Genomic DNA, 57,671 nt, shown 5'->3' with positions numbered 1-57,671 from the left:
AAAAAATAAATAAAATTCATAAAAATCAAAAAAAGGAAACAATTTCTTATAATAAAAACTGGCCTTCTCCAGCATCAAAAAAAATATTGAAAGAAAAAAATATTCCTATAGAATCCATTAAAGGAACGGGGAAACATGGAAGAATAACAAAAAAAGATTGTATTGAGACTATTACTGATGATATCATACATTACGATTCTTTGATAGAAAAAAAATCTACTCCAATGTATCGTTCAACAAGAGTGACTAATCTTTCTTCTCTTAGAAGAAAGCTATCTGAAAGATTGGTTTCTATAAAAAATAAAACGGCTATGCTAACTACTTTTAATGAAGTAAATATGCAGGAAGTTTTTTTAATAAGAAAAAAATACAAAAGTATTTTTAAGGAAAAACATGGAGTTAATTTAGGCTTTATGTCTTTTTTTACTATTTCTTGTATTAGAGGAATACATATATACCCAGATATTAATGCCATAATCCATGGAAAACAAAAAATTAATTTTGAATATTGTGATATTAGTATTGCTATATCAGGACCAAAAGGGTTGATGGTTCCTGTCATTAGAAATGCAGAACATTTATCTTTTCGTGGTATAGAACAAGAAATTAGTAGATTATCTACACGTGTTCAAAATGGAAAAATCTCTATAGATGAAATGGAAGGAGGAACTTTTACTATTACTAATGGTGGAATATTTGGATCTATGCTCTCTACTCCAATAATAAATCCACCACAAAGTGCTATTTTAGGAATGCATAAGATAGTCGAAAGGCCTGTAGTTATTAATAAATCTATCGAAATTCGTCCAATAATGTATTTATCGTTATCCTATGATCATAGAATAATTGATGGAAAGGAAGCTGTTGGATTTTTAGTATCTGTCAAAGAATCAATAGAAAATCCAATAAAATTTTTAATGGAAAAAAATGAAAAAAATATTCCTAAAATATTGGAGTTATGATTCTAATAAAAAAAATATTTTTTCTATGAAAAAAAAGTTTAGGATAAAATAATTTACTTATTAAACTATTAGATATAATATTATTCAAAATATTATCAATAAAGGATATTGGTTAAATATAAATCAATAATTATGATTTGTATATATTTATTTTCAATAATTTTTTCTAATATAAGGATTTTGTCTATCTCCCATATTCATTTTTTTCATTTGTATTTTTATTATTTGAATTTGATCATGCAATAATCCTCTTATATCCATTTTTTTTGCTTCTGACAACAGTAGTTCAGCTTTTTTTTTATTTCCTCTTGATAAAGAAGATATTGCTAAGTTTAATTTAGCTATTGCTATATTTTGCTTAAATTTTAACCCAAAATCTATAGATTTTTGCATATAATTTTCCGATTGATGAATATTGGATTCTGAATATAAAATTCCACGAAGAAAATAGTAATAGGCTATTTGATTTTTTGTCAGTTGTAATTGTGGATATTTTATACAGTCTAATGACTTCTTTAATCCTTTCATATTTTTTTTTTTGATTTTAAAAAAGGCTAATAATAAAAATTCATTCCTGAAATAAAAAAAAATAGGAAATAAACAAAAAATAATTAGTATGATTCCCAATAAATAATTTTTATTCCAAAAAAAATAAATAGATCCTATAAAAATCAATAAGGAAAAAAGTATTTTTGTGGATTTTTTCATCAAATTTTTATTAAAAAGATTTGTTTTTTTTTATCCAATTAATGATATCCTGATAATTATAACTGTTTAAAGAATGTCCAGAATCGTATTCTTTGTATTGTAAAGAAAGTATTTTTTGATTTTTAATAAAGTTAATTCCTTTTTTTACTAAATTGATAGGACAAATGGTATCATATTTTCCATGAGAAATAAAAAATTCTAAATCTGTATAAGAAGAATAATTCATTTTTTTTGGCAAAAGTTTTTTTTCTAAATATCCACTTAAAGCAATAACTTTTTTTACTTTTTCAGGGTTTTTGAAAGCAATAGCATAACTAAGAATAGCTCCTTGGCTAAATCCACATAACCATACTTGGTTTTTATTTAATTGATATTCTTTAATAGCTTCATCTATAAAAAAAGATATTTTTTCAATAGTTTTTTTAGCTTGGTCAATATTAATAAATCGATCTTTATTAGAAAAATCGATATCATACCACGAATATTTATCTGAACCAAAAGAATAACACCCTTGAATACTAATTATAAAAAAATTTTCTGGAATATCTTTTTGAAAAGAAAAAAGATCATTTTCATTACTTCCATATCCATGAATCATTAAAAAAAGAGGAGATGGATATTTATTCAATATTCTTGGTTTTTTGATAATATGTTTAATAGAAAGTTTATTTAAAAGCATTTTTTTTAATTTATTACTATTCCATTTTCTATTTTCAATTTTTCATCTGCCATATCTGCTAATTTTAGATTATGTGTTACAATTAAAAAAGTTTGTTTAAATTCTTCTTTTAGAGAAAAAAAAAATTGTGTAATTTATTAGCATTTTTTATATCCAAATTTCCTGAAGGTTCATCCGCAAAAATTATTTTTGGATCATTAATTAATGCTCTTGCAATACATATCCTTTGTTTTTGACCTCCAGATAATTCTTCAGGTTTTGAGTTTTCAAATTGAGAAATATTCAATTGATTTAATAATTTTTTTGCTTTTTTTTTACATTTTTTTTTATCCCTTATTTTTATCAAAATTGGCAAAAAAACATTTTCTAATGCTGTAAATTCAGGAAAAAGTTGTGGAGTTTGAAATATAAATCCAATTTTTTCGTTTCTAATAATGGATAGTCTTTTTTCCGTAATAGATAATACGTTTTCTCCATCTATTTTTAAAACCGTTTTTTTCTTTTTTTTTAAAGTAGGATTCTCTAAAGTTCCCAGTATATGTAATAAAGTACTTTTTCCAGATCCTGATTCACCTAATATACATACTATATTTCCTTTTTTAACTCTAAGATTGACTCCTTTCAAAATTTCTTTTTTTCCAAAGAATTTATAAATATTTTTAGATTGAACCATAAAGTTTTATGTAAATTTAATAATATTATTATAAAAAACTTTTCAAAAAAACACTAATTTTAGTTTAAATTTACTTTAAAAAAATATTCTAAATGAATTTACATGAATTTCAGGGAAAAGAAATATTAAATTCTTTTTCAGTTCATGTCCCATATGGGATTATTGCTACTTCTCCAGAAGAAGCTGTAAAAGCTGCAAAAATTGTTTTTAAAAAAACTAATAAAAAATCTATAGTCATTAAGGCACAAGTACATGCAGGAGGACGTGGAAAAGGTGGAGGAATAAAAATTGTCCGATCTTTAGAAGAAGTATATCAAAAATCTAAAGAAATTTTAGGAAATTATCTAATCACTCCACAAACTTCAAAAAAAGGTAAATTAGTTCATAAAGTTTTAATTTCTGAAGATGTCTATTTTTATTCTACTCTTCCTCAAGAATATTATTTATCAATAATGCTAAATCGTGATTTAGAAAAAAATGTCATTATTTATTCTAAAGAAGGAGGAATGGATATTGAATATATATCAAAAAAAAATCCAGATAAAATATATATAGAAGAAATAGATCCATCATGGGGTTTACATCTATTTCAAACTAGAAAAATTGGATTTAATTTAGGAATACAAAATTTAAGTTCTTTTTTAATTTCTCTTTATAATGCTTATTTATCTTGTGATGCTACATTGTTAGAAATAAATCCTTTAATTTATACTGTTGATAATAAAATTATAGCAGTAGACACAAAAATAATTATAGATGATAATGCCTTATTTCGTCAAAAAAAATATGCTAACCTATGTAATAGAGAAGAAAAAAATTCTATGGAAGTAGAAGCGTTTGAATATAAATTGAATTTTTTAAAGTTAGAAGGTAATGTAGGGTGTATGGTCAATGGAGCTGGATTAGCTATGGCTACGATGGATATGATTAAATCTTGTGGAGGTTATCCAGCTAATTTTTTAGATATAGGAGGAGATGCTGATAAAAAACGTGTAGAAAAAGCCTTTCTTCTTATATTGAAAGATCCATCAGTAAAAGTTATATTAATAAATATTTTCGGAGGAATTGTTCGTTGTGATACTGTTGCAGAGGGAATTATTAATTCCTATCATCATATTGATCATGATATTAAAATACCCGTTGTAATTCGTTTACAAGGAACAAATGAAATAATAGCAAAAAAAAAACTTGAGAATAGTAAATTACCAATTTATTCTACTTATACTTTAAAAGAAGCCTCTGATAAAATTAAAGAAATTTTATCGGATTAGTAAATTAGAATAATGGATAATAAGGTTTTTTCTTATAAAACTGTATTAACTATAAAATATAGACCCATAAAATGGAATGATATCATTGGTCAAAATGAAGTTATCATCATTTTAAAAAATGCAATAAAAAATAGTTGTTTATCTCAAGTTTTATTATTTTTTGGACCAAAAGGAGTTGGAAAAAATATATGTGCGAAAATTTTATCCAATGAATTAAATTCTTTTTCAGAAGTAGGATCATTGTACTTGAATGTTTTTGAAATTAGTGGATTTTTTAATCATCCAATAGAATTTATTTTTGAAATGATAAGAAAAATTTTTGTATATCCAAAAAAAGGAAAGTATAAAATACTTATCATAAATGACATTCATTTATTTTCTCAAGAATCTTTGAACTTACTTTTAAAAAGTATTGAAAAACTTCCTTCACATGTATTATTTATTTTCTGTTGTTCAGAAAATAATGAAATACTAGATTCCATTATTTTACATAGTCAAGTCTATAATTTTAAAAAAATTTCTTTAAAAGAAATTTATTTTTTTTTAAAAAAAATTTCGGAAAAAGAATGTATTCAAATAGAAAAGGAAGCTTTATTTCTCATATCTCAATATGGAAATGGTTCAATTAGTAAAGCTCTTTATACTTTCGATCGACTTACTTTTTATGAAGAAAAAAAAATTTCTAAACAATTAGTAATGGAAAAACTAGGTATTTTGGATATAGATTACTATTTTAAAATGATTGATTATCTATTAAACGAAAAAATATCTAAAATATTAATATTATTGAATCAAATTTTCCAAAATGGAGTATCATCCACCACATTTATAAGTGGATTAACAAATCATTTTAGAAATTTATTATTATCTAAAAATACTGATACCATATTTATTTTAAAATATAAAAAGAAAACTATTATACAATCTTATATAAAACAATCAAAGAGTTTATCTTATTCTTTTTTAATGAAGGCTTTAATGATTTGTCATAATATGGAAAAGGAATCAATATTGAGTAAAAATTATAGATTAACAATAGAAATATATTTAATACAATTAGTTAATGGTTTTTATTTTTATAAATGGAATTTCAATCGGGATACTTCTGAATTAAAAAATAAAAAAATTCAATTTTTAAAAGAAAATTGGAAATTTTTTATACAAAAAATTTCCGAAAAAATAAATCCAATTTATTTAAATTCATTAAAAAATGAAATACAATTCCAAATTTTCAAAAGTAGAATAATTTTAATAATCCCTTCAAAATTAGAAAATAGGGAGTTTTTCTTAATCCAAGAAGATTTTATCAAATATTTACGTAAAAAATTAAATAACCCTCATTTAAAATTTAAAACTTTAACAAAAAAATTAGACCATTTTCCAAAAGAACAATATAATTTTCTATCTAAAAGAAATAAGTTTGTAGATCAATTGATAGAAAAATTAAATTTGAAATTTTCATCTTCTATACCAAAAATACCAATAGAATAATGAAAAAAAACAAAAAAAAAATATAATTGAATATTTTCAATTATCTATTTCATTTGTACAAATGAAATAGATAATTTATCTTCCTCGAAACATTTTTATTTATGAATCATTATAGATTTTTTTTTTCTTCTACTTATTCAGATGAAAATATTGAAAATGACAGTTCCACTTCTTCTTATGGAGGATTTGGAGGAATTAGAACAGGATCTAATTATTACAACAACAATAGAGGAACTTCTTCTACTATAAAAAGAAATACTCCAGTATTGGATAATTTTGGAATTGATCTAAATTATATTGCTATTAATGGTAAATTAGATCCAGTAGTAGGAAGAGACAAGGAAATTGAACGAGTATCTCAAATATTGAGCAGGAGAAAAAAGAATAATCCTCTCCTTATAGGAGAACCAGGTGTAGGAAAATCTTCTATTGCAGAGGGTTTAGCTTTGCGAATTGTACAAAAAAAAGTTTCTAGAGTATTATATAATAAAAGAGTAGTTGTTTTAGACTTAGCAATTCTAGTTGCTGGAACTAAATATAGAGGTCAATTTGAAGAAAGAATAAAAACTATTATAAATGAGTCAGAAAAAGATGCAAATTTAATTCTTTTTATAGATGAAATTCATACGATGATTGGAGCAGGAGGAACAACTGGTTCATTAGATGCTTCTAATATATTTAAACCTGCTTTAGCTAGAGGATCTATTCAATGTATTGGAGCAACTACATTAAATGAATATAGACAATATATAGAAAAAGATGGAGCATTAGAACGTAGATTTCAAAAAATTATAGTACCACCTTCTTCAGAAGAAGAAACTATTGAAATTTTAAAAAAAATCAAAGAAAAATATGAAAATCATCATAATGTCATTTATACAGAAGAATCTATAAAAGCTTGTGTAAATTTAACTGTACGATATATTGTAGATCGTTATTTACCAGATAAAGCTATTGATGCACTTGATGAAGCTGGATCTCGTGTACATATTAAAAATATTAAAGTCCCCCAAGAAATAGTTTTTTTGGAAAAAGAATTGGAAAATATTCGGGAAAAAAAATTGAAAGTAGTTAAAAGTCAAAAATATGAAGAAGCTGCGCATTTACGTGATACGGAAAAACGTATAGAAAAAAAATTGATCAAAGCACAAAAATCATGGGAAAATTTATCCAAAGAAAACAAAGAAATAGTTTCTGAAGAAAACGTAGAAGAAGTAGTTTCTATGATGAGTGGAGTTCCAGTAAATAGAATAGCTCAAGCGGAAATGAAAAAATTGAATAAAATGATAAGCATTCTAAAAGAAAAAATAATAGGACAAGATGAAGCTATAGAAAAAATAGTGAAAGCAGTTAAAAGAAATCGAACAGGATTAAAAGATCCTAATTCCCCTATAGGATCTTTTATTTTTTTTGGAAAAACAGGAGTTGGAAAAACTTATTTAGCAAAAGTATTTGCAAAAGAACTTTTTGATTCAGAAGAATCATTAGTACGTATCGATATGAGTGAATATATGGAAAAATTTTCTATTTCTAGATTAATTGGAGCTCCTCCTGGTTATGTCGGATACGAAGAAGGGGGGCAGTTAACAGAAATTATACGTCGTAAACCTTATTCTGTTATTTTATTAGATGAAATAGAAAAAGCCCATCATGAAGTATTTAATGTTTTATTACAAATACTTGATTATGGATGTGTAACTGATAGTCTTGGAAGAAAAGTAAATTTTAAAAATTCTGTAATTATTTTTACCTCAAATACGGATACTCAAAAATTAATAGAATTTGGTCAAAAAATAGGTTTTTATACTCAATCAAAAAAATCAAATGATTATAAAAATATTTTAGAAAAAACTTTGAAACGTATTTTTTCTCCAGAATTTATAAATAGAATAGATGATATTATCATTTTTAATACTCTTAACCAAGAAGATATATCTAAAATAACTCATATAGAATTAAAAAAAATAAGTATTCATATGTCTTATTTAGGATATAAATTAATTCTATTTCCAGAAGTCAAAGATTTTATTAAGGAAAAAGGATTTAACCAAGAATATGGAGCCCGTTCATTAAAAAGAATAATAGAAAAATTTATAAAAAATCCTATATCGGAATGTATTATTAGTGAAACTTTAAGAAAAGGAGATCAAATAACATTGAAAATGAACGATAAAAAAGATGATATTCACATCTCTATTCAAAATCAATAAAATCACTTAATTCAGTGTTAAAAACGAAAAAAAAAATAAAAATTATCATAGATACCTTAGATTTTATTTATCCTAATCCAATCAGTTCATTATATTATATTAATGAATATACTTTACTTTTAGCTATACTTCTAACTTCCAATAGTAAGGAAGAAAAAGTTAACGAATTGACAAAACATTTTTTTCAAAAAATTCAAAATCCTCAAGACATCATTAAACTTACTATAAATGAGATTAAAAATTCAATAAAAAATATCGGACTTTATAATAAAAAAGCTAGTCATATTTATAATTTATCGAATATTTTAATAAATAAATATCATGGAGTTATTCCAAATAATATTTTAGAATTAGAATCTTTACCTGGAATTGGTCATAAGAGTGCTTCTGTTTTCTTATTTCATAGATCGAAAATACCTGTTTTTCCTGTAGATACCCATATTCATAGAATGATGTTCAGATGGAAATTAAGTAATGGAAAAAATGTCCAACAAACGGAAAAAGATGCTAAACGTATATTCTCAAAAAAAAAATGGAAAAAATTACATCTTCAAATCATTTTTTATGGAAAAAAATATTCTCCATCCAGAAAATGGAATCCTCAAAAAGATATTATTTATCAAAAATTGGTAAACAATTATCTTTTATAAAAATAATATAAAATTAAAAAGGTAAATCATCAAAATCATCCGAAGATAAAGATGGAGATATAGTAGATGTTTTTTTTGAAGATCCTAAAGAATGTTGTATTTCCTCAATTTTCCATCCTTGTATAGAATTAAAATATTTTATAATTCCTTCTTGGTTAGTCCATTCTCTTCCACGAATATTAATAAAAACTTTTATTTTATCTTTTGGTCTTATAGAATTCAATAATTCCACTTTATCTTGAATAAATTCCAGTAATATGTTTTGAGGATATGGCTCTTCTGTAGTGATCACTATTTCCCTTTTTTGAAATCCACTATCAAATTTTTGAATATCAAACAATTTTTTTACTATTCCTATTATTTCCATGGATTTTTATAATTTTATCATTTATTTTTTTTACTATTTTTATTCTCATTTTTCTTTTTTAAAGATTCTCCAATTTGATTAGATATATTGAATGAAGTTATCATGTTATTCAACATCTCATTAGCTGCTCCCGGAGAATTAGGTAATAAAATTAAATTAGTATTTGAACTTTCTCCCATAGATTGAAGGGTATCATAATGTTGCGTTACTACAATTAAAGCAGACGCTTCTTGTGAATTGATTCCAACATTATTTAACACTTCTACAGATTCTAAAATTCCTCTGGCTATTTCTCTACGTTGATCCGCGGTCCCTTTTCCCTGTAATTTTTTACTTTCAGCTTCCGCTTTAGCTTTAGCTACAATTTGTATTCTTTCAGATTCTGCTTTATATTCCGCAGCAACTTTTTCTCTCTCAGCAGTATTAATACGATTCATTGCTTGTTTTACCTGATCATCAGGATCTAAATCTGTAACTAATGCTTTAATAATGGAATATCCATAATCTAACATAGATTCTTCTAGTTCTCTTTTTACAGCAATAGCAATATAATCTTTTCGTTCAAAAACATCATCTAAACGCATTTTTGGAACCTCTGCTCTTACTACATCAAAGATATAGGATGTAATTTGTGTATTAGAATTATCCAATTTATAAAAAGCTTCATATACTTTATTTTCGATGACTTTAAATTGTACAGAAATTTTTACTTTCACAAAAACATTATCTTTAGTTTTTGTATCTACCAAAATATCTAATTGTTGAATTTTCAACGTAAGTTTTCCAACTACATTATCTATAATAGGAATTTTAAAATGAAGTCCAGCCTGACGAATATTATGAAATTTTCCAAGTCTTTCAATAACAGATGCTGTTTCCTGATGAACTATGAAAATAAAACTAGAAAAAAAGGATAAGATTAAAAGAATTAATAATCCATAAAATAGTAAACTAAAAAGGCTCATATTTATCTTTTATATAATATTAAAATTTATAACATTCCAAGTTCTAAACGAGCTTCTTCACTCATAAATCCTCTATCCCAAGGAGGATCAAACGTCAAAACTACATTGACATTTTTAATTTCTTTAATAGATTGAATTTTTTCTTTTACTTCTATAGGCAAACTATCGGCTACTGGACAATTAGACGTTGTGAGAGTCATCAAAATTTTCACTTCTTTTTTTCTAGAAATTTGAATATCATAAATAAGACCAAGTTCATAAATATCTACTGGTATTTCTGGGTCATATATCCTTTTTAATACAGAAATAATACGATCTTCTAAAGATGAATCTTCATTCATTATTTCATTCATTTTAATATTTGTCCAAATTTATCAAAAAAACGAATAGGATAACCAAATTTTTTAAGATTAGGTAAAATATCATTAACTTTTCCAATAATTAAAATTCTTCCATTTTTTACAGAAAAAAATTTCTTACATGAAGAATATATATTATATATAGTTACAGACTGTATATTTTTCAAATAATTTTTGTAAAAATTATTTGGAAGATGATTTTTTAATTGACTAATAAAAAGATCACTAATTCTATTAGGATCTTCTAAATCCATGATAAATTGACCACATATTTCTTCTTTTTTAATTTTTAATTCTTCTAAGGATACTTTATTTTTTGTTATTTCTATAATTTCTTTTAAAATATCTTCTATAGCCTTATCAGTAACTCCATTTCTTACCTGAGTATAAATGGAAAAATAACCTATATTTTTATCCGATTTTAAAATAGAATTAGCCCCATATGTATAAGCTTTTTTTTCTCTAAGATTTAAAAATAAACGACTTTGAGGTCCTCCTCCTAGAATTCCATTTGCTAAAATGGAAGAAAAATATATAGGATCATTTTTTTTTAAAAAAATAGGACCTCCAAAACAAATTGTAGATTGGGTAAGAGTAGGAATATCAACTAAATCTATTTCTAGATCCGGAGATTTTATCAGTTCATTTATATTTTTTTTTTCATGAAAAAAAGATCTTTTTTTCCATTTATGTAAATAACGTTCACATAATTTTTTTGCTTCTTTTGGATAAATATCTCCTATAAAAGAAAGATAGGAAATATTCGGAATATAATATTTATGATACAATTTTTTTAAATCGTTAAGAGTGATATTTTTTATAGTATCGTAAGTTTCATATTCCCCATAAGGATGATTTTTTCCAAAATATAAAACATTTCGTACACGTTGTAAAATAGCATTTGGATCTTTTTCTGATAGATTGATATCTATAATTTTTTGTTTAACTATTTTCTCTAATTCTTTAGAGTTATCAAACTGGGTATTCAACAAAATATCACTCATAATAGAAATTGATTTATCCAAATTTTTTTTTAAAGTAGAAATAGATATACCCGAGAAAGAAGTATATAAAGTTGTTCCAATATAATCAATCACTTCATCTAATTTTTCTTTAGAATAATTTTTGGTTCCAGAACGAAGCATTTTTCCAAAAATTTTTTTGATACCAGCTTTATCTTTTTCTAAGAATGGTTGATAATCTAATTCTAATCCTATTCTAACTAAAGGAAGTTTATGGTTTTCCACAACTAAAACTTTTAATCCATTTTTCATTTTAAAAAAAAATGGTTTTTTAATATTAATGAATATCTTCTTTTTTAAAGATTTAGGTGGTAAATTTCGATCAAATTTTTGAGAAAACATATTGGTTTGAAAAAAAAGGTTAATTATTATGATAAAAATAATTTTTTGAAAAAAATTAACTAATTGGAACATTATACAAACGGACTCTACAATTTTTATTTAAATATTTATTAGCAACAATCTTAATATCTTCTACAGATATTTTACGATATTTTTCTATATCTGTATTAATTAAATCTGTATTTTGATAATATAAAAAATAGTGGGATAAATTTGATGCTATTCCACTCATAGAATAATTATCAAAAAGAAATTTTTTTTCAAAAAAATTTTTTTGTTTATTTAATTCATATTGTGTAATCCCTTTTTCTTTCAAATTTTCTATTTCCTCATCTATAACTTTAGTTAATTGATCTAAAGTAATTTTTGGATTAATTAATCCGTATATAATAAAAATACCATAATCTTCCATAGAATCTAAAAAAGATCCAGCATAAGAAGCTAATTGTTTTTTATTTATTACATTTTTCATTATACGTGAACTTTCTCCAGAAGAAAGAACATGATCTATAATTTTTAATACGTAAGTATCTTCATCAGTCATTTTTGGAAATCTATATGATAAAAAAACTCCGGGAACTTTAGTATTTTTATCTACATATGTAAAAAAAATTTCTTTTTTTATGGGATCTTCTTCTATTTTTTTCATGTTAAAATCTATTTTTCCTTTAGGAATAGAAGAAAAATATCTATCAACAAGATTCCTTGCTTCATTCATTTCAAAATCACCAGTAACCACTAACGTGGCATTATTTGGGACATAATAAGTTTCATAAAATTTTTTGTAATCTTTTTCTGTTGCCGTATTTAAATCTTTTTCAAAACCAATAATAGGATATTTATATGGGTGTTTTTTAAATAATAAAGAAGGTATAATTTCGGAAATAGCTTGAGCATATGGTTGATTTTCAATTTGCATTTTTTTTTCTTCCTTTACTACTTCTCTTTGAATATTAATACTTTCTTCATCTATCTTTGCATGAAGCATTCTTTCAGATTCCAACCATAAAGCTAATGGTAAACGATCAGAGGGGAGAACCTCGTAATAACAAGTTTCATCATGATTGGTATAAGCATTATTTTTTCCACCATTAGAAGCTATATATTTAAAAAAATCTCCTTTTTTAATATTTTTAGAACCCTCAAACATAAGATGTTCAAAAAAATGAGCAAATCCAGATTTTCCAGGAAATTCATTTTTAGTACCTACATGATATAAAACAGAAATAGAAACCAATGGATTTGTATTATCTTGGTGTAAGATTATATGTAGTCCATTTATCAGTGTTTCTTCAAAAAATCTAATTTTCGTAGTAGCTTCGTTATCTGCTTTCAAATGATTAGAATTGAACATTATTATTGTTATGATTAGTAATATTAAGAAATAAAATCTATTCATGTTATGTTTATGAATAAATAAAAAAAATAAATTCTTTTTTTCAATTTTCCAAAAAGGAATTTACGAATTTTTTTCTTTTATTCTATTTTTGTTGATTAAAAATGTTATGAATTGATTCATCAATTATGAAAAATTTTTTATTTTCTATTTTTTTTTCATTTTCTACTTTTATATTTCTAATTGAAGCAAAAAATATAGAAGGGAATTTCGAAAATGGAAAAGAAATTTTTAAACAAAATTGCACATCCTGTCATTCCTTAGATTTAGAAAAAAAAATGATAGGACCAGCTTTATATGGTGTAACGGAAAAAAGGAATAGAGAATGGCTACATAAATGGATAGTTGACAATAAATTATTAAGGAATAGTGGAGATATAGATGCGATTTCTATTTATAAAGAATATGGAAACGTAGAAATGAACTCATTTAATCAATTATCCGAACAACAAATAGACGATATATTATATTTTATTAAAAATTCAAAACAACAACAACAAGAAAATAAACCACAAAAAGAAAATAAACAAGAATTTGATAATATAGAATTAGAAAAAAATCAATTTATCATAAAAATCATTGTTTTTGGTCTTTTTATTTTCTCTATAATTTCACTTTGGATACTATATAAAATTTATATTTTAACTCATTTACTAAGTAAAGATTTTCTTTTTACAGAAAAAAATAAAAAAAATTTTTGGATATTAACCTATTTATTTTTATATAGATTTTTAGGAGATAAAAAGAAAAATTGGTATTTTTTTTCTTCGTTTATAGGATTTTTTTTCATATTAGGAATATATGGAATATGGACTTTTTTAATGCAAATAGATGTTAATAAAGGATATAAACCAGAACAACCCATTTACTTTTCTCATAAAATTCATTCTGGAATAAATGGAATTGATTGTCAATATTGTCATACATCCGCAAAATATAGCAAAGTATCTGGTATCCCTTCGGCTAATATTTGTATGAATTGTCATATTACTATTAACGAATATAAAGGAGATTATATAGAAAAAGGAAAAAGTAGAGATGAATACAATAAAGAAATACAAAAAATATATCATTCAGTAGGTTGGGATCCAGAAATAAGAAAATATTCTAAAAAAACTCATCCAATTCAGTGGATACGTATACACAATATGCCTGATTTTGTATATTTCGATCATTCTCAACATATAATTACCGGGGAAAAAATGATCAAAAAATCAAAAAAAGTAGATTTATCATGTAATGCCTGTCATGGAAAAGTTCAAAATATGGATCAAGTAGAAATGGCCAATAATTTTACGATGGAATGGTGTATATCGTGTCATAAAGATACAGAAATAGATACTGAAAATCAATATTATAAAGAATATTTTCCAGATTTGATAAAAAAAAGAAAAGAAAAAAAAATAACAGTAGATATGATTGGTGGGCTAGAATGTGCTAAATGTCATTATTGAAAAAACTTACTACTGATATTATTATAATTCATTTTCTATTAAAAAAATATTCATGATAAAATCAAATAATAAAAAAAAAAGTGGGGTTTCTTCTCATTTTGAAAAAAATACTTTAGTTAAAGTATTTGTAAAAAAAGATAAAACATCCAGACGAGATTTTCTTAAATGGATAGGATTTAGTACTGCTTCAGTAACTTTAGCAGCATGTAAAGGCCCAGTTATAAAATCGATACCATACATTGTAAAACCAGATATTATAACTCCTGGAATTCCAACTTATTATGCCTCTACTATGATAGATTCTTTTGATATTGGAAGTGTATTGGTAAAAACAAGAGAAGGACGTCCCATAAAAATAGAACCTAATTTAACTTCAAAATATTTCAATACAACATCAGTTAGAATACAATCTTCCTTATTATCCCTTTATGATGAAGAAAGGTTAAAAAATCCTTTTATTAATGGTAATAAATGTTCTTGGAAGGTAATCGATAATTATGTTATAAACCATTTTCAAAAAATATCTAAAATGAAAAAGGATATTGTTATTCTTTCCTCTTCTTATCCAAGTTATTCTACAAAAAAATTAATTAAGGATTTTACAAAAACATATCCTACTACTAAATGGATTACTTATGATGCTATTTCCTATTCTGTAGCTTTAGATGCTGCAGAAAAAATATTTGGAATTCGTGCTTTTCCACTTTTTGATTTATCAAAAACGGAATTAATAGTATCTTTCGATGCTGATTTTTTAGGAGATTGGAGTCCAGAAAATATGGCAAAATATTATGTAAATAATAAAAATCCAAAAAAATCAATGTTGAAACATATTCAGATAGAAAGTAATATGACTTTATCTGGAGCAAATGCAGATATTCGGATTTCAAGAAAACCTTCCGAAATTAATAAAATATTATTTAAAATTTACCAAAAAATATTTTTTGAAAAAAAAATCAATGAAAATGAAGATAAGGAAATTAATAAAATAGCAGATTTGATTGTAGAAAAAGGATCAAAAAGTGTAATTTTTGCAGATGGTAATATAGAATCTTATATTCTATCTTTTTTAATAAATCAAAAAATTCGAAGTAATGCTTTACAAAAAAATAAATTTATTTTATCAAAAGAAAGTAATGATAAAAAATTACAAAAATTCATAATAGATTTAGAACAAGAAAAAATTGGAGCTATTTTAATTCATAATACTAATCCAATTTATAGTCTTCCATTTTCTAGTAAAATAAAAAAATTTTTTAAGAAAATTCCAATTACTATTTCTTTTTCTATGAAAAAAGATGAAACTAATGAAACTATGAATGTATTAGCTCCTATTCCTCATTGGCTTGAAAGTTGGGGTGATACTCATCCTGTAACTGGTTTTTATACTCTCATTCAGCCTACTATTCAATCCCTATTTAATACAAGACAATTTCAAGAATCTTTGATCATTTGGGGGGGGATTCCAGAAAAAAATTATTACGAATATTTAAAAAAAATTTGGGAAAAAAAAATCATTCCACAGTCTAATGTTTCTTCTTTTAATGAAGCTTTATTTCATGGAGTAGTTGAAAAAAAAGAAAATATAAAAACTAATAAACTTACATATGATTATCAAAAAAAAATCCATGAATATGGAATAAAGGTAATCAATAGTGAAAAAAAAGTGGAAAAAAATTTAGAACTTAGATTATACACAAAAATAAGTATAGGTGATGGATATCAACATGATAATCCTTGGATACAAGAGTTTCCAGATCCTATTACAAGAACCACTTGGGAAAACTATCTAACTATATCCTCATATGATGCAAAAAAAATAGGAATAAAAAATTGGTATACAGGAAGTGGATCTATGAATGGAAATTGTGTGAATTTAATCAAAAACCATAAAATTTTAATTAAAAATATTCCTGTATACATACAACCGGGACAAGGTATAGGTTCTATAGGATTATCTTTTGGATACGGACAAAAAATAGGAAAATTATCTAAAATATGCCAAGGAAAAAATGCCTATGAAGTCTATGAAAATTTTAGTTTAATACAAAAAAATATACAGATAAAAAAAGTAAATAAAATACATAAATTTTCTTGTTTTCAAGTACAAAATACAACAGTAGGAAGAAATTTAATTAAAGAAACAGATTTAGAAACTTTTTTAAAAAAATCTAAAAAAATTTGGAATGAAGAAGAGAAAATCCTTACTCCCAAAGGAATGTTACCTCTAGAAAAAATTTCTCTTTGGAAAGAAAAAAATAATAAAGAAGAAAAAAATGGACATCATTTTAATTTATCTATAGATTTAAACGCTTGTATTGGTTGTGGAGCTTGTGTTATTGCATGTCACACGGAAAATAACGTTCCTGTTGTTGGAAAAGAAGAAATAAGAAAATCTAGAGATATGCATTGGTTAAGAGTTGACAGATATTATTCAGAAAAAATAAATTCATCAAAAAATGATGAGGATTTTTTTAAAAATCCAAAAGTTTCTTTTCAACCTATAATGTGTCAACATTGTGAATATGCTCCTTGTGAAACAGTTTGTCCAGTTGGAGCTACCTCTCATGGAATGCAAGGTCAAAATATGATGATTTATAATCGTTGTGTTGGAACACGTTATTGTGCAAATAATTGTCCTTATAAAGTAAGACGATTTAATTGGTTTAACTATGTTAATAACCCAAAATTTAATTATAATATGAATAATAGTTTAGGGAAAATGGTTCTCAATCCAGATGTAGTTGTTCGAACAAGAGGGGTTATGGAAAAATGTTCTTTATGTATACAAAGAACACAATCTGTTATAGGAATAGCCAAAAAAGAAAATAGAAAAATAAAAGATGAAGAATTTGAAACTGCTTGTAGTATTTCTTGTCCAACAAATGCTATTGTTTTTGGAGATATTAATGAAAAAAATAGTCAAATTTCAAAAAAAATACGAGATACAAGAAATTATAAACTACTTGATTTTCTTGGAATTCGACCAAATGTATCTTATCAATTAAAAGTGAAAAATTTGAAATAGATAGAAAAAAAATTATGCTAACTAATCATGAATCCACTTCTATACGAGAACCATTAATTATTGGTAATAAAACATTTCAAAATATTACTGAAGATATATTGTACCCTATAGAAAGAAAAGTTGGAACATTATGGTGGATTTCTTTTTTTATTTCAATTTTAGCTTTTTTTTGGGGATTAGGATGTATTTTTTACACTTTAAATACAGGAATAGGAGTATGGGGGTTAAATAGAACCATTAATTGGGCTTGGGATATAACTAATTTTGTTTGGTGGGTTGGTATTGGTCATGCAGGAACTTTAATTTCCGCAGTTTTATTATTATTTCGTCAAAAATGGCGTTTATCTATTAATAGATCAGCTGAAGCTATGACAATATTTGCGGTAATCCAAGCGGGATTATTCCCTATTATTCATATGGGAAGACCCTGGAATGCTCATTGGGTATTACCTATTCCTAATCAATTTGGAAGTTTATGGCCTAATTTTAATTCTCCACTTTTATGGGATGTATTTGCTATTAGTACTTATTTTTCTGTTTCTACTGTTTTTTGGTTTATGGGATTAATTCCAGATTTTGCCATGATCCGAGATAGAGTAAAAGATCCTATAAAAAAAAAAATATACGGTATTCTTAGTTTCGGATGGGGAGGAAGATCAAAAGATTGGAAAAGATTTGAAGAAATTTCTTTAGTTTTAGCAGGTCTGTGTACTCCATTAGTTTTTTCTGTACATACCATTGTGTCTTTTGATTTTTCTACTTCTGTAATTAAGGGATGGCATAGTACTATTTTTCCTCCTTATTTTGTTGCCGGTGCTATATTTTCTGGTTTTGCTATGGTTCAAACTTTATTAGGTGTAGCGAGAAAAGTACTCTCTCTAGAAAGTTATATTACAAGAAATCATATTGAGTATATGAATATGATTATTTTATTAACAGGAGGAATAGTTATATTAGCATATATATCCGAATTTATTTTAGCATGGTATTCTAATAATCCCTTTGAAAAATTTATTTATTTTTCTGTAAAAGCAGCAACTGGACCATTCTGGTGGGCTTTTTGGATTTTAATCATTTGTAACGTTTTAATTCCACAATTTTTATGGATAAAATCAATACGTAGAAGTTTTTTTTGGTCTTATATAATAGCTATTATCATCAATATTGGAATGTGGTTTGAAAGATTTGATATCATTGTTTTAAATCTTAGTCATGATTATCTACCTTCATCATGGACTGGTTTTATTCCTTCATTTGTTGATGTAGGTATTTTTATAGGAACTATCGGGTTCTTTTTTGTTCTTTATTTACTATATATACGTGTATTCCCAGTTATATCACAGTCGGAATTAAAAACAATATTGAAATCTTCTAAAATCAGTAAAAATATTACAAAAAAATAAAAATGAATAAATCCGAATTTAATATTCATGCATTATACGATAATGATCATTTAATGATCAATAGTATAAAAATTCTTATCAAAAAAAAGATAAAGATATATGAAGTATATACTCCATTTCCAGTTCATAATTTAGATAAATTACTTGAATTAAAAAAAACTAATTTATCCTTTTTATCCTTTTTATATGGATTTTTTGGATTTTTTTTGGCAAGTATACTTACTTGGTATACCATGATTTATGATTGGCCCCAGAATATTGGAGGAAAACCTTCTTTTTCTTGGGTTAGAAATCTACCTTCTTTTATTCCTGTAATATTTGAATTTTCAATTTTTTTTTCTGCACATTTTATGTGTATTACTTATCTTATCCAATGTAAATTATTTCCAGGATCTTATCCAAAGAATCCAGATCCAAGAACTACTGATAATATGTTTTTAATAGAAATTAATACCAAAAATAATGTTGAAAAATTATTGAATTTATTAAAAGAAAATGGAGCTATGGAAGTAAACGTAAAAAGAATAGTTTAAAAAAAAATTGATTATAAAAAAATGATGAATCATAAATATTTTTATATTATTTTACTTTTGTTATTTATTAATGCAGGATTGAATTCCTGTTGGTTTGATAAATCAAAACCCAATAGAGTATATATGCCAGATATGTATTATTCGGATGCTTATGAACCTTATTCAGAACCATATCCTAATTACAAAAAAAATGTTAAAAAAATAAAAATTCCTCTTTTTTTAAAAGAAAAAACTTCCTCTCTTTTACCAGTAAAAGGAACTATTCCCAATAATTTTTATGAATTTCTTTCTTACAAAAAAAAAAACTATCAAGAATGTGACCCCTCAATTTTGGAAAAAAAAGAAAAAAACAAGGATAAATCAAAAAATAACGTAAAAAATGGAGAAAAATTATATAAAATAAATTGTTCTATATGTCATGGTGATAATGGTGATGGAAAAGGAATTTTAGTAAAAAATGAAAAAATATTCGGTATTCCTAATTATAAAGATAGAGATCTTACTATTGGAAGTGTTTATAAGGTTATTACTTATGGTAAAAATAATATGAATTCTTATGCTTCTCAATTAAATGAAAGGGATAGATGGAAATTATCCGAATATGTAATGTATCTAAAAAAAATAAATAGATAAAATACAATGTATCAATTTTCTAAAAAATTAAAAAAAATGATTTTTTTTCTAATGACATTAGGATTTTTTCTTATTTTTTTTGATAAAATTCCTTTTTTAAATAGAATAGATTTTAATCAAAAAAAATATTTTTTTTTAAAAAAAATTTCACATAAAAAAGATGAAAAAAAAGAAAATCAACCTTGGGTAGGATTATATATAGCAATTTTTTATTTTACTACTATTTCTCTAGGATCTTTATTATTTTTAGGAATACAATATGTATCAAAATCAGGATGGTCGATCATAATTCATCCTATTATAGAGGAATTAGCTTCGTTTATTCCATATGGATGTTTTTTGATTTTAATATTTTTTTTATTAAATTCTATTGGTATTATTCATATTTTTCACTGGATGGATATTAATCTATTTGATCCTACTTCATTAAAGTATGATAAAATTATTTCAAGTAAAAAAGCTTTTCTAAATATCCCCTTTTTTTTAATCAGAAGTTTCATTTATATAATAGGTTGGAATTTTTTTTATTTTAAATTAAAAAAAACGTCTTATATTTTGAATATGACAAGTTCTTTGAACGATTACAAAAAATTAAATTTTTTTTCCATTATTTTTATAATATTTTTTTCTATAACATCTATTTTTATGGGATGGGATTGGATTATGTCTTTGAATCCTCACTGGTTTAGTACTTTGTTTAGTTGGTATATTTTAAGCTCTTATATGGTAACAGCGATTGGATCTATTACTATTCTTTCTATTTATCTAAAAAAAATAGGATGTTTACCATTATTTAATGAAAATCATTTACATGATTTAAGTAAATATCTTTTTTCTAGTAGTTTATTGTGGACCTATTTTTGGTTTTCACAATTTTTACTTTATTGGTACGGAAATATTCCAGAAGAAGTTATTCACTTTTTGAAGAGAGAAGAACTATATGGGAATATTCATTTTTGGATGGTTATTCTAAATTTTTTGGTTCCTTTTTTTGGTTTAATGAGTAGTAAAAGCAAAATTAATACAAAAATAGTACTTATAGTTTCTTTTTTATTACTCGTTGGACATTATATAGATATATACAATTTAATAGCTCCAGAAATAGTTGTAAATAAACATTTATATCCAAAATTTGGATTACATGAAATAGGATCTTTATTACTAATAGGTAATATTTTTATTTACATATTATTTTTCAATATAAATAGAAAAAATCTCAATTTCATTGGAAATCCTTTTTTTCAAGAAAGTAAAAAATATAAATATCCTTATCTGTAAAAAAAATGATTTTTAACTAAAAAAAATATTCATATTATTATAAAAACTTTTTTTAAAGAAGGATTATTTGGGATCCATATTTTTTGATATATAAAAAAATTGAAACAAAGTTAGCGTTAGCTGTTTTTTTACCTATAGAAAAAAATTCCGTTTTAGAATTATATTGTATTTTATTTTTAAAAATGATTCCATGATAACTAGATAAATTTTTGATTTATTTAGGAAGAAAGAATTTTTTATAAACTTCAGATAAAAATAGTAAAAATAAGTTGATCATTTAAAATAGGTTTTTTATCTAAAATGGAATATTTTATGGATAAAAAATTACAAAATTTTAGAAAAAAAAGAATCATCTCCGTATTTTTTCATAAGTATTTTAATCATTATTTGTTAATTGATCTTTTAAAAAATTCATTATAGATTTATTAGATCCAAAAAGAGTCAATATATCTCCTTTTTGTAAAATAGTATCCCCAGTAACCAATCCTATAACTTTTTTTTTAGATTTTTCATTGAATGAAATAGAATTTTTAATTTCTCGTATTACAGTAATTAAGGAAACAGAATATTTTTGTGTTAGTTGAAGACTTTTAACTGATTTTTCACTAAAGGAATATGGAGAAAAAACTTCTGCAATAGAATGTTTATTATCTACTCGAAAATAATCTAAAGCATAATTAAAAGAAATTTGTTTTGTCAATCGAAAAGCTGCGTCTTGTTCCGGGTGAATGACATCATTGATTCCCATAGCTTCTAATATAGTATCATGTATCTTTGATAAAGATCTACTGACTATTCTAAGATTTTTATATTTTTTTAATATAGCCGTGGTTACTATTGATGCACCTTCATTTTCTCCAATAGCAACAATTCCTAAATTAGCTTGTTGTATAGGCAATACTTTATAAGCTAATTCGTTATTAGCGTCCATACAAACTACATTGGCTATACGATCTTTTAATAAGTCAACTTTTTCCATTTTGTGATCTACTCCAAAAACTTCATGTCCGTTATCTGTTAAATTAAGTGCTAAAGATCTTCCAAAATTTCCTAACCCAATAATTATAATTTTCATACTTTTTTAATTGATGAGAATATATTCTTGAGGATATTGATAATAATAAGAAGAATTTATTCTATTTCTTTTTAATAATCCTATCATAATATTAAAAACGCCTATTCTTCCTAATAACATCAAAGTAATTAAAACTAATTTACTTCCATTGGATAAATTAGGAGTAATTCCTAAAGATAATCCTACTGTTGAAAAAGCAGAAAAAGCTTCAAAAAAAATAGATAAAATATCTTTTTTTGGATCTAAAAGAAGAATAATCAAAATACTTATATATATGATAATGAGAGATAATATTATAATGGCAAAAGCAAGTCTAACAGATTTTGAAGAAATTTCTTTTCTTTGAATTTCTAATCTATCTTTTCCTATAGATAAAGAGATAATATTCATTAATGCTAATGCAAAAGTGCTTGTCTTAATACCTCCACCGGTAGAAGCAGGAGATGCACCAATCCACATCAAAAAAATAGTAAATAATATAGTGAATGGAGTCCATTTTTCCATATTTAATACTTGAAATCCAGCTGTTCTAGATGTAGCAGAAGAAAAAAATGAAACAATACACTTTCCAAGAATAGAAGAATGTTCTGAAAGTGAATAATGATATTCGCTTATATAATAAAAAATAGTTCCAAAAAAAAGTAAAGAAAAGGTTGTAAATAAAACAATTTTTGTATTTAAAGTGAAAATATGTACAGGACATCTAAAATATTCATCTTTAAAAATTTTGTAAAAATATTTTTTTAACGTTAACCATATATATGTAAAAAAATTAAATAAAATATTAAAACCTATTCCTCCCAATATTAATAAACATGCAATAATAAATTGTAATAAATAATTAAATCTTACAGATTCAGAATAAAGCCCTTTACTAAGAGTCGAAAAACCTCCATTACAAAAAGCAGATATGGAATGAAAAATAGAAAAAAATAAAGGACTATCAGATTCTATAATATTCCTTTCGTTCTTAATAGAAAGATAAATCAATAAAGCCCCTACCATTTCTACTATTAAAGTAAATAAAACTACTTTTACAGCTAAAAAAAGAACATTATTTGTAGTCTTTGTATTTAAAAAATTGCTTATATAAATCCCCTCTCTAAAAGAAAAACCATCCCTAAAAAAATAACTAAAAAAAGAAGTTACGGTTAAAATTCCCAATCCCCCAAGTTCTACCAAAGTTAGAATAATAACTTTTCCTAAATGGGTAAAATCTTTAGAAGTATCTAATACCCCTAATCCAGTAACACATACAGCACTAGTAGAAGTAAATAAAGCATCTATAAATGATATTTTTTTAACGGTTGATGATGGTAACATTAGAAATAATGATCCTAAAAAAGATAGAAATACAAAACTAGTAATAAAAATAAAAATAGGATTATTAATTTTTACGTATATTTTTCGCATAAAATAGGTAATGCGAATTAATATATATATAGTTAAACTCGTTAATAAAACCCCTCTTAAATCTGTAATTGTTACGTTATTAGAAAACAAAATTTTTCCAATAGAAAATAGTAGAGAGGGAATAAAAACGAAAAAAGATAAAAATATCATAGATTGATATCCTTTATCCAATGTTTTTTCAAAAAGGATTAAAAAATGAAAAAAACTTAATATTAACATCATTCCAATAAGTATTCCTATATTAAAAAAAGGATTTATGGAAGTTTTCCATCCTAAAGAAATAATTATATATAAAAATATAATTGGAGTCAAAAACGGTAATAATTTTCGGAAATTAATTTGGATCATGATTTATTATGAAATATTTTTTCCCCTGATTTTTTTCAAAATTTCCATCCCACCTTTTTCTAATATTTCCTTAGCACATTCAATTCCGATAAAATTATTATGAGATCCTATTTTTGTTTTTTGTATTTTTTTCATACCATCTAAACTGAATAATATTCCTGTAAAATAAGTAATTTTATTTATTTAAAAAAAACGCATGAGCACCTATAATATTCATACATTTACATTATAAATTTCTCAAAAACTTCCGCTTTACATTTTCAAATAATCTAGTTCACTTATCATCAAATTTTTGAGTTAAATGATGAATAAAATCATTTTTTTTTAATGTAGTAACTACAATAGTTCGTTTTCCAGGATAATGGATCATCCAATTTAATACTTGAAAATTTAACCACTCTAAATTATGTCATATTCCTAAACGTTCCAATCCTATTTTTGTAAAAATAGCTTCTTTACAATAATTTTTACGTAATTTTTTTAATTTTGTATTTATATTTCCTTTTAAATAAATATACAATATTATGATGTGGATAACGATTTTTCCAAAAATTACCCCCTAAGACTTCCAGGAGCTATAATAGCATGGATATTTGAATCTAATAAAAAAAAATTATTGGATCCTTTTTTATATTATATACTACTAAGTCATAAACAAAAATATCCTTCTTTCAATAAGAAGAAGAAAGGACGATTTTTATGGTAATTTAGTTAGATAGTTAGAACCTATTTTAAAGAATGAACAGCAATATCAATGACTCCTTAAAGCATGAACTGAATTATTTTTCTAATAAAAAAAACTTATTTTTTAAATTTATGAATAGAATAGGAATATTTTGAATGAAATTTCCTTCAGATTTTATAAAAAATCAACGAGAAAAATAACCTTTTTTTTGAATAAAAGTTTGAACTTTTATAGTTTGATAAACTTCTAATGGACTATTTTTTTCCCAATTTGAATAATCCTATTCCAAAAAATATATATTTTTATTTTTTTCATAAAAAACATAGATTTTATTCATCATAAATAAAAAGGAATAAATTCTTCAATTTTATTAAACTTTTTATTACAAAATTTAACATAAGAAAGAAAAGCCATATCCATTGCAGATGGATAAATATGAGAAAAAAAATGAAAATAATCTGTAAATAAATTTTTTTCTTTTTTTTGAAAATTTATATTTCCAAAAAAATATACTTTTTGATTTTTTGTGATAAATTTAAAATATTTATCATTGAGTTTTTTTATAGAGATAGGGGCTACTCTTTCTTTAAATCTATTAAATAAGGAAGTATAAAAAAAATCGGATTTTGCATGTATCATAGGTATTAAATATCCATCTTTAATATCTATCTTTTGACTCATAATTGTTAATGTATCCAACGATAATAAAGGTATTCCTAATGAAAAACACAAACCTTTAGCGGCAGATATTCCTATTCTTAGTGAAGTATATGAACCAGGTCCTTTGCTAACACAAATTGATTGCAAATCATTTATATCAATTTTAGAAATTTTTATAGCATATTGTATAAATATATGTAATTTTTCTGAATGAAGATATTGTTCCGAACATTCTTCTATAGATGTAATACATACTCCCTTTTTGGAAATACTAACTGAACAATTTTTTGTAGAAGTTTCTAAATTAAGAATTAAAGACATTTTTTAAAAATTTTTTTTTTATGAAAAATCTAAAAATCATTTAAAATGATAAATGAAAAAAAAATAATTGAATATGTGATATCCTGGCTTATAAAATATATAAAACAATCTCAATCTAATGGATTTATTATTGGTATATCTGGGGGGATAGATTCATCTGTAACATCCATGTTAGTTTCTATGACTAAGTATCCAACTTTAATATTAGAAATGCCTATACTAGATAAAAATAAAAATTTATTATCTCAAAAACATGCAAATTTTTTAAAATCTCAATTTTTAAATGTCCATCATATAAAAAAAGATCTATCTTCTCTATATTTATCTTTTTTTCATACAGTAAACGATCCTTTTCAAAAAAAAAATTTACTTGCTTTAGCAAATATCAAATCTCGTATTCGTATGATAACTTTATACTATTATGCTAATATAAATAATTATTTAGTAGTTGGAACTGGAAATAAAATAGAAGATTTTGGAGTTGGATTTTTTACAAAATATGGAGATGGTGGAGTAGATATCCATCCTATAGCAGATTTAACAAAAAGTGAAATACGTTTTGTAGCTAAAAAATTAAAAATTCTTAATTGTATACAAAAAGCAAACCCTACGGATGGTTTATGGGAAGATCAAAGATCTGATGAAGATCAACTAGAAGCCACTTATGAAGAATTGGAATGGGCAATGAAAATTACAGAAGAGAAAAAAAAATTTTTCAATTATGATACATTTAAGGAAAGAGAAAAAAATGTAATGAAAAAATATAAAACTTTACATAAAAAAAACATGCATAAGGTAATTCCTATTCCTATCTGTAAAATTCCTTTTGGTATTAAAAAGATTGAATAAATATACAAGATAAATTAGAAATTTTAAATACCAAAATTAGAGTAGTTTTCTTTAAAAAAAAAGACATAATCCTTTTTGTACCTTTGTTTATCATGGATTGATTAAGTTAATTAATGATGGAAGAAAAAAATAAAAAATTTTTAGAAAAAAAAATAAAGAAAACTATTTCTTCTTTAGAAGATCATGATACCCCATTACGTAACGATGCATTTTTTATAAGTAACGAAGAAAAAATTTCTAAAATAGAAAAACATTTTTTCCATATCATGGAAATATTAGGATTGAATATGAATGATGATAGTTTACGTAGTACCCCTAAACGGGTAGCAAAAATGTTTATAACAGAAATATTTAGTGGTCTTAATCCAAAGAATTTTCCTAAAGTATCTACATTTGAAAATAAATACAGGTATAACCAAATGTTAATAGAAAAAAATATTACAATATATTCTATATGCGAGCATCATTTTCTACCTATTATTGGAAAAGCTCACGTTGGTTATATTTCTAATGGAAAAGTGATAGGTCTTTCTAAAATTAATAGAATAGTGAATTACTACTCAAAAAGACCACAAGTTCAAGAGCGTTTAACTATACAAATCGTAAAATCTTTACAAAAAATATTAGATACAAAAAATGTTGCTTGTATTATAGAAGCAAAACATTTATGCGTAAATTCTCGCGGAATTCGAGATATCAATACCAAAACTATTACTACCAAATTATTAGGAATATTTAAAAAAAACTCGGAAATTCGAAAAGAATTTTTCCATTATATTGGAATTCCATAGAAAATATTATTATTTATTTATAGAAATATATATGAAAATAGAAGAAAGAAAAAATATACGAAATCATATACGAATATATAATTCTTTAACTAGAAAAAAAGAATTATTTCAACCTATTCATAAAGAATATGTGGGGATTTATGTTTGTGGTCCAACAGTTTATAATCATCTACATTTAGGAAATTGTCGGACTTTTATTGTATTTGATTTAGTTTTTCGTTATTTTAAACATTTAGGTTATAAAGTTCGTTATGTAAGAAATATAACGGATGTAGGACATTTAGAAGATGTAGGACATTTAGAAAAGGAAAGATATAATGGAGAGGATAAAATTTTAAAAAAATCTCGTATAGAAGGCCTTGAACCTATGGAAATTGTACAAAAATATACTATTTCTTTTCATTATACCTTAAATCTTTTCAATACTTTACCTCCAAGTATTGAACCTACTGCAACTGGTCATATTATAGAACAAATTGATATAATTCAAAAATTGATTAAAAAAAATTTAGCTTATGAAAAAAATGGATCTATTTATTTTAATATGAAAAAGTATAGAAAATCTTATTCTTATGGAATATTAAGTCATAATAGAATAGATAAACTATTTAGCAAACAAAAAAAATTTGTAGAAGAAAAACATTGTTTTCAAGATTTTTCTCTTTGGAAGAGAGCAAAAAAAAATCATATTATGAATTGGAATTCTCCATGGGGTAAAGGATTCCCAGGGTGGCATATAGAATGTACTACTATGAGTACAAAATATTTAGGAGAAATTTTTGATATCCATGGTGGAGGGATCGATCTTAAATTTCCACATCATGAATGTGAATTAGCACAGGCGATAGGTGTTTATAATAATAATCTTGCAAATTATTGGATGCATACAAATATGTTAACATTAAATGATAAAAAAATGAGTAAATCAACAGGCCATTATTTAGAATTAAAAGATTTGATTTCCAAATGTCGTAAAAAAACTTTTCATCCAACCATTATTCGCTTTTTTATTTTAAAATCTCATTATCGTAGTATTTTAAATTTTTCTAACAAAGGACTGATAGATGCAGAAAAAGGATATTATCGTTTAATGAATGGAATCCAAAAATTAAATTTTTCTTTTTCTAAAAAAAAAAAAACTAATAGTTTTATATTTGATGTTTATAAATGGATAAAAAACTGTTATGAAGCAATAAATGATGATTTTAATACTCCATTATTAATTTCTTATTTATTTGAAGTATCTCATATCATTAATTCTACTTTTATTAATGATAATGATATAGAAACTATTCATTTATTGAAAAAATATATGAATTATTTTATTTTTGATATCCTTGGGATTCAAATTTTTGAAAAAAATTTTTTGGAAGAATCTTCTAAAAAATTAAAAAGAATTACTGAAAGATTAATAAAAATTAGAAAAGAAGAAAGAAAAAAGAAAAATTGGATTCTTTCAGATCAAATTCGAAATGAATTATCTGATATAGGAATTTCATTACAGGATGATAAAATTTTTTAAATTGATTTTAATTCAGGATTTTTTATAAAAAAAATTCTCGTTATTTTATAGAAAAAAAACTAAATTTGTTTTCTATTCGTCTATTGAATGAATGGGGTTAAACAAATTAGTAATATATTATTTATTATTCCTTATTTTTTTTGGTTTTATTCCTGTGAATCTTTTTGCAAAAGAAAAAAAAAATATTGATGTAGCTAAGACAATAATTGAACATATCAGCGATTCCCATGAATGGAATATTATTGGGGATAAAAATTTTTCTTTACCTATATTTTTGTGGAATAATGGATTAGAATTTTTTTTTTCTTCTCAATTTTCTCATGGAAAAGTAGTAAAAGGAAAATATGGAAATTATAAAATGTTTAAAGAAAAAATATATAAAACCGATTCTATTGGAAATTTATATATGGATTCAAAAGGTTATCCAAAAAATTATAAACCATTGGATTTTTCTATTACAAAAAATGTAGTATCTATTTTTATTTCCTTTATTTTATTATGTTTTATTTTTAGAAAAATGAGGAAAAGTTACGAAACTTATCAAATAAAATGGAGTTTAGGAATTTTTTTGGAATTTTTAATACTATTTATTCGTGATGAGATTGTTATCCCAAATATTGGTAAAAAAAAATATAAAATTTATTTTCCTTTTTTATTGACTATGTTTTTTTTTATATTGATTAATAATTTAATCGGGATGCTACCAGGATTTCCAAATGTTACAGGAAACATAAGTATTACGTTAGTTTTATCTATAATCACTTTTATAATAACCTATATGAGGGCTAATAAAAGTTATTGGAAACATATTTTATGGATGCCCAATGTTCCTATAGGAATAAAATTATTATTAGCTCCAATAGAATTAGTTGGGATTTTAATTCGTCCGTTAACTTTATGTATTCGTTTATTTGCTAATATTACTGCTGGGCATATTGTTATTTTAAGTTTTATTTGTCTTATTTTTATTTTTAAAAGTTTTTTAATTACTAGTTTTTCCATTATTTTTGGTTTTTTTATCTCCCTATTAGAAGTTATGGTTGCTTTTTTGCAAGCTTTTATTTTTACAACTTTATCTGCTTTGCTCATAGGTACTACCGTAAAGAATTATGAATGTAAAATGAAATAACATTATATTATGGATATAGATTTAACATATGCAGGTTTAGCTGCTTTAGGAGCTGGAATTTCTGTAATAGGAGCTAGTTTAGGAATTGGTAAAATTGGAAGTTCAGCTATGGATTCTATTGCTAGACAACCTGAAGCTTCAGAAAAAATACAAAATGCAATGATTATTGCTTCAGCTCTTATTGAAGGAGCAGCACTTTTTGGAATAGTCACTGCTTTATTAGCTGTTTTTAAATAGATTTTTATAATGGATTTGATAACTCCTTCTATTGGATTAATTGTTTGGCAAACCATAATATTTGTGATATTGATATTGTTTCTTTCTAAATATGCTTGGAAACCAATAATAAAAATAATTGATCAAAGAGAAAAAAAAATTCGAATTTCCATAGAAAAAGCTAATAAAATTCAAAAAGAATTGGATTTTGTAGAAAATAAAAAAAATAAAATTTTGAAAGAAACTCGTATAAAAAGAGATATGATTTTAAAAGAGGCTATTCAAATGAAAGAAAATATTAAATATAAAGCAATAGAAGAAGGGTTTCTAGAGAAAAAAAAAATATTAAAAGAAACAAAAAAAATTATACAAATAGAAAAAAAAGCTGCTATTCAGGATTTGAAAAATCAAATAGGAAATATTTCCATAAAAATTGCTGAAAAAATATTAAAAAAAGAATTGGATCAAAATCAAAAAATGGAAAAACAAGAGAAATTTATAAAAGAATGGCTAAATAAATTAAACTAATAAACATTTTAAAATGTTTTCGAAAAGAAGAATAATTAAACATTATGCTATGGTACTTTTTGAAAGTTCTATGAAAAACCATAACATGGATTCTATTTATCAAAAAATCAAAAAAATATCTTTTCTATTATCTAATAATGTAGAGTTAAATAAGTTTTTTCATTCTTCTTTATTGAATTCAGAAAGAAAAATACAAATTTTAGAGAAAATTTTCTATTCTTTTGATATTTTTATTTTTCATTTTATAAAAATTTTAATTATACGTCATAGAGAATATCTTATAAAAAGAATTTTTTTAGAATATCAAAAAATATATAAAGAAAAAAAAGGATTATTAAAATGCATTATTACTTCTTTTTTTCCTTTAAGTATAGATATTCAAAAAATGATAATACATAAGATTATTTCTTCAGAAAAATCAAAAAATAAAAAATATCACATTATTAATAAAATTGATAAATCCCTTATTGGTGGATTTTTATTTCGAATAGGATATAAAGAATGGGATTTCAGTGTGAAGAACCAATTATTAAGTATTCAAAATATATTCAAAAATTCAATATAAAGTATTTATTTTCATGTACGATTTAAAATATTCTGAAATATCATCCATTCTTAAAAAACAATTATCTGATTTTCAATATGAATCAAAATTATCTGAATATGGAATTGTAGTTCAAATAGGTGATGGAATCGTTCGATCTTTTGGGCTAAATTCGGCATTTTGTGGAGAATTAGTAGAATTTCATACTGGAATAAAAGGAATTGTATTGAATTTAGAAGAAGACTATGTGAGCATAGTATTGCTGAACCATTCGAAAGATATAAAAGAGGGGGATAGGATTAAACGTACAGGGAAAACTTGTTCTATAAAAGTTGGAAAAGGTATGTTAGGACGTGTAATAGACATATTAGGAAATCCTATCGATGGAAAAGGTGAGATAGTAGGACCACTATTTGAAATGCCATTAGAAAGAAAAGCACCAGGTGTTATTTATAGAGAACCTGTAAAAGAACCTCTTCAAACCGGTATAAAATTTATAGATAGTATGATACCTATAGGAAGAGGACAAAGAGAATTGATCATTGGAGATCGACAAACTGGAAAAACAACTATTGCTATTGATACAATTATTAATCAGAAAGAATTTTTTGAAACGGATAAACCCGTTTATTGTATTTATGTAGCTATATGCCAAAAAGGATCTACAATAGCTAGAATAGCAAAAATTCTAGAAGAAAAAGGGGCTATGCATTATACTGTTATAATAGCTGCTAAAGCTTCAGATCCTGCGTCAATACAAGTTTTTGCTCCTTTTTCTGGAACAGCTATTGGAGAATATTTTCGTGATACTGGCCATTCTTCTTTAGTAGTTTATGATGATTTATCCAAACAAGCTGTTTCTTATAGAGAAATATCTTTGTTATTACGACGTTCACCTGGTAGAGAAGCATATCCAGGAGATGTTTTTTATTTGCATTCTCGTTTATTAGAACGTTCTGCTAAAATTATACAAGATCAAAAAATGGCAAAACAGATGAATGATATTCCAGAATCCATTAAAAAATATGTAAAGGGAGGAGGATCTTTAACCGCACTTCCTATTATTGAAACTCAATCTGGAGATGTATCTTCTTATATTCCAACCAATGTTATTTCTATAACAGATGGACAGATTTTTTTAGACAAAAATCTATTTCATTCTGGAGTACGGCCTGCTATTAATGAAAGTATTTCCGTTTCACGAGTAGGAGGATCTGCTCAAATTAAATCTATGAGAAAAATATCTGGAACCCTCAAAATAGATCAAGCTCAATTTCGAGAATTAGAATCTTTTTCTCAGTTTGGATCTGAGTTAGATCCTACAACTATGAATATTATACAAAAAGGAAAAAGAAATATAGAAATATTAAAACAGTCCCCTCATAATCCATATAATATTTCAGATCAAATTGCTATTATTTATGTTGGAACTAAAAATTTTTTAAAAGATATTCCTATTGAAAAAATTTCATCTTTTGAAAAAGAGTATCTTTTTTATTTAAATGAAAAACATAAAAATTTATTGGATTCTTTAAAAAATGGTTTTTTTGATGAAATATCAGCATCTATATTAGAAAATGTTGCACTTGAATTAAGTGAAAAATATCTATCATCTTAATTATGTCTAATACCAAAGAAATAAAAAATAGAATCTTATCTATAGCTTCTATTATAAAAACCACAGAAGCCATGAAAATGATTTCTATTATAAAATTACGAAAATCAAAAGAATCCCTTATTCATTTCAAAAAATATTCACAACATATAGAACAATTATTTAAAAATATTTTATTTTCATTCCATGAAAATATAGAAATTTTAAAAAATAACAATTATTTTTTTTCATCCAAAAAAAATACATTATTTATCGTAATTACTTCTAACCGTGGGTTATGTGGTTCATTTAATTCCTTAATTTTTGATAAAATTAATGAAATAATTCAAAAAAAAGAGAATTCCATAAAAAATGAATATATTTTTTTTTCTATTGGAAAGAAAGGGTTTGATTATTTATTATCAAAAAAATATACTTTATATGAATATAAAAAAAATTTTGTAAATAATTTTTCTAATATATATTTTTTTGTAAAAAAAATTATTGAAGATTTTTTATCTAAAAAAATTTCTTCTATATACTTGATATATAATTATCTAAAAAATACTTTATTTCAAGAGGTAATTGTTGAAAAAATTCTTCCAATTTCTATTCCTACTTTTAGTAATAAAAAATTATCAGAATATGAATATTCTATTTTAGAACCATCTAATATGATAATTTTAAATCATATGATTCCAAAACTTATTAGCGTAAAAATATTTAAAAGTTTGTTAGAATCATATACTTCTGAACATACTTCACGTATGATATCTATGCATAAAGCTACAGAAAACGCTAATGATATTAAAAGAAATCTTATGTTAAATTATAACAAAGAAAGGCAAACTAATATTACTAAAGAAATCCTGGAAATCATTAGTGGATTGGAAGCCTTAATCTAAAAAATAAAAAAGTAAAAATCCATATTAATGAATGACATTTCATTTATTAATTACATTTGTTAATATAAATATAATATTGAATAAAACGATTCTTATATGAATAAAAATATGTTAACAGGAATTCAAAGCACTGGAATTCCTCATTTAGGAAATATTTTAGGAGTTATCATTCCATCTATAAATATAGCTAATAATTCCAAATATTCTTCGTACATATTTGTAGCAGATTTACATTCACTGATAGAAATAAAAAATCTAGAAACTATCCGTCATAATACCTATCAAATTACGGCAGCATGGTTAGCTTTTGGATTAAATACAGAAAAAAGTATACTTTATAGACAATCAGACGTTTCAGAAGTTACTGAACTTGCTTGGTATTTAAATTGTTTTTTTCCCTATCAAAGACTTACATTAGCTCATTCATTTAAAAAAAAAATGAAAAATAATGAAAAAATTAATGTAGGAGTATTTTCTTATCCTATTTTAATGGCAGCTGATATATTACTCTATAATGCAAAAATAATTCCTGTAGGAAAAGATCAACTACAACATGTAGAAATAGCACGTTACATAGCTAATCGTTTTAATAAAAGAATAGGGGAAAAAATATTTGTATTACCTGAAGCATTTCTTAAAAAAGAAACTATGTCTATTCCTGGTACAGATGGAAAAAAAATGAGTAAATCAAAAATGAATTGGATTGATATATTTTCTTCAGACGAAATTTTAAAAAAACAAATTATGAGTATTCATACAGATAATAAGTCTTTAAACGAAAAAAAAAATCCAGATAAAAATTCTATAATGTATTTGTATAAATTACTAGCTCCTATAGATAGAGTAGAAGAAATGAGAAAAAAATATATAAAGGGGGGATATGGATATTTAGAGGCTAAAATAGCTTTATATGAATGTATAATAAAAAAATTTTCAGTTGAAAGAAAAAATTTTTTTTCTTTAATAAAAAAGAAATATTTATTAGATCGTATCCTTGATTCAGGTGCTAAAAAAGCCAAAAATATTGCTTTTGAAAGATTGAATAATATTCGAAAAACCTTGAAATTTAATCCTTCATGAAAATTATATTGGATCTATTACCTGTCATAATGACACAATTGTAAAATATGGCAAAAAATTTGCTTTTAGAGCATAGAATTACTATGTAAATATTTTTTATTTTATGAATATGAATCAAAAAAAATTTGAAAAAAAGGATAAAATTCCATCTACGAATGATCTATATAAAAAGGAAAAAATGGATGAAAATTCATTAAAGGAAAAAATGGATGAAAATTCATTAAAGGAAAAAATGGATGAAAATTCATTAAAGGAAAAAATGGATGAAAATTCATTAAAGGAAAAAATGGACGAAAATCCATTAAAAGAAAAAATGGACGAAAATCCATTAAAGGAAATAGAAATTTTAAAAAAAAAATTAGAAAAAGAAAAAGATAAATTTTTACGTATTTTTGCAGAATTTGAAAATTATAAAAAACGTATTAAAAAAGAAAGTTTAGATCTATTTAGAACTATTCATCAACAAATTATTATAGATTTAATTCCAATTTTAGATGATTTTGAACGAGGTCTTAAAGAACTTAAAAAGTCAAAAGATGAACTTATAATTCAAGGAATTTCTTTAATACAGGGGAAATTTATTAAAATTTTAAAAGAAAAAGGATTGAATAAAATTCAAATCAAAAAAGGAGATGATTTTAATACAGATTTTCATGAAGCAATTACACAAATACCAGTTTTAACAGAAAATTTAAAAGGAAAAGTAATAGAAATTATAGAATCTGGATATATCCTTCAGGAAAAAGTCATACGACATGCTAAAGTCATTACCGGTAAATAATCAACTTTTATCTTCATAATGAAAAAAGATTATTACGAAGTATTAAATATTTCTAGAAATGCTTCTTCAGAAGAAATTAAAAAAGCTTATCGAAAATTAGCAATTAAATATCATCCAGATAAAAATCCGGATAATAAAAAAAATGCAGAAGAAAAATTTAAAGAAGCTGCGGAAGCTTATGAAATATTAAGCAATCCAGAAAAAAAACAACGTTATGATAAATTTGGACATTCCGGTGTAAAAGGGAGTAGCTCTAGTGGATCAGGAATGAATATGGAAGATATTTTTACAAATTTTGGAGATATTTTTGCGGATGCATTTGGTGAAGGATTTTCTAGTTTTGGATTTGGAAAATCTACAAGACACCAAACTATTAAGGGAAGTGATCTTAGAATTAGAGTCAAACTTACATTAGAAGAAATAGCTAATGGAATAGAAAAAAAAGTAAAAGTAAGAAGAATGAAAGTCGCTAAAGGAGTACATTTTAAAAATTGTTCTCCTTGTAATGGGACAGGTCAAATAACACGTATAGCTAATACTATTTTAGGAAGAATGCAAACAACATCTCAATGTAACATATGTTCTGGAACTGGAAAAAATATTGAAAAAATTCCATATGGTGCAAATAAACATGGATTGATTAAAGAAGAAGAATTAGTTAATATACAAATACCAGCAGGACTTACAGAAGGTATTCAACTAAAAGTATCTGAAAAAGGGAATGAAGCTCCATTTAACGGAATTCCCGGAGATTTGATAGTATTGATTGAAGAAATATCTCATCCTAAATTAAAAAGAGAGGGGAATAATCTTCATTATGATTTATACATATCATTTACAGATGCTATATTAGGAGCTTCAAAAGAAGTTCCTACTATTAATGGAAAGGCTCGTATTAAAATAGATCCTGGAACACAATCAGGAAAAACTCTGAGATTAAAAAATAAGGGGTTACCTAATATTGAAGGATATGGATATGGAAGTCTTTTCATTCATGTAAATGTTTGGACACCTAAAAAAATTAATGAAGAACAAAGAAATTTTTTCGAAAAAATGAGAAAAAATGAAAATTTTCTTCCTCATCCTGGAAATTCAGAAAAATCTTTTTTTGATCGTGTTAGAGAAATGTTTTCATAATAGAAAATATTTTATATATAATCATTAATTTAGTTATTATTATAAATAAAAGATTCCTTTTTCTTATGAAAAGAGTAGTAGTAGGTCTTTCAGGAGGTGTGGATTCTAGTGTTGCAGCTTTACTTCTTAAAAAAAAAGGTTATGAAGTAATTGGTCTATTTATGAATAATTGGGATAATTCTAGTATCAATTCCAATCAATGTTTTTGGGAAGAAGATAGTATTTATGCTATGTTAGTTTCTCAAAAATTAAAAATACCTTTCCAAGTAGTGGAAATGAAAAAAGAATACAAAAAATACATTATAAATTATATGTTTCATGGATATAAATATGGAACTACTCCTAATCCAGATATATTATGTAATCGAGAAATAAAATTTAATATTTTTTTAAAAAAAGCCATGGATTTAGGAGCAGATTTTATTGCTACAGGTCATTATGTTAATAAAAAAATAATTATAAAAAATAATAAAATTATCTATCGTCTTTTGATTGGAAAAGATTCTAATAAAGATCAATCATATTTCTTATGTCAATTAACGCAATATCAATTAGAAAAATCTCTATTTCCATTAGGTTCATTTACAAAAAATCAAGTACGAAAAATAGCAGAAAAAAATAAATTGTGTAATGCATCTAAAAAAGATTCTCAAGGATTATGTTTTGTTGGAAAAATTAATTTATCCAAATTTCTTCAACAAAAAATACTTCCTAAAAAAGGAGAAATCATTAATATTAATTCAAGATCCTCAATATATAATAAAAAAAATAGATTTTTTTTTTCAAAAAAAGAAGAATTATTTTTTTTATCTAGAAAAAGAAAATATAAAAAATCAGATGGTAAATTAATTGGATATCATCAAGGAGCACCCTTTTTTACAAAAGGACAACGTAAAGGTCTTTCTTTAGGAGGATATAAAAAAGCACTTTTTGTTATTGAAAAAGATATTAAAAAAAATATTGTTTATACAGGAATGGGAAACAATCATCCTGGTCTATATAAAAAATCTTTATTTATTAAAGAAAAAGATATTCATTGGATCAGAGATGATCTTTCCATTTTAGATGAAAATAAAATGGAGGTTTTTTGTAGAATTCGTTATAGACAACCATTGCAAAAAGCATTTTTATACAAAATAAAAAAAGGAATGTTTATAGAGTTTGAAAAAATGCAATGTGCTATAAACGAAGGACAATTTGCAGCTTGGTATATTGATAAAGAATTAATAGGATCCGGAGTCATTTCATGAAATAAAATTCATTATAATATTTATTAGTAAAGTAAAAATTTTATAAAATTGAATTTTTAAACAATCCAATAAAAAAAATGGAATTTTTGGTAAGGAAGGAATCATTTTCGTATAAAAAATAATAATTCATAAAAAGAAGCTAATAAATTCATTCATTATAAATCATTCAATTTATGATTGGTGTAGGATATATAATAATATTAGATCTCCATAAGTAAGTATGTATAATCCGAAGATCTAATAATTGTGATTAAAAATATAGATTGTATGTATATATATATCTAAAATAAATAAATGGATTTTTCCTTCATTAAAAATAAAAATAGGTTATTTATATAAATAAAAAAAGTATTCTTTGATTTTTAAATTTCAACTTTCTACTATAAAAAATACTTTGTACCCACGACTGGATTCGAACCAGCATATCCCTTATCATAGGATACCACCCCCTCAAAGTGGCGTGTTTACCAATTTCACCACGTGGGTTTTATAATTTTTTAAAAAAAATAAAAATTATTTTTCCTTAAGGAAGGTATATTTTCAAATGAAAATAAATTTATACTAGGTACTTATTTTTGAAATTATGCATTTAAAAATACTGATAAAATTTTTTTTATTTTAAGTTTATTTCTATTTTTATGGAATAAAAATTAAAAATTTTTAATTCATAATATAGATAATTGACTAATATTTTTAAATATATTTAATAAATAAACCCCAATCTCCCATATTTAATAATTTTTTTTTACTACATATACTATTCACTATAATATACAATTTTGTATTCTGTACAAATAATTACTTTTTTTTTATTTTATAAATATAATTTATTTTATTATAATAAAATTTCAAAACTAAAGTTGATCTATCTTTGAATCATTCATTTTATATATAAAAAATTGAAAAAAATATGAATATAGCCATAATAGGATATGGAAAAATGGGAAAATCTATAGAAAAAATAGCAAAAATTAGAAATCATCAAATTTCTTTTTATTCTAATAAAAGTCCTTGCAATATTTCATTAAAAAATGTAGATGTTGCAGTAGAATTTAGTCGTCCTGATTCAGCATTTAATAATATAAAAATTTGTATAGATAATCATATTCCTGTAGTGTGTGGAACTACAGGATGGTTAGAAAAATTTCATCTTGCTAAAGATATATGTAAAAAAAAAAATGGAACTTTTTTATATTCTTCTAATTTTAGTATAGGAATGAATATTTTTTATGAAATTAATCATAAATTATCAAAATTACTATTTCCATATTCTATAAATTATGAAATAAAAATTGAAGAAATTCATCATAAAGAAAAAATGGATAGACCTAGTGGAACAGCTCTTGTTTTAGCAAAAAATATTATTAATAATAAAATGAAAAAAACATGGATTTTAGATAAAAAAAAAACAAAAGATCAAATATTAATTATTTCAAAAAGATTTGATAATGAAACAGGAATACATAGAGTTTTATATCAATCTCAAATAGAAAATATAGAAATTAAACATCAAGCTCATAATAGAGAAGGATTTGCTAAAGGCGCTATTATTGCTGCAGAATGGATAAAAGATAAAAGGGGAATTTTTTCTATGAAAGAAGTTTTAGGAATATAAAAATTTTATATCAAATAAATGTATTTTTATGTTCCAATATTTTCTTTTCAGTAGTATTTTTTTATGTTTTGAACATTTTATTCATGTTTTAGGAACATGGAGACTTTATAAAAAATTAGGAATAGATTATTATAAATTAATTATACCTATCTACAATATTATTCTTCTTTTAAAAATTTATAGAAGATCTATTTGGTGGTTATTTCTATTATTGATTCCATTAACAAGTATTTTTTTATTTGGAATTTTATGGATAGACTTACTTAAAAATTTTGGAAAAAATTCCCCAAAAAATATTATTTTATTTTTTTTAACTCTAGGAGGATATATATTTTACATAAATTACTCTAAGAATATTGAACTATCAAAAATAACAAAATCAAAAGGTGATACAAAATACAATATTTTATTTGCTATGATCTTTTCTTTCCTTACACATACTTATATAATTCAACCTTTTGCAATACCTACTTCTTCTATGGAAGGGACTTTACTTGTAGGTGATTTTATATTAGTAAGTAAAATTCATTATGGATTACGTATGCCAATTACCCCAATATCTATTCCATTTACTCATAATACTATTTTTGGAAAATTAAAATCTTATATTTCTATTTTTAAATGGCCTTATTTACGTTTTGATCCTATACAACCCATTCGAAGAAACGATATTGTTGTTTTCAATTTTCCTAAAGATTCCAATCATAAAGTTATAGATAGAAAAGAAAATTATATTAAACGTTGTGTGGGCTTACCAGGTGATATAATTTATATTCATAATGGAGATTTATTTGTAAACTATCAAAAAGAAAAATCTTATAAAAAAAATATTTTAGAAAAACAACATATTTACCTTATTAAAACAAAAAATATACCATTAAATATAGAATTTATTAAAGAAAATATGAATATTGAAGAGGTTGAAATGATATTAGAAAAAAATGACGAATATTTTTATCAAATAATGTTGACAGAAAAAAAAGAAATTCAGATTAAAAATCTATTTGATAACATCATTTTTATCAAAAAATATATTTTACCAATTTCTTTTCAAGAAGATTCGATATTTCCAAATAATTTTGGTTGGAATAGAGATTTTTTTGGTCCATTATTGATTCCAAAAAAAGGAGATTTAATTAAATTAAATTCAAATAATATTAACATTTATTATGATATTATTGTTTCTGAAGGAAATCATATTGAAAAAAAATATTCTTATTTTTTCATTAATCATAAAAAAAATAATTTTTATAAAATAAAAAAAAATTATTATTTCATGATGGGGGATAACAGACATAATTCTTCAGATTCTCGTTATTGGGGATTTTTACCAGAAGATCATATCGTAGGAAAACCTATATTTATATGGATGAGTATTGACTGGAATAGAGAAAATCCTTTCAATTTTTTTCATTGGAAATTTCGTTGGAATCGTACTATGATTACTATAGATGGACAAAATTCTTATTTATCCTTTTTTTTTATATTTTCATTTATATATTTTTCCTATCTTTTATTTTATTTTTTAAAAAATAGTTGATCATTTATTAAAATATATTTTTTCATTTTCTTTTTTTGAGAAAAAAATTTCCTATAGAATAACCAGAAATAATTCCTCCAATATGAGCAAAATGTGCTACACCAGGGGAAAAGTTGAAAATAGCAGAAATGAAACTTCCAAAAATAAAAATCAAAAGAGCTTTTCTTACAGCAATTGGAAAAGGAAAAGGTAAAATAAATATTTTATGTTCTGGAAAATATCTAGCAAAAGCTCCTACTATTCCACTAACAGCTCCAGAAGCTCCCATCATAGGAGAATACATAGAACTATAAAGATTAATTCGTTGTTCTTGATTTAAATAATCAAAAATTTTTTTTGCTTGTGAAAAATCCAATGTATGAACAAAATAATACAGGATACTAGTATTAAATACTAATTGTAATAAAGAAGCTAAAATACCAGATAAAAAATATACTATCAAAAATTTTTTGATTCCTAATAAAGTTTCCATTTGACCTCCAAACATGAATAAGGCTAACATGTTAAAAATTATGTGCAAAAAAAGACGTTTAGAATGTACAAACATATGAGTAAAAATCTGATATAATTCAAATCGATCATCTAGAGGATGATATAAAGAAAGAATGGTTTCTATTTTATATTGTGAAAAAACAAAGGTAGCTGTATATACAAGTATATTAATACTAATCAAGTGTTTTACAGCATCTGAATTGAAATTTGATGTATAAAAATTCACTTACAAAATTGTTTTTTTAAAAAAATTTTTATTGAAAATAAAAAATATAGGATCTCCTGAATACGTATAATTTATATTTTTACAAGAAAAAAAATCTCTAATTAAACATTCCATTTTATTGGAATGCAATTCTGTTCCGTATTTTATAGCTGCAGATTTAGATATAGATTGAATAAGTATTTTTTTATTATTTTTTTCTCCATTAATAAAATTATATGTTAAAATATTTTGAAAAATTTCAACTAATATATTTTGATGAATATTTTCAGGAATAGAATATAAATATACGGATTGATTCCAAAAGTATAAATGAAATCCCATTTCAATCAATTCATATTGAATATTTTTCAATGAAATAAATTCATTATTTAAAAGTTTAATCTCAATTGGAAAAAGAAATTTTTGACTTATTAATTTGTTTTTTATTTTCTTAAAAAAAAATTCAAATAATATGTTTTGATGAGCTCTATGTTGATCTACTAATATTATATTTTCATTATTCCATAAAAAAATTATATATTTTCCGTTAATTTGAAAAGTTTTTATTTTTTTTTCATGAGATATGTAATTGGATAATTTTTTCGTAAGATGAACATCAAGAAAAAAATTAGATTTTTTCATTTTATGGAACCAATTATCTAATTGATTTACTTTTTCTTTATAAGAAAATTCCTCAAAAAAAGAATCATAATGATTCATAAAAATTAATGATTCTTTTTTGGAAGAATTAAAGGATAATAATAAATCTGAATTATTTAATTCCTCTTTTTTTACTTTATATTGACAACATAAAATATTTTTTATTTCTTGTTGAATCATATTACAAATCGAATTTTCTTCTTCTAATTTTACTTCTTTTTTTGTAGGATGAATATTCCAATTCACTAAAATTGGATCTATATAAATAAAAATAAAATAAGAAACTGTTTTTATATTTTTTAAAAGACCTTCATAAGAATGAATAATTTTTCTATGTAAAAGTATATTATTTATACAACGTTGATTCACAAATAAAAAATGATCTCCTTTTTTTATTGAAGAATTTGGTTGACTAATAAAACCCTCTATAATAATTTTATTTTTTTTAATTAAAATAGGGAGTAATTTTTTATTTTTTTTATTAAAAATTTCTTTTATTCTTTCTTTTAAAGAAGCTTTTTTCAAAAAATAAATAATTTTATCGTTATGATAAAAACGATAAACAATATCTCTATGTGCTAAAATAATTTTATAAAATTCATTAATAATATGTTTAAATTCTATTCTAGAAGATTTTAAAAATCTTCTTCTTGCAGGAAATTTAGAAAAAATATTTTTTACTGAAATTCTTGTTCCTTTAAGCATGTTGATAGGAATTTGTTCTTTAATTTTCCCTTCTTCTACAAGAATGTGAATACCAACTGTATTTTCTTTATTTTTAGTTTGTATTTCCAATTGAGAAACGAAAGCAATGGAAGCTAAAGCTTCTCCACGAAATCCTTTTGTATTAATCCTAAAGATATCTTCATTGGTTTTGATTTTAGAAGTAGCATATCTTTGATAACTATTCCTAGCATCATTATAACTCATTCCTTCTCCATTATCTATTAATTGAATTAAAGTTTTTCCTGAATCTCTTATAAAGATATCAATACTTTTGGATTTTGCATCTATAGAATTTTCTAAAAGTTCTTTTAATACAGAAGAAGGACGTTGTATCACTTCACCAGCTGCTATTTGATTGATCACTTTTTTAGGTAAAAATTGAATAATATCCTTCATAAAGGAACTATTTTATTCGATGGATTTTTTAAAAAAAGCCATATATAATGCTGTTTTAGCACATTCTATTCCTTTATTTCCATTTTTTCCCCCTGATCGATCAAAAGATTGTTTTTTATTTTTATCAGTAAGTACACAAAATATAACCGGGACATCATATTTAATATTGATATCTTTGATACCTTGTGAAATAGCTTGACAAAGATAATCAAAATGATGAGTTTCTCCTTTTATAAGGGATCCTATAACAATAATTGAATCAAAATTATAACAAAGGGCTATTTTTTTAGCAGAATAAATTAGTTCATAACTTCCAGGAACTTCCCATGTTTTTATTTTTTCTTTTAAAATACCTGATTGAATTAAAGTTTCATAAGCACCTTTATACAATTTTTTTGTCACATCGTGATTCCATTTTGCAACAATAATGGCAAATTTTAATTTTTCATTTTTTATTTTATTTTTATCTATTTGATATGAAGGAGATATTTTCATAATCAAGAATTATTATAATTTATTTTCAATAAACATGATATATTTATCTACATTATCCTTATATAAAAAAAAAGGATATTTTTTTTCTATTTTTTTCAGAAAAAATTTAGAATCCCTATATTTTTTGATAGAAAAGGTCAACAATGCTGCTTTATAATAATAAAGAGGTGTAGTAATTTCGTTTTCTCTGATATTAGCAGCTTTTATGTAATTTTTTAAAGCTTCATTATGATTTTTAATTTGTGTAAAAGCATCTCCTATTATTCCATATTTTATAGAAGATAAAAATTCATCTTTTGCAGAAAAATTATTCATCATTTTTATAGATTCCTTATAATTTCCTAATTTATAATAGCATATTCCTGCATAAAATTTAGAGATATTACCTGCTTTAGTAAAAGGATACTTAGTAACAATTCCATAAAATCCAAGATAAGGTATTTTAAGTTTTTTTTTGTTTAATGCTTTATCTATAGATCCTTCTGAAAGATATTTTTGAGCGTAAATCAATTCTGTTAAAGCTTTTTTTTCTAATGGAAATAAAAAAAATTTTTTATAGAAAAAAAATGTTACTCCTATTATCAAAATAATACTACAAAAAAGGATCATCACTTTTTTCTTTTTCATAGATTAACCTATTTTAAGAAATAAATTAAATAAATTATATCGTTCATTGTCTTATTATATAAATTTAATTCTAATTATTATAATAAATAAAATCATTTAGTTTTTTTTCCTTATTACTTCTATACTCTTTATTCTTTTGTTATCTATTCTTCTTATAAGAAAAGAATAATTTAAAAAATTAATTTTTTGTTTTTTTTTTGGAAATTCTTTATTGATTTCCATAATAAAACCACCTAAAGTATCTGCATCTCCTTTTTTTTTCTCAAAAAAAACTTCTTCTTTGATTTCCATAATACGGTAAAAATCAATCAAAGAAGTTTTTCCATCAAATAAATAATTATTTTGATTTAATTTAGAATAAGATAAGTCTTCTTCATCAAATTCATCAATAATATCTCCTACTATTTCTTCAATAACATCTTCAAGAGTAACTATTCCACAAGTTCCACCATATTCATCAACAACAATTGCTAAATGTATTTTTATTTTTTTAAAATCATTCAAAAGATCATCTATTTTTTTATTTTCTGGAACAAAAAATGGAGTATGAATTAGTTTAGTCCATTCAAATTCTTTTTCATGAATAAATGGAAGAAGATCTTTAGCAAAAAGAACTCCTTCTATATCATCAATGCTATCTTTGTAAATCGGAATTCTAGAATATCCCTGATAACGAACTAATTCTAAAGTATTAGAAAATAATGTCTTTTGATTCAAAGCAAACATATCTATTCTTGGAGTCATAATTTGATGTGTTTCCGTATTCCCAAAATCAACGATTCTTTTCAAAAATTGACATTCTTTAACATTTTTTTGATTTGAAGATGCAATTTTTAAAGCTTTTGAAAGTTGATCGACGGATATTCTATTCTTTTTTTTTTTCATTCTTTTTTCTATGAATCTAGAAACTAGAATCATAATTTTACTGATTGGCCCCAATATTTTACTAAGGTAAATTATTGTTTGAGACATCAAAATAGCAAAACGAAAATTATTTTTTCTAGCATATATTTTTGGAATTATTTCTCCAAATAAAAGTAAAATAAAAGTTAAAAGAATGACTTCTAATAGAAAGTTTATAGGAATTTTATAAAAAAAACTATCTGTAAAATATTCTGTTATTAAGGATGAACTTAATATGACTATCCCAATATTAGAAAAATTGTTAGATATCAGTATAGTAGCTAAAAGTTTTTTTCTATTTTTTAGTATTTTTAATACTTTATCTCCTTTATAAGGATTTTTTTTTATTTCCCTATCAATAGTCTTTTTTTCAAGACAAAAAAAAGCAGTTTCTGATCCAGATATAAGAGCAGAAAATAATAGTAAGATTATTATTAATAAAAAATAAAGAACTATTTGAATATATAAAGTACTTTTAAAAAAAATATTCGTCAAAGATTCCTTTTCCAATATATTGAATTTTTTAAGTTATAGAAAAGAAAATAATGATGATGAACAAAAAATTGGATTTTTATTTAATCAAAGATAAAAAAAACTAAATCATTCTTTCATGTTTAAAAAACAAAGTAATAGGATTAGGAAAAGGGTATTCACAAATTTTTTTATGTGAAATAAGAAAAAAATTATTTAAACTTTTTTTTATTTGAATAGATTGAATAGATTGTATCATTTTACAATTCAAAAATTGAATAGATAAAATTTGATTAGTTATTTTATGTTTTACTTGATAAATGATATTTTCAGAAAATATTTTATATTTTTTCCAAATTTGATTCCTTATTTCTAAAATGGTAAGGCATTTTTTTGATTCTATTAAAGGGAACTCATAAAGTCCTTTCCATATATCTTTATTGAATCTTTTTTTAATAAAAAATTTTTTACTATTATAACATATAAAAATATAATAAAAAAATCTATTTTTTGTAGATTTTTTTATTATATTTTTAACAGGTAATTCATATATAGTTCCATTTTTAAATGAAAAACAATAAAGTTTTATGGGACATAAAAAACATTTAACCTTTTTTGGTGTACATAAAGTAGCACCTAAATCCATGATAGCTTGATTGAAAATACCAGGATTTTTCTTATCCATCATTTTTAAAATTACAGTTCGGAATATTTTTTTCGTAAATATTGATGTAATTTTATTATAAAGACCTAGATATCTAGAAAATAACCTATAAAAATTCCCATCTATAGCTGGTACCACTTCATCAAAACATATAGAAGCTATCGCAGCTGCTGTATATGGTCCTATCCCTTTATATTTAATGAGTTCTTTATATTTTTTCGGAAAAAATCCCATGGGTTTTTCTCTTAATTTTTTTGCAAAAGAATGTAAATTGATAGCTCTTTTATAATACCCTAATCCTTCCCATACTTTTAATACTGATTTTTCTTCAGCTTGAGCAAGCTTTTCTAAATTTGGAAATTTTTGTATAAAATGCAAATAATATTTTATAGCTTTAGAAACTTTTGTTTGTTGCAACATAAACTCTGAAACCAATATATAATATGGATTTTTATTTTCTCTCCAAGGAAGTTTTCTATGATTATTTTTATACCAATTTATTATTTTTTTGGAAAAATCCATATATAATCTAATTTTAGAGCAATTTTATAAAAAATTGGTATATTTAAGAAACCGAATTTTGGATATTATTAGAAGGATTAAACATGACAAAAGCAGATATAATAACAGAAATCATATCAGAAACTGGATCTGAAAGAATTGACACAAAAAAGGTTATAGAAACTTTTATGAAAAAAATAAAAGAAAGCCTTACATCTGGAGAAAATGTTTATTTAAGAGGATTTGGATCATTTATTATTAAATATAGAGCTGAAAAACTAGGACGTCATATATCCAAGGATATATCTATTGTAATTCCTGCGCATAATATACCAGCATTTAAACCTGCAAAAGCATTTACTGAATTAGTAAAGAAAAACGTTTCTATTATTAAAAAAAATAGTATGTCTAAAGATAAATCAACAACGATTTAAAATTATTATGCCAAACGGAAAAAAAAGAAAAAGACGAAAAATAGCTACCCATAAAAGAAAAAAAAGAAATAGAAAAAATAGACATAAGAAAAAAAAATAAAAATTTGATCATCTTTATCAAAAGTTAATCTATTATAATTTCTAAAATTTTTTTCCTTGTTTTTGTGTATGAATAAAGAATTAGTTATCAATGCAGAAGAACAAAAAGTTAAGATTGCCCTTTTGGAAGAAGGAAAGTTGTTGGAACTTCATCAAGAAAATTACAATAATAAATTATCTGTAGGAGATATATACTTAGGTATAGTTAAAAAAATTTCATATGGATTAAATGCTGCTATTATTGATATAGGTTATTCAAAATGGGCTTTTTTACATTATGATGATCTTGGATTTCAAATCGAAAAAATATTAGAGTTGATTCCCATAAATCAAAAAAAAAATTTTTTAAAAAATACTTTTTTTTTAAAAAAAAAAGAGGATAAAAGTTCTATAGAAAAAATATTATATCCTGGACAAAATATTTTGGTTCAAATATCGAAAGAACCTATTTCTAATAAAGGACCAAAATTAACGGCAAAAATTTGTATTCCTGGAAGGAATTTAGTATTAATTCCTTGTTCAGAAAAAGTTACTATTTCTCATAAAATAAAAAATATAAAAGAAAAAAATAGATTGATTTTATACATGCAAAAAATCAAACCAAAAGAATTTGGTATAATCATTCGTACAGTAGCATGTTTTAAAATAGAACAGATTTTAAAAAAAGAACTTTTTATTTTGATAAAAAAATGGAGAAAAATATTAAATAATTTGATAAAATTACCTCCAGTTAAAGTTTTAAGTGAAAATAATAAAACTTATTGTTTATTAAGAGATACATTTAATGATGATTTTAAATCGATTTATTGTAATAATAGTTTTCTTTGTCAAGAAATTAGTTCTTATTTATCTTTTATTTCTCCAGAAAAAAAAAGTATTATTAAATATTATAAGGGTAATATCCCCATATTTGAAAAATATGGAATTGAAAAACAAATACAAATTTTTTTAGGTAAAAATGTACCTCTAGAAAATGGAGCTTATCTTGTAATTGAACATACTGAAGCTTTACATGTCATAGATGTTAATAGTGGAATGATTAATCATATTAAAAAAAATTGTACAGAATCAGAAAGAATGGATCATATATTGCAAGTAAATCTTTTAGCTGCAACAGAAATTGCTAGACAAATTAGATTGAGAAATATGGGAGGAATCATTGTTGTAGATTTTATAGATATGTATGACCCTTATCAAAAAAAAATATTGTACGAACATTTAAAAGAAAAAATGAAAAACGATAAAGCTAAACACCAAATATTACCTCCAAATGAATTTGGATTAGTTCAATTCACTCGTCATAGAGTAAGACCTGAATTAAAATATCATGAAAAATATCAAAAATTAAAATCTCCTATAATTTATATTCATAATCTAGAATTTATATTAGAAAAAATTATGAATAATAAATTTAATAAAGGGGGAATACAATTACATATACATTCTTTTGTAGCCGCTTATCTTAAAAGAGGATTCCCATCTATTCAACAAAAATGGTTATTTAAATATAAAAAATGGATTAAAATTATTCCTAGAAATTCATTTAAATACACGGAATATAAAATTTTAAATGAAAATAAGGAAATTGTATCCTCTTCATTTATTTAATAATAAAAATTTCTATTAAATTTGTAATGTGGGCGTGGTGAAATTGGTAGACACGTCAGATTTAGGATCTGATGCCATCAGGTATAAGGGTTCGAATCCCTTCGCCCGCACATATTATAATTTTATTATATATTTCTTTTTTTATATCCTATATAAATTTGTCTAGGTCTTCCTATAGGTTCTCGATTTAATCTCATTTCTTTCCAATGCGCCATCCATCCAGGTAATCTACCTAAAGCGAACATAACCGTGAACATATCTTTTGGAATTCCTATAGCTTGATAAATAATTCCTGAATAAAAATCTATATTTGGATATAGTTTTTTTTCTATAAAATATGAATCTTGAATAGCTATTTTTTCAAGTTCCTTTGCTAATTCTAAAATTGGATCATCAATTCCTAATTCAAAAATAATTTTTTCGGCTAGTTTTTTAACTATTTTAGCTCTAGGATCAAAATTTTTATAAATTCTATGTCCAAATCCCATCAATCGAAACGGATCTTTTTTATCTTTTGCTTTATCTACCCATTTTTTTATATTTCCACCACTTTTAAGAATATTTTCTAACATTTCTATAACTGCTTGATTAGCTCCTCCATGTAATCTTCCCCAAAGAGCGCTAATTCCAGAGGATATAGATGAAAATAATCCTACATATGCAGAACCTAATAAACGTACAGTAGTAGTGGAACAATTTTGTTCATGATCTGCATGTAGTATTAAAAGTTTATCTAAAGCATCTGTAATAATTGGATTGATTTGATAACATTTTTTTGGAATAGAAAAAAACATTTTTAAAAGATTAGAAGTATAATATAAATCCTTATCTGCATAAGACGGAGGAAGACCTACTTTTTTCCTATAAGTTAAAGCTGCTAATACAGGTAGTTTTGCTAAAAGATGTAAATACATATCTTCCTCTTTTATATTAATATAATCTGTAAATGCAGTAAGAATACACGTTAAAGATGATAATATCCCCATAGGATGATAAAAAATAGGAAACTTATCCAGTATTTGATAAATTTGATGATTAATGGAATTGAATTCTATTATCTTTTCAGAAAAATATTTTAATTGTTTAGTATTAGGAAGTTCTCCATTTAATAAAAGATAACTAGTTTCTATAAATGTACATTTCTTAATAATTTGTTCAACTGGATAACCTCGATATAATAGAACTCCTTTTTCTCCATCTATAAAACTAATAGAGCTTTTAACAATTCCTGTGTTTTTCAATCCTGGATCAAATGTAATAAATCCTGTATTTTCTCTAAGTTTAGATATATTAATAGATTTTTCTTCATAAAAAGTTCCATAAACTATGGGAAATTTATAATTACATCCATTAATATCAAAATTAACAATTTTGCACATAATAAATAAATTTTGAATAAAATATAAATAATTTTTACAATTAAATATTGAAATAATATACTTTATATTCTATGATCAAAGAATCATTTCATCAAATGAAAGAATAGTATGAAATCCTTTTTTTGAAAAATATTTTTTCATTCCCTTTCTAAAACTTATTAAAACAAAATCCCCACCCCAAGTTCCTAAACTTTTTACTATACCTAAATAATCTGGAAAATAATTTTCTTTTACAGTAGGTATATTAAGTATTCCTGATATAATCCTTTCATGTTTAAGTAATAATATTTCAAATTCTTTCAAAGTTTTACAAAATATAATTTTCTTAGTTATGGAAGAAATAGAATCAATACTTTTACTAGATATATTTTTTTTTGAACGAAAAAATCGAATTCCTTCAAAAGTATTTTGTTTTTTATTAAGATGTAGAAAAAAAAGTTTTTTTTTAAATGGAGGATTAAAATTTATAGGAATAACATAAGGTTTTTGATTATTTAATTTAAAAATTATTGGTTTTGAATTGGATACACATGCTATATCATATCCACTTCCTGAAAATTTTTTTTCTAATAACATATAAGGATCTATATTAGCCCATTTTGCTATATTATTAATTAAAGTAGAACTACTACCTAATCCCCAATTTCTAGGAAATTCTAATTTTGTTTGTACATAAAAAATACCCAATGAATTTTTAAGAAAATTTTTTTGAATTTTTCTAGATTCCAACAATAGATTTTTTAATCTAAAAGCGATTTTTTTTTCTGTATCATAACAAATATCTAAAGAAGGAAGTTTAAAAAATACTTCAAACCAAGGTTTATCTATATTATCAAAACTTTTCCAATGCAATCCAGAAGATCCATAACAATTTTTATCATAAAATATAGTAAATGATTGTCCTTTTACGGTAGGTAAAGCTAAACCATAAGCTCCATATAAAATAAAATATTCTCCTGTTAATAATAATTTTCCATGACTATAAAAAAAATGTTGATATTTCCGCATAATAATACTAATAAAAATCATTTTTTATCAATTTTATTGAAAATCTTTTTCGTTATTCCTTGTAAAATATTTCCTGGTCCTACTTCTATAAAGGAAATAGCTCCATTATCAATCATATTTTTCATCAATTGTTTCCATTTAACGGGAGATGTTAATTGTTCGATAATATTTTTTTTGATATCGTTAGATTTTGTAACTGATTTAGCCGTTACATTCTGATATATTGGACATGGAGAGTCTTTAAATGAAATTTTTTCTATAAATTTTGATAATTTTTTTTTAGCTGGCTCCATAATTGGAGAATGAAAAGCTCCATGAACAGGAAGTCTTAATATTCTTGTAGCTCCTATCTTTTTTAAAGATAGACAAACTCTTTTTAAAGATTTTTCTTCTCCAGAAATGACTAATTGTCCAGGACTATTATAATTTGAAGGAACAACTATCCCATTATCTTCTTTACAAACTTTCTCTATAATTTCATCTTCTAATCCGAATATTACAGCCATTCCTCCATGTATATATTCACATATATCTTGCATAATGGAGGCTCTTTTATCTACTAAAATTAATCCATCTTCAAAAGAAAAGACATCAATAGCAGTTAAAGCAGATAATTCTCCAAGAGAATGTCCAGCTACCATATCCGGATTAAAATTATCTAAAATTTTTGCTTTTATTACTGAATATATATAAATAGCAAGTTGTGTATATTTAGTTTTTTTTAAAACTTCCATAGAACCATCAAACATAATACTTTTCATATGAAATCCTAAAATATCATCGGATAATTGAAACAATTTTTTTGCTAAATTAGAAGAATTGTATAAATTTTTTCCCATTCCCATATATTGAGACCCTTGACCAGGAAATATATAAGCTTTCATACAGAAAGAAAAAAATTTTTAATTTGAACAAAATTCATAATATTTATATGAAAATTACTGATACACATACTCATTTATATATGAAACAATTTGATAAAGATATAGATTTTGTCATAAAAACTGCAATTCATAACAGAATACATAAATTTTATATTCCTTCTATAGATTGTACCACAATTCCTAAAATACTAAAATTAGAAAAAAAATATCCAAATATATGTTTTCCCATGATAGGATTACACCCTAGTAAAGTAACCCCCTATAATTTAGAAAATGAATTAAATAGTATTAAAAAATGGTTAGATCAACATACTTTCATTTCTATAGGAGAAATTGGAATAGATTTACACTTAGAAAAAAAATTTCTTCTTGAACAAAAATATGCCTTTCAAACTCAAATACAATATGCAAAAATAAAAAAATTACCTATAGTGATTCACTGTAGAAAAGCTTTTGACCCAGTTTTTGATATTTTAAAAAAAAATTATCCTATTAAAGGAATTTTTCATTGTTTTTCTGGAAACTTAGAACAAGCAAAAAAAATTATTAGTTTAGGGTTAAAAATAGGAATTGGAGGTATGATTACTTTTAAAAATAATAATATTAGTTCATTTTTACATAAAATTAATTTAAAAAATATAGTATTAGAAACAGATTCTCCATTTTTATCTCCTTATCCTTTTCAAGGAAAAAGAAATGAACCTGTTTACTTAAAAATAATTTTAAAAAAACTTTCCAATATTTATTCTATTTCGGAAAAAAATATAGCAAATATCATCGAAATAAACGTAAAGGAAATATTTTCCTAATTATGATAATGATTTATATCATTTTCTCTGGTCTTACTAATTTATCAAATTCATCCATTGTTAAATATCCTAATCGTACCGCTTCCTCTTTTAAGGTAGTATTATTTTCATAAGCTTTTTTTGAAATTTTTGCGGCTTTTTCGTATCCAATACAATTATTAAGTACTGTTATTAACATTAAAGATCTATTTAATAATTCTTTAATTTTTTTATAATTGGGTATAATTCCTTTTACACATAAATTAGAAAAAGAACTACAAGCATCAGAAATAAGTTGCGAAGATTGAAGAAAATTATAAGCCATTAATGGTTTAGAAACATTTAATTCATAATTCCCGGATGCTCCTGCTATTGAAATAGATAAATCATTTCCTATTACTTGTGTACAAACCATCATGAGAGATTCACATTGTGTTGGATTTATTTTTCCAGGCATAATAGAAGATCCAGGTTCATTTTCAGGAATATAAATTTCTCCTATTCCGGAACGAGGCCCCGAAGCTAAAAATCGAATATCATTTGCTATTTTAATCAAAGAAACGGAAATTTGTTTGAGAGCAGAATGAGATTCCACAATAGCATCATGAGATGAAATTGCTTCAAATTTATTATTTGCTACTTTAAATGGAAGTCCAGTATATTTACAAATATAGTTAGTTACTTTTATATCGTATCCTTTAGGTGTATTTAATCCTGTTCCAACCGCAGTTCCTCCAATAGCCAATTCAGAAAGATGATCTAAAGTGTTTTTAATAGAATTTAATCCATGATCTATTTGAGAAACATAACCGGAAAATTCCTGTCCTAAAGTTATAGGAACCGCATCCATAAGATGAGTCCTCCCTATTTTAATCACATTTTTAAATAAATTTGTTTTCTTTTCCAATGTATTACGTAGAATTTCTATAGAAGGAATTGTTTTTTCTATCAATTTTTTATAGGATGCAATATTCATTGCTGTAGAATAGGTATCATTAGATGATTGAGACATATTTACATCATCATTTGGATGTATAAAAGATTTACTTTTTCCAAGTTTTTCTCCCATTAAAACATGAGATCTATTGGATATTACTTCATTGATATTCATATTAGTATGTGTTCCAGATCCTGTTTGCCATATAACTAAAGGAAATTGGTCATCTAATTTACCTTCTATAATCTCTTCACAAACCAAAGTAATTAAATCTCTTTTTTTTTTAGACAAAATACCACATTCAAAATTAGCATATGCAGCTGCTTTCTTTAAAATAGCAAAAGAATGAATAATTTCTATCGGCATAGATCCTTCTATTCCTATTCTAAAATTATTTCTTGATCTTTCGGTTTGTGCCCCCCAATATTTATCCATAGGAACTTGTACCATTCCTAATGTATCTATTTCGTTTCTAAAAATCATTTTTATTTTTTTTACGAAATTAATAAACTTTTTATAAAAAAAAAGTATAATTTTTTTTAATTTATTAATTATATTATGATAATCAAATTTATAGGATTTTTATTTTTTATAATCATAACAATATCTGGATTTTGGTGTATTTTTTTTTTATTTTTTGTGATTATATACTGGACCATAAATATAGGAGTTAACACTATAAAAAATTGGATAAATGAAAAAAAAATACATAATTTATAAAATATTTAAAACTAAATATTTTTGGATCAGTGTTTTATTTTTTATATGGATGTTTTTTTTTGATACTAATTCTTTGATCTTACATTGGAAACTAAAAAAAACTATAAATAAAATGATATTGGATAGAGATTATTTAAAAAATAAAATTTTTTTAGAAGGGGATCATCTTAAAAAGTTAAATACAGATCCTAAATACTTGGAAAAAGTAGCTAGGGAAAAATTTTATATGAAAAAAGAGGATGAAGATTTATTTATTCTATCTAAAACTGAAAATTAACGACCTATATAAACTAACAAAATACTTAAATCCGAAGGAGATACCCCACTAATCCTTGAAGCTTGTGAAAAAGTTTCCGGACGATGATAAGTTAATTTTTCCCTAGCTTCTATAGATAAAGATTTAATTTTTTCATAATCAAAATTATGTGGAATTCGAATATTTTCCAGTTTCAACAATTTTTTAGCATTTTCTTTTTCCCGTTCAATATATCCTCTATATTTAATTTGAATAGAAACTTGTTCTAATATTTCTTGTTGATTAAGATTATTAATTTCTATCTCTTTTTTTAAAAAAGGTATAGAAATCATATCTTGTATATCGATTTCCGAACGAGATAAAATGATATCTATTTTTTTTTCCTGATATACAATAGGAGATTTTTTAAGATTTAAAATAGGATTAAGTATTTTTGGGGTTAAATTAATTTTCTTAAATAAAGAAATACATTTTTCAACTTGATATTTTTTTTTTTCTACTAATTTCATTCTTTTTTCTGAAATTAATCCAATTTTATACCCCATAGGGGTTAATCTTTCATCCGCATTATCTTGACGTAATAACATTCTATATTCAGCTCTTGAAGTAAACATTCTATAGGGTTCTTCTGTCCCTTTTGTAATCAAATCATCTATTAATACTCCAATATACGCTTGGTTTCTTTTTAGAATAAATGGCTTTTTTTCATGAATTTTTAGATGAGCATTAATTCCAGCAATTAATCCTTGCGCCGCAGCTTCTTCATAACCTGTAGTACCATTAATTTGTCCAGCAAAAAAAAGATTTTCTATTAACTTACTTTCCAAAGTAAGTTTTAATTGTATTGGAGGAAAATAATCATATTCAATAGCATATCCAGGTCTTAACATTTTGACTTTTTCGAATCCTGAAATTTTTTTTAAAGCTTGGTATTGTTTTTCTTCTGGTAAAGAAGTAGAAAATCCATTTATATATACTTCTACTGTATTCCACCCCTCTGGTTCTACAAAAATATGATGTTCTTTTTTATCGGAAAATCTATAAATTTTTTCTTCGATAGAAGGACAATATCTAGGGCTAACACCTTGAATAGATCCTGTAAAAATAGGAGAATATCTCAAATTTTTTTTAATAAAATCATGAATTTCTTCATTTGTATAAGAAATATGACATTCACATTGTTTTTTTAATTTTATTGTTTTCGAAAAAGAAAATTTTTTAGGACGAAAATCTCCCTTTTGAACTTTCATTTTTTTGTAATTCAAAGAGCGTCCATCTACTCTAGGTGAAGTTCCGGTTTTCATTCTTCCATGTTGAAATCCAAAAAATTTAGTTAATTGTTCTGTTATCCCTCTAACCTCTTTTTCCGATATTCTACCTCCATTAATTTTTTTTCCACCAATATGGATTTTTCCATTTAAAAATGTTCCATTTGTAAGTATGACCGATTTTCCCATGATTTTTATTCCAAAAGAGGTTATCACTCCTTTAACTATTTTTTTCTTTACAATTAAAGAAATTACCGTATCTTGATATAGGTCTAATTGATGATTTTTTTCTAAAAAAAATCTCCAATTATTAGAAAATAATTTTCTATCACATTGTGCTCTAGGACTCCACATAGCAGGTCCTTTAGACCTATTCAACATTCTAAATTGAATCATACTATAATCGGATATTATCCCTGAATAACCTCCTAAGGCATCTATTTCTCTTATTATTTGTCCTTTAGCTATTCCTCCTATAGCTGGATTACATGACAATTGCCCAATTGTTTGTAAATTACTTGTAATTAGCAAAGTTTTTGATCCCATTTTAGAAGATGCCGATGCTGCTTCTGCTCCTGCATGTCCTCCTCCAACAATAATAATATCATATGTATCTAAAAACATAATTATTCTATTGAAATAAAATTAAATAAAACTCTTCTTTTTTTCTCATTAATTTTTTATTTTTCATTTTTTTATCATCATATCCCAAAAAATGTAATACAGCATGGATCATAACACGT

General features: G+C 24.0%; 53 protein-coding genes, 2 tRNA genes and 1 pseudogene (2 of these 56 running past the window's edge). 31 read left to right on the top strand and 25 right to left on the bottom strand.

Going from position 1 to position 57,671, the window contains the following annotated elements; genetic code table 11:
- Nucleotides 1-962 carry the 3' portion of a 2-oxoglutarate dehydrogenase complex dihydrolipoyllysine-residue succinyltransferase gene (gene odhB, locus DM817_RS02845; protein ID WP_113738507.1) on the top strand. It extends 283 nt beyond the left edge of the window, so the window shows 962 of its 1,245 coding nt (coding positions 284-1,245); its start codon lies beyond the left edge, outside the window; the stop codon is at nt 960-962.
- A gap of 153 nt (nt 963-1,115) precedes the next feature.
- On the opposite strand, the gene DM817_RS02840 is transcribed toward odhB, so the two are convergent.
- The 3 genes and pseudogenes from DM817_RS02840 to DM817_RS02830 all read right to left on the bottom strand — a co-directional run bounded on the left by DM817_RS02840 (nt 1,116) and on the right by DM817_RS02830 (nt 3,022).
- Nucleotides 1,116-1,670 (bottom strand): hypothetical protein, encoded by a 555-nt coding sequence (locus DM817_RS02840; RefSeq protein WP_113738506.1) that lies wholly within the window; start codon nt 1,668-1,670, stop codon nt 1,116-1,118.
- A 10-nt stretch (nt 1,671-1,680) separates the two neighbouring features.
- On the bottom strand, nt 1,681-2,349 hold the full coding sequence (locus DM817_RS02835; protein WP_113738505.1) for an alpha/beta hydrolase: 669 nt from the start codon (nt 2,347-2,349) through the stop codon (nt 1,681-1,683).
- A 5-nt stretch (nt 2,350-2,354) separates the two neighbouring features.
- Nucleotides 2,355-3,022 (bottom strand): annotated as a pseudogene (locus tag DM817_RS02830) (ABC transporter ATP-binding protein).
- A 92-nt stretch (nt 3,023-3,114) separates the two neighbouring features.
- On the opposite strand from DM817_RS02830, the gene sucC reads away from it, so the two are divergent.
- The 4 genes from sucC to DM817_RS02810 all read left to right on the top strand — a co-directional run bounded on the left by sucC (nt 3,115) and on the right by DM817_RS02810 (nt 8,644).
- A complete protein-coding gene (gene sucC, locus DM817_RS02825) occupies nt 3,115-4,293 on the top strand; it encodes an ADP-forming succinate--CoA ligase subunit beta (protein ID WP_113738504.1) in 1,179 nt (392 codons plus the stop codon).
- A gap of 12 nt (nt 4,294-4,305) precedes the next feature.
- Nucleotides 4,306-5,784 carry an AAA family ATPase gene (locus tag DM817_RS02820; RefSeq protein WP_113738503.1) on the top strand — a complete coding sequence of 493 codons (1,479 nt, stop codon included), beginning with the start codon at nt 4,306-4,308 and terminating at the stop codon, nt 5,782-5,784.
- Nucleotides 5,785-5,885: 101 nt separating this feature from the next.
- The gene (locus DM817_RS02815) at nt 5,886-7,994 is read left to right on the top strand and encodes an ATP-dependent Clp protease ATP-binding subunit (RefSeq protein WP_113738502.1); all 2,109 of its coding nucleotides are present in this window, start codon (nt 5,886-5,888) and stop codon (nt 7,992-7,994) included.
- A gap of 14 nt (nt 7,995-8,008) precedes the next feature.
- Entirely contained in the window at nt 8,009-8,644 is a 636-nt protein-coding gene (locus DM817_RS02810; RefSeq protein ID WP_113738501.1) for an endonuclease III domain-containing protein, read from the top strand.
- A gap of 13 nt (nt 8,645-8,657) precedes the next feature.
- Here the strand turns inward: DM817_RS02810 and DM817_RS02805 are convergent, their stop codons facing one another.
- From DM817_RS02805 to DM817_RS02785, 5 genes are read right to left on the bottom strand one after another with little or no spacing between them, the layout of a single operon-like run.
- On the bottom strand, nt 8,658-9,011 hold the full coding sequence (locus DM817_RS02805; RefSeq protein WP_113738500.1) for a DUF3127 domain-containing protein: 354 nt from the start codon (nt 9,009-9,011) through the stop codon (nt 8,658-8,660).
- A 17-nt stretch (nt 9,012-9,028) separates the two neighbouring features.
- Nucleotides 9,029-9,976: an SPFH domain-containing protein gene (locus DM817_RS02800; protein ID WP_113738499.1), complete on the bottom strand. Its 948-nt coding sequence runs from the start codon at nt 9,974-9,976 to the stop codon at nt 9,029-9,031.
- Nucleotides 9,977-10,002: 26 nt separating this feature from the next.
- Nucleotides 10,003-10,317, bottom strand: coding sequence for an iron-sulfur cluster assembly protein (locus DM817_RS02795; RefSeq protein ID WP_113738581.1), 315 nt, complete (start codon nt 10,315-10,317; stop codon nt 10,003-10,005).
- Nucleotides 10,318-10,325: 8 nt separating this feature from the next.
- Nucleotides 10,326-11,771 carry a M16 family metallopeptidase gene (locus DM817_RS02790; RefSeq protein WP_113738498.1) on the bottom strand — a complete coding sequence of 482 codons (1,446 nt, stop codon included), beginning with the start codon at nt 11,769-11,771 and terminating at the stop codon, nt 10,326-10,328.
- The gene (locus DM817_RS02785; RefSeq protein WP_113738497.1) at nt 11,755-13,053 is read right to left on the bottom strand and encodes a M16 family metallopeptidase; all 1,299 of its coding nucleotides are present in this window, start codon (nt 13,051-13,053) and stop codon (nt 11,755-11,757) included. The genes DM817_RS02790 and DM817_RS02785 overlap by 17 nt, the downstream gene beginning before the upstream one ends.
- A gap of 170 nt (nt 13,054-13,223) precedes the next feature.
- Between DM817_RS02785 and DM817_RS02780 the strand changes: the two genes are divergently transcribed.
- From DM817_RS02780 to DM817_RS02755, 6 genes are read left to right on the top strand one after another with little or no spacing between them, the layout of a single operon-like run.
- Nucleotides 13,224-14,549 (top strand): c-type cytochrome, encoded by a 1,326-nt coding sequence (locus tag DM817_RS02780; protein WP_113738496.1) that lies wholly within the window; start codon nt 13,224-13,226, stop codon nt 14,547-14,549.
- A gap of 52 nt (nt 14,550-14,601) precedes the next feature.
- On the top strand, nt 14,602-17,577 hold the full coding sequence (locus DM817_RS02775; RefSeq protein ID WP_113738495.1) for a 4Fe-4S dicluster domain-containing protein: 2,976 nt from the start codon (nt 14,602-14,604) through the stop codon (nt 17,575-17,577).
- A gap of 14 nt (nt 17,578-17,591) precedes the next feature.
- The gene (gene nrfD / locus DM817_RS02770; protein WP_113738494.1) at nt 17,592-18,980 is read left to right on the top strand and encodes an NrfD/PsrC family molybdoenzyme membrane anchor subunit; all 1,389 of its coding nucleotides are present in this window, start codon (nt 17,592-17,594) and stop codon (nt 18,978-18,980) included.
- 2 nt (nt 18,981-18,982) lie between these two features.
- On the top strand, nt 18,983-19,513 hold the full coding sequence (locus tag DM817_RS02765; protein WP_113738493.1) for a DUF3341 domain-containing protein: 531 nt from the start codon (nt 18,983-18,985) through the stop codon (nt 19,511-19,513).
- Between the two features lie 24 nt (nt 19,514-19,537).
- Complete coding sequence (locus DM817_RS02760; protein ID WP_113738492.1) at nt 19,538-20,146, top strand: c-type cytochrome; 609 nt, start codon at nt 19,538-19,540, stop codon at nt 20,144-20,146.
- A 6-nt stretch (nt 20,147-20,152) separates the two neighbouring features.
- Nucleotides 20,153-21,424, top strand: a complete 1,272-nt coding sequence (locus DM817_RS02755; protein WP_113738491.1) for a hypothetical protein — start codon at nt 20,153-20,155, stop codon at nt 21,422-21,424.
- 376 nt (nt 21,425-21,800) lie between these two features.
- Here the strand turns inward: DM817_RS02755 and DM817_RS02750 are convergent, their stop codons facing one another.
- The 4 genes from DM817_RS02750 to tsaB form a co-directional block, all read right to left on the bottom strand.
- A complete protein-coding gene (locus DM817_RS02750; RefSeq protein WP_113738490.1) occupies nt 21,801-22,499 on the bottom strand; it encodes a potassium channel family protein in 699 nt (232 codons plus the stop codon).
- Nucleotides 22,500-22,505: 6 nt separating this feature from the next.
- A complete protein-coding gene (locus DM817_RS02745) occupies nt 22,506-24,260 on the bottom strand; it encodes a TrkH family potassium uptake protein (protein ID WP_113738489.1) in 1,755 nt (584 codons plus the stop codon).
- A 6-nt stretch (nt 24,261-24,266) separates the two neighbouring features.
- Complete coding sequence (locus DM817_RS03060) at nt 24,267-24,395, bottom strand: hypothetical protein (RefSeq protein WP_262509745.1); 129 nt, start codon at nt 24,393-24,395, stop codon at nt 24,267-24,269.
- 886 nt (nt 24,396-25,281) lie between these two features.
- Nucleotides 25,282-25,926, bottom strand: coding sequence for a tRNA (adenosine(37)-N6)-threonylcarbamoyltransferase complex dimerization subunit type 1 TsaB (tsaB, locus tag DM817_RS02735; RefSeq protein WP_113738488.1), 645 nt, complete (start codon nt 25,924-25,926; stop codon nt 25,282-25,284).
- A gap of 45 nt (nt 25,927-25,971) precedes the next feature.
- Between tsaB and nadE the strand changes: the two genes are divergently transcribed.
- From nadE to mnmA, 13 genes are all read left to right on the top strand, one after another.
- Nucleotides 25,972-26,775 (top strand): NAD(+) synthase, encoded by an 804-nt coding sequence (gene nadE / locus DM817_RS02730; protein WP_113738487.1) that lies wholly within the window; start codon nt 25,972-25,974, stop codon nt 26,773-26,775.
- 113 nt (nt 26,776-26,888) lie between these two features.
- On the top strand, nt 26,889-27,566 hold the full coding sequence (folE, locus tag DM817_RS02725) for a GTP cyclohydrolase I FolE (protein ID WP_201260531.1): 678 nt from the start codon (nt 26,889-26,891) through the stop codon (nt 27,564-27,566).
- 31 nt (nt 27,567-27,597) lie between these two features.
- Nucleotides 27,598-29,088 carry a cysteine--tRNA ligase gene (gene cysS, locus DM817_RS02720; protein WP_113738579.1) on the top strand — a complete coding sequence of 497 codons (1,491 nt, stop codon included), beginning with the start codon at nt 27,598-27,600 and terminating at the stop codon, nt 29,086-29,088.
- Between the two features lie 91 nt (nt 29,089-29,179).
- Entirely contained in the window at nt 29,180-30,217 is a 1,038-nt protein-coding gene (atpB, locus tag DM817_RS02715) for a F0F1 ATP synthase subunit A (protein ID WP_113738486.1), read from the top strand.
- 9 nt (nt 30,218-30,226) lie between these two features.
- Nucleotides 30,227-30,454 (top strand): ATP synthase F0 subunit C, encoded by a 228-nt coding sequence (atpE, locus tag DM817_RS02710; RefSeq protein ID WP_113738485.1) that lies wholly within the window; start codon nt 30,227-30,229, stop codon nt 30,452-30,454.
- A gap of 9 nt (nt 30,455-30,463) precedes the next feature.
- Nucleotides 30,464-30,961, top strand: a complete 498-nt coding sequence (gene atpF, locus DM817_RS02705) for a F0F1 ATP synthase subunit B (RefSeq protein WP_113738484.1) — start codon at nt 30,464-30,466, stop codon at nt 30,959-30,961.
- A gap of 13 nt (nt 30,962-30,974) precedes the next feature.
- Nucleotides 30,975-31,526: an ATP synthase F1 subunit delta gene (gene atpH, locus DM817_RS02700; RefSeq protein WP_113738483.1), complete on the top strand. Its 552-nt coding sequence runs from the start codon at nt 30,975-30,977 to the stop codon at nt 31,524-31,526.
- Between the two features lie 13 nt (nt 31,527-31,539).
- Nucleotides 31,540-33,123: a F0F1 ATP synthase subunit alpha gene (atpA, locus tag DM817_RS02695; protein ID WP_113738482.1), complete on the top strand. Its 1,584-nt coding sequence runs from the start codon at nt 31,540-31,542 to the stop codon at nt 33,121-33,123.
- Nucleotides 33,124-33,125: 2 nt separating this feature from the next.
- Nucleotides 33,126-34,004: an ATP synthase F1 subunit gamma gene (atpG, locus tag DM817_RS02690; protein ID WP_113738481.1), complete on the top strand. Its 879-nt coding sequence runs from the start codon at nt 33,126-33,128 to the stop codon at nt 34,002-34,004.
- Between the two features lie 96 nt (nt 34,005-34,100).
- On the top strand, nt 34,101-35,084 hold the full coding sequence (trpS, locus tag DM817_RS02685) for a tryptophan--tRNA ligase (protein ID WP_113738480.1): 984 nt from the start codon (nt 34,101-34,103) through the stop codon (nt 35,082-35,084).
- A gap of 103 nt (nt 35,085-35,187) precedes the next feature.
- Nucleotides 35,188-35,865 carry a nucleotide exchange factor GrpE gene (locus DM817_RS02680; protein ID WP_235610872.1) on the top strand — a complete coding sequence of 226 codons (678 nt, stop codon included), beginning with the start codon at nt 35,188-35,190 and terminating at the stop codon, nt 35,863-35,865.
- 15 nt (nt 35,866-35,880) lie between these two features.
- Nucleotides 35,881-37,002: a molecular chaperone DnaJ gene (gene dnaJ, locus DM817_RS02675; protein ID WP_113738479.1), complete on the top strand. Its 1,122-nt coding sequence runs from the start codon at nt 35,881-35,883 to the stop codon at nt 37,000-37,002.
- A 65-nt stretch (nt 37,003-37,067) separates the two neighbouring features.
- On the top strand, nt 37,068-38,252 hold the full coding sequence (gene mnmA, locus DM817_RS02670) for a tRNA 2-thiouridine(34) synthase MnmA (RefSeq protein WP_113738478.1): 1,185 nt from the start codon (nt 37,068-37,070) through the stop codon (nt 38,250-38,252).
- A 397-nt stretch (nt 38,253-38,649) separates the two neighbouring features.
- Here mnmA and DM817_RS02665 read toward each other — a convergent pair.
- Nucleotides 38,650-38,738, bottom strand: a tRNA-Leu gene (locus DM817_RS02665).
- Between the two features lie 424 nt (nt 38,739-39,162).
- On the opposite strand from DM817_RS02665, the gene dapB reads away from it, so the two are divergent.
- On the top strand, nt 39,163-39,867 hold the full coding sequence (gene dapB / locus DM817_RS02660) for a 4-hydroxy-tetrahydrodipicolinate reductase (protein ID WP_113738477.1): 705 nt from the start codon (nt 39,163-39,165) through the stop codon (nt 39,865-39,867).
- Nucleotides 39,868-39,895: 28 nt separating this feature from the next.
- Nucleotides 39,896-41,407, top strand: coding sequence for a signal peptidase I (lepB, locus tag DM817_RS02655; RefSeq protein ID WP_113738476.1), 1,512 nt, complete (start codon nt 39,896-39,898; stop codon nt 41,405-41,407).
- A gap of 22 nt (nt 41,408-41,429) precedes the next feature.
- On the opposite strand, the gene DM817_RS02650 is transcribed toward lepB, so the two are convergent.
- From DM817_RS02650 to mutY, 6 genes are all read right to left on the bottom strand, one after another.
- On the bottom strand, nt 41,430-42,125 hold the full coding sequence (locus tag DM817_RS02650) for a rhomboid family intramembrane serine protease (protein WP_113738475.1): 696 nt from the start codon (nt 42,123-42,125) through the stop codon (nt 41,430-41,432).
- Complete coding sequence (gene mutL / locus DM817_RS02645; RefSeq protein ID WP_113738474.1) at nt 42,126-43,886, bottom strand: DNA mismatch repair endonuclease MutL; 1,761 nt, start codon at nt 43,884-43,886, stop codon at nt 42,126-42,128.
- Nucleotides 43,887-43,898: 12 nt separating this feature from the next.
- On the bottom strand, nt 43,899-44,381 hold the full coding sequence (gene ribH, locus DM817_RS02640; RefSeq protein WP_113738473.1) for a 6,7-dimethyl-8-ribityllumazine synthase: 483 nt from the start codon (nt 44,379-44,381) through the stop codon (nt 43,899-43,901).
- Nucleotides 44,382-44,393: 12 nt separating this feature from the next.
- Nucleotides 44,394-45,008 carry a tetratricopeptide repeat protein gene (locus DM817_RS02635; RefSeq protein WP_113738472.1) on the bottom strand — a complete coding sequence of 205 codons (615 nt, stop codon included), beginning with the start codon at nt 45,006-45,008 and terminating at the stop codon, nt 44,394-44,396.
- 96 nt (nt 45,009-45,104) lie between these two features.
- Entirely contained in the window at nt 45,105-46,421 is a 1,317-nt protein-coding gene (gene gldE / locus DM817_RS02630; protein ID WP_113738471.1) for a gliding motility-associated protein GldE, read from the bottom strand.
- An 85-nt stretch (nt 46,422-46,506) separates the two neighbouring features.
- Complete coding sequence (mutY, locus tag DM817_RS02625) at nt 46,507-47,568, bottom strand: A/G-specific adenine glycosylase (protein ID WP_113738470.1); 1,062 nt, start codon at nt 47,566-47,568, stop codon at nt 46,507-46,509.
- Nucleotides 47,569-47,651: 83 nt separating this feature from the next.
- Between mutY and DM817_RS02620 the strand changes: the two genes are divergently transcribed.
- The 3 genes from DM817_RS02620 (at nt 47,652) to DM817_RS02610 (ending at nt 49,798) form a co-directional block, all read left to right on the top strand.
- Nucleotides 47,652-47,981 (top strand): HU family DNA-binding protein, encoded by a 330-nt coding sequence (locus DM817_RS02620; protein WP_113738469.1) that lies wholly within the window; start codon nt 47,652-47,654, stop codon nt 47,979-47,981.
- A 168-nt stretch (nt 47,982-48,149) separates the two neighbouring features.
- Nucleotides 48,150-49,688, top strand: coding sequence for an Rne/Rng family ribonuclease (locus DM817_RS02615; RefSeq protein ID WP_113738468.1), 1,539 nt, complete (start codon nt 48,150-48,152; stop codon nt 49,686-49,688).
- Between the two features lie 28 nt (nt 49,689-49,716).
- A tRNA-Leu gene (locus tag DM817_RS02610) sits at nt 49,717-49,798 on the top strand.
- A 15-nt stretch (nt 49,799-49,813) separates the two neighbouring features.
- On the opposite strand, the gene DM817_RS02605 is transcribed toward DM817_RS02610, so the two are convergent.
- From DM817_RS02605 to fabD, 3 genes are all read right to left on the bottom strand, one after another.
- Nucleotides 49,814-51,067 (bottom strand): citrate synthase, encoded by a 1,254-nt coding sequence (locus DM817_RS02605; protein WP_113738467.1) that lies wholly within the window; start codon nt 51,065-51,067, stop codon nt 49,814-49,816.
- Nucleotides 51,068-51,142: 75 nt separating this feature from the next.
- Complete coding sequence (locus tag DM817_RS02600) at nt 51,143-52,096, bottom strand: GYDIA family GHMP kinase (RefSeq protein WP_113738466.1); 954 nt, start codon at nt 52,094-52,096, stop codon at nt 51,143-51,145.
- Nucleotides 52,093-52,959 carry an ACP S-malonyltransferase gene (gene fabD, locus DM817_RS02595; RefSeq protein ID WP_113738465.1) on the bottom strand — a complete coding sequence of 289 codons (867 nt, stop codon included), beginning with the start codon at nt 52,957-52,959 and terminating at the stop codon, nt 52,093-52,095. The genes DM817_RS02600 and fabD overlap by 4 nt, the downstream gene beginning before the upstream one ends.
- A 47-nt stretch (nt 52,960-53,006) precedes the next feature.
- On the opposite strand from fabD, the gene DM817_RS02590 reads away from it, so the two are divergent.
- Nucleotides 53,007-53,768 carry a TatD family hydrolase gene (locus DM817_RS02590; protein WP_113738464.1) on the top strand — a complete coding sequence of 254 codons (762 nt, stop codon included), beginning with the start codon at nt 53,007-53,009 and terminating at the stop codon, nt 53,766-53,768.
- A gap of 13 nt (nt 53,769-53,781) precedes the next feature.
- Here the strand turns inward: DM817_RS02590 and fumC are convergent, their stop codons facing one another.
- Nucleotides 53,782-55,167: a class II fumarate hydratase gene (gene fumC, locus DM817_RS02585; RefSeq protein WP_113738463.1), complete on the bottom strand. Its 1,386-nt coding sequence runs from the start codon at nt 55,165-55,167 to the stop codon at nt 53,782-53,784.
- Nucleotides 55,168-55,378: 211 nt separating this feature from the next.
- Between fumC and DM817_RS02575 the strand changes: the two genes are divergently transcribed.
- On the top strand, nt 55,379-55,681 hold the full coding sequence (locus DM817_RS02575) for an FtsB family cell division protein (protein ID WP_113738461.1): 303 nt from the start codon (nt 55,379-55,381) through the stop codon (nt 55,679-55,681).
- Here DM817_RS02575 and mnmG read toward each other — a convergent pair.
- Together mnmG and ybeY are read right to left on the bottom strand one after the other, a co-directional pair.
- The gene (gene mnmG / locus DM817_RS02570; RefSeq protein WP_201260530.1) at nt 55,678-57,552 is read right to left on the bottom strand and encodes a tRNA uridine-5-carboxymethylaminomethyl(34) synthesis enzyme MnmG; all 1,875 of its coding nucleotides are present in this window, start codon (nt 57,550-57,552) and stop codon (nt 55,678-55,680) included. The two genes, DM817_RS02575 and mnmG, sit on opposite strands and share 4 nt — an antisense overlap.
- A gap of 7 nt (nt 57,553-57,559) precedes the next feature.
- Nucleotides 57,560-57,671, bottom strand: partial view of an rRNA maturation RNase YbeY gene (gene ybeY / locus DM817_RS02565; RefSeq protein WP_113738459.1) — the end only. It continues 314 nt past the right edge of the window; 112 of the gene's 426 nt are visible here — the last part of the coding sequence; the start codon falls outside the window, past its right edge — the gene reads right to left on this strand; its stop codon occupies nt 57,560-57,562.

The organism is Blattabacterium clevelandi, assembly GCF_003268615.1.
Taxonomy (GTDB): Bacteria; Bacteroidota; Bacteroidia; order Flavobacteriales; family Blattabacteriaceae; genus Blattabacterium; species Blattabacterium clevelandi.
This window is presented reverse-complemented; position numbering and strand designations above follow the sequence as displayed.

Bases quoted from the DNA above. Each gene is read 5' to 3' on its own strand.
- DM817_RS02755 (WP_113738491.1), top strand. From the start codon at position 20,153: ATGTATCAATTTTCTAAAAAATTAAAAAAAATGATTTTTTTTCTAATG.
- DM817_RS02785 (WP_113738497.1), bottom strand. From the start codon at position 13,053: ATGTTCAATTCTAATCATTTGAAAGCAGATAACGAAGCTACTACGAAA.
- cysS (WP_113738579.1), top strand. From the start codon at position 27,598: ATGAAAATAGAAGAAAGAAAAAATATACGAAATCATATACGAATATAT.
- DM817_RS02750 (WP_113738490.1), bottom strand. From the start codon at position 22,499: ATGAAAATTATAATTATTGGGTTAGGAAATTTTGGAAGATCTTTAGCA.
- atpB (WP_113738486.1), top strand. From the start codon at position 29,180: ATGGGGTTAAACAAATTAGTAATATATTATTTATTATTCCTTATTTTT.
- DM817_RS02765 (WP_113738493.1), top strand. From the start codon at position 18,983: ATGAATAAATCCGAATTTAATATTCATGCATTATACGATAATGATCAT.
- fabD (WP_113738465.1), bottom strand. From the start codon at position 52,959: ATGAAAGCTTATATATTTCCTGGTCAAGGGTCTCAATATATGGGAATG.
- DM817_RS02815 (WP_113738502.1), top strand. From the start codon at position 5,886: ATGAATCATTATAGATTTTTTTTTTCTTCTACTTATTCAGATGAAAAT.
- DM817_RS02820 (WP_113738503.1), top strand. From the start codon at position 4,306: ATGGATAATAAGGTTTTTTCTTATAAAACTGTATTAACTATAAAATAT.
- DM817_RS02575 (WP_113738461.1), top strand. From the start codon at position 55,379: ATGAAAAAAAAATACATAATTTATAAAATATTTAAAACTAAATATTTT.
- atpH (WP_113738483.1), top strand. From the start codon at position 30,975: ATGTTTTCGAAAAGAAGAATAATTAAACATTATGCTATGGTACTTTTT.
- atpF (WP_113738484.1), top strand. From the start codon at position 30,464: ATGGATTTGATAACTCCTTCTATTGGATTAATTGTTTGGCAAACCATA.
- lepB (WP_113738476.1), top strand. From the start codon at position 39,896: ATGTTCCAATATTTTCTTTTCAGTAGTATTTTTTTATGTTTTGAACAT.
- folE (WP_201260531.1), top strand. From the start codon at position 26,889: ATGATGGAAGAAAAAAATAAAAAATTTTTAGAAAAAAAAATAAAGAAA.
- fumC (WP_113738463.1), bottom strand. From the start codon at position 55,167: ATGATTTTTAGAAACGAAATAGATACATTAGGAATGGTACAAGTTCCT.
- DM817_RS02790 (WP_113738498.1), bottom strand. From the start codon at position 11,771: ATGTTCCAATTAGTTAATTTTTTTCAAAAAATTATTTTTATCATAATA.
- mnmG (WP_201260530.1), bottom strand. From the start codon at position 57,552: ATGTTTTTAGATACATATGATATTATTATTGTTGGAGGAGGACATGCA.
- DM817_RS02745 (WP_113738489.1), bottom strand. From the start codon at position 24,260: ATGATCCAAATTAATTTCCGAAAATTATTACCGTTTTTGACTCCAATT.
- DM817_RS02620 (WP_113738469.1), top strand. From the start codon at position 47,652: ATGACAAAAGCAGATATAATAACAGAAATCATATCAGAAACTGGATCT.
- DM817_RS02590 (WP_113738464.1), top strand. From the start codon at position 53,007: ATGAAAATTACTGATACACATACTCATTTATATATGAAACAATTTGAT.
- DM817_RS02780 (WP_113738496.1), top strand. From the start codon at position 13,224: ATGAAAAATTTTTTATTTTCTATTTTTTTTTCATTTTCTACTTTTATA.
- ribH (WP_113738473.1), bottom strand. From the start codon at position 44,381: ATGAAAATATCTCCTTCATATCAAATAGATAAAAATAAAATAAAAAAT.
- DM817_RS02805 (WP_113738500.1), bottom strand. From the start codon at position 9,011: ATGGAAATAATAGGAATAGTAAAAAAATTGTTTGATATTCAAAAATTT.
- mutL (WP_113738474.1), bottom strand. From the start codon at position 43,886: ATGAAGGATATTATTCAATTTTTACCTAAAAAAGTGATCAATCAAATA.
- nrfD (WP_113738494.1), top strand. From the start codon at position 17,592: ATGCTAACTAATCATGAATCCACTTCTATACGAGAACCATTAATTATT.
- sucC (WP_113738504.1), top strand. From the start codon at position 3,115: ATGAATTTACATGAATTTCAGGGAAAAGAAATATTAAATTCTTTTTCA.
- DM817_RS02635 (WP_113738472.1), bottom strand. From the start codon at position 45,008: ATGAAAAAGAAAAAAGTGATGATCCTTTTTTGTAGTATTATTTTGATA.
- trpS (WP_113738480.1), top strand. From the start codon at position 34,101: ATGAATAAAAATATGTTAACAGGAATTCAAAGCACTGGAATTCCTCAT.
- mnmA (WP_113738478.1), top strand. From the start codon at position 37,068: ATGAAAAGAGTAGTAGTAGGTCTTTCAGGAGGTGTGGATTCTAGTGTT.
- DM817_RS02760 (WP_113738492.1), top strand. From the start codon at position 19,538: ATGAATCATAAATATTTTTATATTATTTTACTTTTGTTATTTATTAAT.
- DM817_RS02775 (WP_113738495.1), top strand. From the start codon at position 14,602: ATGATAAAATCAAATAATAAAAAAAAAAGTGGGGTTTCTTCTCATTTT.
- DM817_RS02680 (WP_235610872.1), top strand. From the start codon at position 35,188: ATGAATATGAATCAAAAAAAATTTGAAAAAAAGGATAAAATTCCATCT.
- atpG (WP_113738481.1), top strand. From the start codon at position 33,126: ATGTCTAATACCAAAGAAATAAAAAATAGAATCTTATCTATAGCTTCT.
- DM817_RS02835 (WP_113738505.1), bottom strand. From the start codon at position 2,349: ATGCTTTTAAATAAACTTTCTATTAAACATATTATCAAAAAACCAAGA.
- atpE (WP_113738485.1), top strand. From the start codon at position 30,227: ATGGATATAGATTTAACATATGCAGGTTTAGCTGCTTTAGGAGCTGGA.
- DM817_RS03060 (WP_262509745.1), bottom strand. From the start codon at position 24,395: ATGAAAAAAATACAAAAAACAAAAATAGGATCTCATAATAATTTTATC.
- DM817_RS02800 (WP_113738499.1), bottom strand. From the start codon at position 9,976: ATGAGCCTTTTTAGTTTACTATTTTATGGATTATTAATTCTTTTAATC.
- DM817_RS02615 (WP_113738468.1), top strand. From the start codon at position 48,150: ATGAATAAAGAATTAGTTATCAATGCAGAAGAACAAAAAGTTAAGATT.
- DM817_RS02600 (WP_113738466.1), bottom strand. From the start codon at position 52,096: ATGATTTTTATTAGTATTATTATGCGGAAATATCAACATTTTTTTTAT.
- DM817_RS02795 (WP_113738581.1), bottom strand. From the start codon at position 10,317: ATGAATGAAGATTCATCTTTAGAAGATCGTATTATTTCTGTATTAAAA.
- DM817_RS02840 (WP_113738506.1), bottom strand. From the start codon at position 1,670: ATGAAAAAATCCACAAAAATACTTTTTTCCTTATTGATTTTTATAGGA.
- dapB (WP_113738477.1), top strand. From the start codon at position 39,163: ATGAATATAGCCATAATAGGATATGGAAAAATGGGAAAATCTATAGAA.
- nadE (WP_113738487.1), top strand. From the start codon at position 25,972: ATGATAAATGAAAAAAAAATAATTGAATATGTGATATCCTGGCTTATA.
- DM817_RS02605 (WP_113738467.1), bottom strand. From the start codon at position 51,067: ATGTGCAAAATTGTTAATTTTGATATTAATGGATGTAATTATAAATTT.
- mutY (WP_113738470.1), bottom strand. From the start codon at position 47,568: ATGGATTTTTCCAAAAAAATAATAAATTGGTATAAAAATAATCATAGA.
- tsaB (WP_113738488.1), bottom strand. From the start codon at position 25,926: ATGTCTTTAATTCTTAATTTAGAAACTTCTACAAAAAATTGTTCAGTT.
- atpA (WP_113738482.1), top strand. From the start codon at position 31,540: ATGTACGATTTAAAATATTCTGAAATATCATCCATTCTTAAAAAACAA.